Raw genomic sequence first — 57,671 nt, forward strand, 5'->3', positions numbered from 1 at the left:
GGCCAGTGTCTCTACTTCTTGTATTGGCTTCATGATTAGAGTTCTCCTTTCCATTCGTCGTTCATCGGCCGCTTCGATATGAATTGGCTATTTGAACTAAGTACCAGACACCCGCACCCACTAGGGCAGCCAACACCAGATTGATGCAACCGAACACAATGATTGACTTCGCTTGGCTTGGACCGATCCGGAAAGCGATTGCGAGCTGAAAGACAGCGGGTAGTAGAAACGCCAACCATGAGATCGTTATAAGCTTTTCTGTTCTGAAGCTCCACCATACTGCGGAACATGAGGCAGCCAGCAGTACCCAGGTACAGATAATCTTTAGGGCGAACATCGTTTCGGCCCCCTCCTATTTGCCATGAATCACAAGTCCATATTTACTGAATATCCACGATTCGCTCAAGTCGTGCATTGCATCATGGCTTATACGCACAGAGGGCTTCTGTTCCTTCATCGCATCAGCATCAAGGGCTGAGAAGCGGAGGGGTTTGGTCATTTTTTTGATAGAGTCTCTTATTTCATCGAAAAACGCATAGGTCAGCGGCTTATGGTCCCGGATATCCTCATACATATAGTACTTTCCTTTTTCGTCTTCCACATTAACTTGAAAACCTTTCGGAAATGAAAGTAGGATACACGGCAGTTCATCCTCTGCCCATTGTCCGTGATATGGAAAAGAAACACCTTCATTTCTCACAAAAAATCCTGAGGCTTCTTGATCTGACGAAATTGATATCGAGTAAACAAAGAGGGGTTTAACCTCATTTCTCTTTTCTTTTGCCACATAATACTGATAGAACATCTGATACGTCTCGTACACCTGATTATAATCATATTCTGTCCGGGCAGCATTCGTACGAAAGAATTGCACTTGCCTCTGCTCCAAAAGCTGTAGAAGGCTTTTAAACTCTTCAGGAGTTATGAAGAATTTCAGTTTATAGAATCCACTGTTCTTTAATTTGTCCATTTTTTTTCGCTCACCACACCTTATAGATAGATTTCCAAGACTCATCGTGATCTAAGAGTTTCTTTTGCAACAAAATCCGTTCTAAATGTATCTTATTTCCATTATAGTGTTTACTTTCGCTGAGTCTACCTACTTTACACCTGAATTTCTGAAATGAAAAAAACACATCCTAATTGGGATATGGCATTCTCCTAGTTTAAGAAGAACGCTCATTCACCCGATAGGATGTGTTTTCCTGTTTAATATAAGGTTTGAATAATTCCTATATTATGAAGCTTTTGCTGCAACAGCTTTCTCAATCAATGCTTTGGCATCGTTATTAGAAAGACCTTGTTTAGGTTGGAGCGATTTTTTATCTGTTCCACCAAGAATACCTTTATCAATCAGTTTTGCCATAGGCTTAATCGCGTACTTAGACACCGTTTTGCCATCTTCGAAACCAGCAATGATCGTAGCAGCTTCTTTATCAGAAGCTTGATCGTTTACCAATTTAGCAAGAATGGTAGCAGCCTCTTCAAGCGTAATATCCCGATCAGGATAGAAGTTTCCACCATAACCTTGAATGAATCTAGCATGCGTAGCTTCAGCGATCGCATCTGCATATGCAGCATTAGCAGCAACATCCTTGAATGCAGGTGCTGTAGCGACTTCGTTTAGTTTCAACATATCGACCAGAGCACTTACAAATTCAGCACGAGAAATGACCTCTGTCGTTACAGGTGTTTCTGTTTGCTCAGTAGATGCAGCCACATTTGTGATACGTCCTTCATTTTTAGCTTCAATGCTACCGCCTTTATACGTATCTACGATGTACTGGTAGAATACATCCAGATCGATAGGGCCTGCCAGGGATGATTTAGCATCCAGCAGCACTTTGTAGCTATCCCCACCTGCGGCCATGAAGTTGTTAACTACAGCCGTATATGTTTTTGCAGGATCAATCGTTGTTCCATCTTCCAGACTAAGACCAGTAATGCGTTCTGCGACTGGCTTGTTGAAATCCGCAGCATATTTCAAACCAGAAATTTGCAGAGTTTTGGTGTTGGGTGTACCGTCAGCATTGGTTCCCCATTGTTGTTGCAACAAGGTTTTAACCTGCTCACCGGTCAGCTCCAGTTTCACTAATGTATTGCCGAATGGTTGGATTTTAGCAAGATCAGCAAAGGTCACATCGCCTTGTGGCAGATCTGCACGAATACCACCTGGATTCATAAATGCAAAGTCAGCAACGCTTGCTTTATCACCAAAGTCTGCTTGACGCATGGCATCTGCAATCAGATTACCTAGAGGAGCTTCATTATTATAAGCATCTGTACGAGTAACAGAACCATCCGTTGTACCTACTGGCTTCGTCAGCTCAGGATGCTTGTCCAATGATTTTTTAATAATAGCCAACGTCTCAGGGTCTTCTTTTACACCTTCTTGGAAAGTCGTTGTAATCGTAGCTGATTTTTCAGTTACATCCCCGGTAGCAGGGTCAATCATCAGCTTGATATCTTCAAATGCCGTACCATATGAGTAAGCTTGAACGATCAACTTGCCATTCACTTCACCGTTAGCCAAAGCATGATTGTCACCTGCAACGATAACGTCAACAGGGGAATCTGCTGGTAGAGCTTTTGCCAAGTCAGCCGCTTCTCCAGTAGTTACACCTTCTTTGGTGGTTGCTGGATCATGCGCCAACACAATGATCGTTTCTACACCCTTATCTTGCAACTCTTTTGCATATTTATTAACAGCTTCAACTTCTTCTTCTACACTTAAGAAACGCACACCAGCGGTACCCGATGGCGATACTTTAGCAGGGGTAGACTTCGTCACTAGTCCGATGAATCCGATTTTGACTCCACCCACTTCTTTGATCACATAAGGCTGAATCAATGTTTTGCCAGTGGCAGTTTCAATGACGTTTGCATTGACGTAATCAAATTTTGCACCTGCATGTGTTACCTTACCTTCTTTTGGATCAAGGCCACCAAAGATCTGTGCCTTCAAAGCAGCGACACCTTGGTCGAATTCATGATTACCCAAGGAGCCTACATCAAATCCCATCATATTCATCCATTCCATGGTAGGCTCGTCACGATCAAGTGATGAGACTGGAGCAGATGCACCAACAGAGTCTCCATTATGGAAGAGTAGGGAGTGTTCATATTTGGCTTGAGCTTCTTTCAGATAGGTTGCTAGAATTGGAGCCGTTCCTGCCTTCTTATCACCCACGATTGATGTGGTATCTAACTGACCGTGAAAATCATTGATTCCAATCAAGTGTACTTCTACATCGTTACCTGCGGCAGAGACAGAACCTGCTGCGCCAAATAGTTGCGTGAGTAATAGTGCAGTAGTCGCGATACGAATGGTGCTTTTGCCCAGAACTTTTTTCCAAGACATGAATGAAAAAACCCCTCTCCAATTTTAGATCCTGAGATATTTTACCATAGTTCAATTCATAAAAATCATAAAATATATAAAATAGATGTAAAAAAGTTGGGAGATTGATAGAGAAGATGTAGACGAGAGGCTATGATGCATTAGACATAAGTGATAGATTCGGAATTTTATAGAAAAATATGGCTTTTATATTTTCTAGTTGATATAATGGAAAATAAAGTATGTTACTTCGCCTGAATATGCAAGTCCGCTACTAAAGAACAAGCATATACGTAGCTTCCCTCTCTCCTAAAAAGCACACATCCCATTACATAATAGGTATCAAAAATTTTCACACTTTCTATTAAAGGAGGTGACCGTTGGGAGCAATGTAGATCTTAGTTCCCGTCTTCCACCAATTGGGGCTAGCGTTAACCATTATAAAGAACATAGGAGCGTGTCCAATGATCAAACAACTTTTCCCTAGATCTTTTCGAATTCTTATGGCTTGCTTGTTGATTCTGGCATTTGCTGTACCAGCGACGGCTTCTGCCGGCTATATCGGAGATAAGCTCACAATCGGCCAAAACATGGCCAAAGGTGACTATCTCACCTCCCAAGATGGTAGATTTTCAGCCATTTGGCAGAATGACGGGAATTTTGTTATCTATCAAAATGGTTCTTCTCTTTGGAGTAGCGGTACCAGTAACAGTGGGGCTCTCACGTTCAAGTTTGAACCACAATATGGGAAACCTGTCATGTATAAATATGGCATGAAATATCAAGATGTTTATCAATATGGTTATCGTTTTGGTTTCAATCCGGCTACTGGTAAATTCGAATATTACACCGGTTGGGGTTGGGATAAAGTTTTGATGATTGATACTTCTGTACAGGTAGCTGCATGGTCTCCCAATACAACATCATGGATTCCAGGTCATCACGGAAATAGCTTACCGACTAACACAACGGGTGACACACTGGTCATGCAAAGTGATGGGAATTTAGTTCTCTATAACACAACCCTGACCAATGACTATTATCCTAACAGTTGGATTCCTGTCTGGGCTTCGAATACAGGCGGGCGCTAAAATCAGATGAAGAACCGCGTGATGCGCGGCTCTTTTTTTGTTTTCCAAGGAGGTTGATAGATTGCTGATGTGTAGCAATGGATATCTACATACAAGAAACTTTAACAAGTATTTATCGTAGTAAATAGAATAATTAACATATATAGGATGTGATTCTTTGACAGGAATTATAGGTGTTTTAGTCTTAATCATAGGATTAATTATGGCTATTTGGCCTTACTTTGCTTGGTATGTACGACTGGGATGGAAGTTTAAAGATGCGGAGCCAAGTGATTTAGCACTAAGTACCGGACGGATCTCAGGTATTGTGTTTGTGATTATCGGTTTTATACTGATTGTTTCAAGTTGCTCCACAGGAAGCGGAGCGGACAGCAAATGGGCAGAACAATTTAAAGAGAAACTTGATGCAGGACAAGTAAAAGAAATCAGTATCGGCATGAGTAATCCCTCCATATTAAGCGAGGAAGAAAAAAATACGGTTATCCAAATGATACAAGATGCAGAACTTAGACCTTTTGATGCAGGTAATGTGATTGGATCGAACAATGCTGGAAAAATTACATTTACAGACGAAACGAGCCTAGAAATCGTTATTTTCGGACCTTCTGGAGGAATCGAATTGCATCCGATGGCTACTGAAAAGGAATTTGAAATAATGAGTGAAGAGTTAAAAACTTGGATTCACACATATTATAGTGATTAGTAGTGTCAGTATTATTTTCAAGAATCTCACCCCAGTGCGGTTCTTTTTTGTTTGTCATATGCAGATAATTCGGAGCTAATAGGCGAGGAAACGTGAATCGCAATTTGATACTGTGAAATATGTAAGGCAGCAAGTAACTACAGAAAATTTCGTTAACGGTTCTCGTTCAGTCTATCGTGTCTAGCGGAGTTGTTTTATTTATAAATTATGCTTTTTAATCACAACGATCAAAATTTACATAATATTCCATGTTATGTTTAGACAATATTTCCTACACAAGATACTATAAATTTATTAATAAAACACTAGTTTTGGAGGTATATCAATGTTTAAAGAAATAAAAGTTACTTTAGGTTTTATAGCTTTACTTATTTTAGTTTCGTCATTTTTCGGTTCAAGTGTATCGGCTGCAACAGTTGGTCAGCAATTATCGGTTGCTGAACCGGGATGGCAAAGAATTGATGATACTGACAAAAAAATTTCGTATAATGGCGGTCAGTGGATAGAAGACACTGGTGCTAATTTTTTTGGTAATACGTTACATTTCATCCCAACTAACCCCACGAATTCTTCTCAAACTGTAACATTCGCATTTTATGGTACGCAATTAAGAATAATTGGTACAATGTATCAGGACTACACAACGAAATTGATTGTTACAATTGATGGAGTCGATTATTCTCCAGCTAATTCTTCTGGAACAGCTACACCAATTAATAAGGCTCTCGTGTTCGGTGTGGAAAATTTGAAATCCGGTAAACATACTGTTCAAATAAAATCTACTGATACAAAGCGTTGGGTTCTAGATGCTATTGATATTGATCAAACCGGTTATTTGATTAATCAAGGTATCGCTTCACCAACTCTAAATGTACAAGCTGAAGATGCTAAGGTTGATCTTAACTGGACTTCAGTAACTAATGCAGATACATATAACGTTAAACGTTCACTCACTTCTGGTGGCCCATTTGAAACGATTGCAACTGTAATTTCGACTACCTATACAGATGTCAATGTTACCAATGGAACCACGTATTATTACGAGATTACTGCCGTTAATGAAAATGGAGAAGGTGCACCTTCAAACCAAGCTTCTGCTACGCCACAAGCCCCAATAGCGATAGAAAGAGCGATCTTTAAAATCACCTTTAATACAGGTCTAGAAAAAGAGTATGATCTCTCTATGACGGATGTAAATGCCTTTATTAAATGGTATGAAGAAAAGGCAGCTGGTACCGGACCTATCATGTTTGCAATCAATAAACTCCAAAATAACATTGGACAATTCAATAGTAGAAAAGACTACATCATCTTTGATAAAATCATTACATTTGAAGTGAATGAATACACTCCAGTCACAAAATAAATAAATATTAAAAAAGCAGTGTGACTAATTATAGTCTCCTGCTTTTTTTCTTATGCGAGAGCATACTGGGCTACCGAAACCTACATAATAATTGCGACAGACGAAAACTTTGTTACGGATTGAACTTTTCAAGTTGAGGCTTTGAATTCTTATTTTCACATCAAACGCTAATGAATATATCAGGGGTAACTAATTCTTATTTCGTTTGTTAACTTCAATCGCAATGAACTCCGGCAAATAATTAGGAGTACAGCCCTTTGATACCATTTCATCTTTATAAAGACCTGTATTCTCACCAAGTCTAATACAACGAGCACGATACTTTTGATCATAAATGCCTACCCAGCCTGCAATGAAATTCATAGCCCACTGAACTTCCGGCTCTTCCTGCGTGATATTAGCTTCAATTGCAGATAGTAAGTTCTCGGTGTTATCAGGAGGCGTTTGTCCAGTCCATCTCAATCGTGCTTGATAATACCAGAAAGCTCGCCTTTGAAGAGCAGAAGGGCTATCTTCCCATGACTCCATCAATGCAATGGTCTTCTTGTCTTTGGTGAGCTGATTAGCCATTAACCAATCCATTAAATTATTTCGCTCATCAAAAGTGTGAGTCTGCATATCCTTATCAAGCTTATTAAGCACTTCTTGTGAGAGAAGTTTTTTATCCATAATTAAAATAGCTAATAGTCTGGGCAAAAACGCTTCTGTTGACCAAAGTTCCATAGCTAGTTCGTGATCTTTTTTTATGTCCTTCGCGATTTTTCGTAAGTCGCCTAGCTTAGTTTTACTATTGATCTGTTGTAGAATGTTCTCTGCTTTTGAAGAGCATTTCATTTCTGTACTTTTATTATTATTCATTTGATACAACTCCTTTATTAAAGCGCTACTTCATAATAATTCCAAATAAATGTGTTAGTCTACTAAAAGGAGAATTGCCTTGCTATACTAAGAATGCTACACAACTGGATGCAGGCAGCCATTACGATAAACATAGTTAGAAAGGAAACCCCATGAATAGTTCCTTGAAACAACTAAAGAAATCACCCACGTTTCCCGGTGGAATTATAACTATTCTTATATTTTATCTGGATTACTTTCAATTCGAACTTGTTGAGAAATTTCTACTGTTTGCGGCTTTCGTAAATGTACCTCTTGTGATTCTACTTTTGAACCATGACGCAAAGAATAAACATCAACGACTGATTTATGCCGCTATGAAATGGCTTCAATTTCCCGCTGCGCTTCTTACCCTGGCCTCGGTAATGAGTAGTAAGATGTGGGGGGTAGAAAGTACGGAAATTCCAGGGATTCTTTCTCTTGGATGGCTACTGTTCACACTGTTGCTCGGCATCTATGGCTTAACCACGATTGTGATTTCTAAAGGAAAAGCAGCGGAAATAGCGATTGGCGCTGGGCTCATTTACTTTTTTATCGGGGGCATTTGGTTTACCTTATATCAATATCAATTGAACCTTTTCCAAGCTAATCCTGCAACGCACGCATTAAGCTCGGTTCACTTTCATTTTTCATCTGCGATCGTGCCGATTTTTATTGGTGCACTGGGACGCATCATGACGAAGAAAAGCTGGTATCCCTGGGTTGTTGCCATTGATATCATCGGACCAATCTTGATTGCTATTGGTATGATTTTCTCCAAGCCAATTGAATACATTGGTGTCACTTTGTTCGCCTCTAATATTGTGGTTTACACCGCTTATCTCCTGGCTTACTTGAGGAAAAACGCTTTGGATATTAAGGCAGCCTTCTTCTTGGGCCTTTCTTGCCTAGCCTTTTACACGGTTGTTGCTATTTCCATCTTCTATCCGTTACTGAAAAATATGTACTCCTTAACCATACTCAATTTTATTCCCATATATGGATCTTTGCATGCATTTGGTTTTGTCTTATGTGGACTGATTGGTTGGGTGTTTATGATGGACTTCATTAAGGAAAAGGCTAGCCAATCGGCTTCATAGGAGTAGTTTAGTCAGGTTCGTGCTATAATAGTGATCACATAAATAACATTCATCATTCTGCCGAGATGGCGATGATTAAGGAGATTGAATTTTGACGAACAACCATGATACTGGAGCAGTGAACGAACTACCGGAAAACTTTGAAGAGCTCAAACGAGCGGCTAATCGGACGTCAAGCTGGAGAGACAGACTAAATGCGGTGAATGAATTGGGGAACTGGGATACAGCCCCTACCATTAAGTTGCTTCAGCACGTTTTGAAAAATGATCAAGTGTTCCAGGTGCGTGAAGCCGCATATCACAAGCTGAAGCAGTTGGATGAAGATGTACAAATGCCTGCCAAAAACAAAGGCGAGCTGTTTAAAGGTACTAACAAAATTTTGCTACGGATCAAAAAAAGCCTTCCTGAAGATCACACATTTGAGCAATTTAAGGAAAAACTGCAAAAGACACGTCTGGATCTCTATGATACTTACGAGGGCGACAAAGATGCTGATTTCGACTCCTGGCTCCATGGAATTTGGGAGACACTAGGTAGAAGATAACCGCCGTTCACCGTATAATAGTTGAATACAAAGCCACTCCAAAAAAAAGGAGTGGCTTCTTTATTTCTTCAGGGCCTACATTTAATTTCACATGCACATTTCCTGTACAATGCGAAGTTGTGTGCTATAGGATTTATTCTGGTATATAAGGAAGATCCAGTGTCTTCGGAACGTTGATGACATGTTTTTCTGTATAAGTGCGGATACCTTCCGCGCCGTATTCACGGCCAATACCAGATTGCTTGAAGCCACCGAAAGGGAACCGAACGTCGAGACCCTGCACAGCAGCGGTATTGATCATGGTCGTTCCAGCTTCGAGTTGACGTGCGACGGAGATGGCACCCTCTTCTTTGCCCCACACAGAACTCGTCAATCCATATATGCTTTCATTGTGTAGATGAATAAACTGCTCTTCATCATCAAATGGCAGAATCGGAACCGTAGGGCCAAACTGTTCCTCCACTACAATCGGATTATGAACGTCGCAACCCAAAACAAGCGTAGGTTGTAAGTAGTAACCCTGGTCAAACAGCTTCTGATCCAGAATTTGCCCAAGAGGGATGACCTTAGCCCCGCGCTTTTTCGCATCTTCCACCAAACCAAGCACAACATTTTTCTGCTTCAGGTTATTAACAGGACCTACCGTCGTATTTGAATCAAATGGGTCACCAATTCGAATCCAGCGATTTGCCGCCTCTATATATTTTTCCACAAACTCATCATAAATAGAACGGTGTACATACACACGTTTGGCGATCATACAGATCTGTCCTGCAGTCAAGAAATTAGAAATGACAATCCGGCGCATTGCTCGCTCATCATGAACATCAAAACTTTCCAAGAAGATCGCCGCATCATTACCACCAAGCTCAAGCGTCATATCCTTAATCGTTTGCGAAGCTGCTTTGATAATATGCTTAGCTGTTTCCGTTCCACCTGTAAAGGCGATTTTAGTAACATGAGGATTCGTAGTCAGTTCAACGCCCACATCCGCATCACCATGAACGACATTGATTACCCCAGCCGGGAACTCACTCGCAATAATCTCTGCCACCTTCGCTGCCGCCAGTGGCGCATATGGACTTGGTTTAAGCACAATCGTGTTGCCCGCAAGTAAGGCAGGAGCAATCTTAATCGTAGATAGAGCAATGGGATAGTTCCATGGACTAATCGCTGCCACCACACCAATTGGATCATAGGTAAGAATCGTTTTACCATTCTCATGCTCTTTGATCTCTTCCTGTAGAGCCGATTTGGCTTCATTACAAGCAAACTCCATCCACATTAACGAAACATAAATTTCACCGTGTGCATCATACAGGGGCTTGCCATGTTCTCTAGACAGCAAATGCACAATTTCATTCTCAGCAGCTCTAATCTTCTCGATCGCCTTACGCATCATTATAATGCGTTCATCAATGGAGGTCTGCTTCCATGTTTTAAAAGCTCCTGCCGCCGCTTCAATCGCTTCACCCGCTTGTTCTTTCGTAGTGACAGGGAAATAGCCTACGATCTCAGTTGGGTTTGTCGGATTCTCTTTTGCTAACTGCGTCTCTATAAAACAACTCAACAATAAAGAGAGAACTTTACTGATTACAACTTCCGCATCTGAAAAACGTTCATTTTTCAACAATGCACTGACTTCCGGAAGAATCTCCATAAGCAATTGGTGAAGTAAACCATATGCTCTCTGATAACGATCTCCAGGTGACTTTGCCAGGACTTAAGAATTACCGTTTCAAGCGGCCCTTCTAGCTCAGATCGAATTTCAACCAAGGGATGAGGAGACTCTGAAATATGTACAGAGCCCCAATCATTCCCGTCTTCTATGTGAAAACGGAGCTGACCCTTTCATAAAAAATAACGCCTAGTACTGAGATCACTGCGTTGATCTGGTGTGCGATTCATTCTCCCTGTTTGTTCAGGAGATTTATAAACAAAAGTTGACTCGACAATCCCACTTTACCAAACGAAGCAGTGTTTTCTATGTGGGCAAGACCCTTACTAAAACGGACACATCTTACCCCCCGCTTGGAGTCAACTCGATTTTGACTCTGCGAAAGTTGAGATAATAACATCAACACGAAAGGAGTACGAAATTTATGTATACATTTTTGCCTATTTCAATTAAGACTCATTATACTTCACTGTGTATATGCCGATATATATTCATATAATATTATGTGAAAAGGAGTTAATTATTTTGTACAACTCAGTAGTATCATTAGGATGGTTTTGTGCTACATCAGCATCTTTAGCCAAAAATGGATTTAGAAGTTTTTCTGGACCTTTTGATTGGTGTTTTTCTGAATACGAAAGCGTACTCCATTTTATTGAGAATGATTTTAAAGATTTTCTATCTATTGAAAATATTGAAACAATTGATGACAAACCAAAGGAGTTTAAGGATTTCAAATATAGCATGATTTTTAATCATGATATTCATAACTCATTTGCAGAAGACTTTCCGACCATAAAGGAAAAGTATATTCGAAGAATCCATCGATTCTTACAAGAAACTAAAAATGGAGTTTGTTTTATACGAGCTGTTAAACATCAACAAGAGCTAGATTACATTTCTTGTAACCATAGTAAAATACAAAAAATTATAACAAAAAATAACATTGATAATACTGTGATTTACCTTATTCCTAAATATCTATCTACACCAAAAAATTTCCATGAAAAAAACTATATATTAAACATCAACGTATATCAGGGAAATTTCCGCGAAGCGCTTAGAAGTCTTTTTGATACGATTCAAGATGATAGTTTTCTGTTACATTTGAAAAATAATTATCCAGAGACAATATATAAAGATAATCTCATCTTTGATTTACAATCCGAACTCAAGATAGCCCAAAGCGGAAATTCTTCTCATGTAATACAATTACAAGCTATTAGAGATGTGGATAATGCTTACCGTCAAATGAGTATAAATGAAACTAGATGGCAACGACTTATGAAATTACATCGCGCTAATTTCTGTCATCTAACACTACCTTCTTCCATTGCAATATATGGAGCTGGTGATATAGGAAAGGTCTTCTATGACAGAGCAAAAGATTTCGCGAACATACAATGTTTTATAGACAAGAATCCATGTGAAAAAGAATACATGGGCGTCCCTATTATTAAATTAACAAATTATAAGCCAGAACCTGACACAACTATAATTGTCATCCCTACATATGCATATACAGAAATACGTAATGACCTAACCTCAATATGTAATGTAAAAATATCTTCTATAGTTGCACTTGAAACAGTTTTAGATTAATAAAATCTTTTCTAACTTCTTTAGCAAACCCTTGATGTAACTAGGTAACATAGATATACATTACTGTAAAAAATACAGCAGTTTTATTCTTCTTCGTTTTCGCCTGAGACATTTTTGGGAATAAATTCATGTGTTGCTGAAGAGCAGTCTGAAAATCTAGATCGCGAACTTTGTCAGCAAAGAGATCAAATAGACCTCCGAGTGTCCGGTTATCACTTGATTGACGCCGTTCGTATTCCAACGCTAAATAACACTCCATACAGTTTTGTGGTGTGACTAATCAGTTGGTTAAAAGAGCGTTCTTGATATTTCGTCGCTAGATGCGGTTGCTGCCTTGCAGGCACGGGCCTTACGTGCAGGATCCAACACCGATTATTGCTTATGGAAGCGAGTAAGCTGTGTTGAGCTTGCATTTAACGAGGAAACCGAAAAGCATTTTTCAAGCGCAGCCCCTTCTGCTGAATTAATAGCAGAAGGGGCTTTTCCTTTGCCTGGAAAAGGAAAAGGACTAAAACTTACACAGAAACTGATTATTAACCTCTAAAAAAACAAGAAATATACTATTACACTAGCAAAATTCCAATCCTTGTATTTGACTCTAAGACTCAAAACTTGCGTTGCTTCGGTCAGAGAGTTTTATTATTATCTATAAGCGAGTTCTGCTAATAATGAAGAGGCCCGGAAGGCGCTGCGGAATGAGAAAAAATGCGAAAACGACTTGGCAGCCAATATATTCTAAGGAGCATATGTCCCATAAAACGGTTATTTACATTTCATGTTTTTGTTTTTATTTATTTGTCATATCTTTCATTCATTAAAAGTCTCTATAAAGGAGAATTGGCGATAAAAGTATCCAAATAAGCAGTATGCATCCCTTGGTTTCAATACTAACTTCAGAACCTTCATATTAAACTAGCAACATACATACTTTTTAACTAACCGAGCTGTAAAAAAAAGCATTATCCAGCACATGTCCCCTAAAGGTATGCCTGCTGATAATGCCTTCGATGAGTTTCTCATTCCGAACTAGAGTTTAAAACGTTGTATCCAAAAAATCTAACTATATTAGGTATTTAAATACTATTTAGGTAATGGAATAGTAACTGAGAAATTATAAATAGGGGGAATATTTTTAGAATACGAAAGCTTGTCTGTGTACACTTCTACTTTTAAGTTTTGTGTTCCTGTCGCTGAGAATGTAGTAACAGAACGAACATATTCTCCTGCCGTTGGTTTCCAAACAGTATTTACACGAAGAGCATCGGTAAAACCATCCAATTGCATTAACATAGTATAGGCAGCTGATGCAAAAAATTTAACAGTTTTATTTAATTTAGTAAATTGAATTACCAAACCTGGCATTATATTAATTGAAATCCACGCTGCTCCTGCCTCTGATGCAGTCACTGTATGAAATTGTTCTGATATTTCTGGAAAACCGTTCACATGTTCTGCTATTTTCTTACTCTCTGTATAGTTTAATAACGGCGCTTTGTATTGAGCCGTAAAATAAATTCTTGAAGGAAGAATTGATCTACTAATAGGAATAGTGTAATTTCCTATAGATTTAGTGCTATCAATAGTATAATTAAAAAAACCATTCTGTCTGTACTGTAAAGGATAATCACCGGAAATTAAAATTGATTCTCCAGAGGATAACTTCCTTTTCAGGTTAAAACTAAGTACGTAACTATTGTTAGACAACTTTTTCACTGTCATATTTGATACTGCACCATCAATATTGGTTGTTGCTGCACTCACAAAACTTTGTCCACCAAAAACAACTAAGAAACTTAGAACCAAAAGCATTGAGGTTATCTTTTTAAACATTACACACTCTCCTTCTGATATTTATCCCATGATGTAATATACTCATTATAGTAAGCATGAAAACATTGTTATTTTTTGTTTCACTGAAACTATTTATAATTATTAGTATACTCACGATGTATATTTATTATATTCCAGATAACTCCTTTTATGCAATACTTTATTTTATTTTATGTTGTTAATATATAATATATTAGTATTTCATCAAACATTATGGAGGTCGTTTTAGATGTCTAAGTATACTATTTTAAAAATATTAGCTTTTGTCATAATGTCCTTTGGAGCTTTGCACTCTATGGGCTATGCTTCATCTAATGTATATTATTTCACAGTCTGGCCAGGCCTCTTACTGTTACTGATAGTTTATGTTATTGAGATGAAAAAAGATAAGAAAAAGTAAGTTATTGGACGAGAGGAACGAGCCTATATCTGCTAAACCAAATTTTGTATCTCAGGCAATCCATGGGCTGGGCATGTTTAACGTATTTTTTAGCCTCCCCATTTTTCGTCCTACTTGTGGTATGGTTCACCCCGATTTATCTTCACTGCGCGATAAATCTGCTCCACCAGCACCAGCCGCATTAACTGATGCGGCAGGGTCATACGCCCGAAGCTCAAGCGCTGCTTCGCACGGCGCAATACCTCATCGGAGAGCCCATGGCTTCCTCCGATGACAAACACGACATGGCTCGTCCCATACGTGCCGAGCTTGTCGATCTCCAATGCCAGCTCCTCAGAACTCCAGAGCTGGCCATCCAATGCGAGCGCGACCACGTGCGCCTCGCTCTTCACATGCGCGAGGATGCGTTCGCCCTCGCGCTCTTTCACCGCCCGAACCTCAGCTTCGCTCAGGGTATCGGGCGCCTTTTCGTCTGCGACCTCGATCATCTGAAACTTGATGTACGGGGCGAGCCGCTTGGCATATTCCTGAATGCCCAGCGTGAGATATTTTTCCTTCAATTTGCCTACGCCAATAATCTGAATAAACATAACAATCCATTCCTCCTAAATTGTCTTGCGAGATATTCTATAGGTAAGATGCTTCAGCGCATCGTTCGTTCCAACCGTAGTACACCTACACTACACATTTCTCCAAATTCTAACGAACTCCACACACCTTATTCAGCCCCATTGCGGCTACTTTAAAATCTAACGAATCTGAAACACGCTATCCCAGTTAAAACAAGCGTTGCCCACCTCTTTCGAGGCCATTTCAGTAATATAGGGTGTCTACGATTCGTTAGATTTCAACCAGACGGTATTTGCCCCTAATAAGGTTCCTCAGGTTCGTTAGAGCTACTCGACCAAGCCACGCCTCCATCCCTACCCACATCGCTGTCACACAACTTCACTTTCCCCATGCCCGGGTGGCATCCACTTCTATTACCTACACCTTCCACCTTTGCTACAACCTAGCTCACTCCAATTCGGAACTCGGCACTTACCTACCTGAATCTGCTCCTCCTCTCCCCTACTCCATCGTCAGACCCTACAACCCTGGCCCAACTCCACGCTGCCTACCAATACCTCACCAATTCCCTGCACAAAGACAAAAAGAGCGCTCATCACGCTCTCCTTGGCTTCTTGCTGTGATGTTCATACCGGATGGAAAGTCAGCCAAAAGCGCCACTTATAGTCACGCCTCGGGCCATCTAAGTCCTACAGTACGCTAAACGACGAGGAATTCCGCGTGCTGTTCGCACTCGGCGCACTTCGCAGGCGGGTCCCAGTCGGCAAATTCCGTCTCCTTCAGATCAACGATATCTGGAGCGTCCTCATACTCATCGACAAACATGTCGATGGCAATGTCCACGTGTTCTTTGCATACAACGTACATCCGTTATGCATCCTTTCTGTAACCAGCTATGTTCCCGATTCACAACCGCTTATCCCATTACAGGATAGCCACTTCTCAGTTCTATCACACCTGCCATCGAAAAGAAACCCCTAGCCCTAATTTATTGTACCCAACATCTACCAAACCTCTCCATACGCCTTAAAAGAACACAAAAAGCATCCCTTCCAGATACCTCTACGGTACCTGAAAAGAATGCTCCTGTAAGAGTAACAATCCAATTCACATAGCGAATCAATCTTGCTCCAGCGCCTGAATTACGAATACAGAGTTACTTTTCCCCCTGTTCCATTCCATGAATTGTCTCTAGTCCACGCTCTTTAATTCAATCCCGACTGAGCCTTCGTCAACAGCTTGCCGCCTTGAAAAGCAATAACCGCATTGGCACCATTGCCGGCTGTACCTTTATAGTTGTACACCACCATATTCTCCGCTTCACTCAGCGCTTCACCTTCGCCGCCAAGAATCTCAATGACATCTTCTACCGACATGCCAACCTCAAGCTTCTCATACTGGGCAAATGTAATCAGCACCCCATCGCCTTTCCCGGCCGATCCGTTGTTTCCTGATGCTACAGGTGTTTGACCACCTGCCTGACCTACCGCAATCACATTTGTACTCAGCTCACTCAACTTAGCCTCAAGCTCTGCGATCTTTTGCTCCTGTTCACTGCTCTTGGCTCCCTGCTCCACCAGTTTCTTCTCAAGTCCTGCAATCTTCTCTTGCAGAGCACTTGTATCCACAGCAGCTCCTGTTGTAGCTACCTCAGATCCACAGGCAGACAGCATAAACAGGGACAGCGCCAAGCTCATTCCCCCAAGCATCTTTTTCCTTAATCGTTTCATTAAAATACCCCTTCCATTGTGAGATAAAAATTTGATCGACAAACAGATGTTATTTGCATCAGCAACCGTCTCCAACATATTGACAACAGTTTACCACAGCCCGAGTGTTATGTATCTGCTCCTTTGGCTCCGGGTCTAACTGATCATAGGAACATTAAAATGGTTAATCTACTCATTTACTGTCGAACGAGCACGTCCGCCCCTAGCATAATACTGAACCAACAACTAAAAAAGAGTGGTCAGTTGATCTGATCACTCTTCTAGCTTTCCCTATTTCAATCAACGCAACAGTATAGGTTTCATTGAATTCCCTTACTCCGGCTTATCCGTCAACTTCACTGATACTTTCTCAGCTTTGCCATCCCGGTAGAAAGTCACTTCAATTGTATCCCCAATCTTCTTCTGATCGTACAGATACTTCCGCAGATCCAGCGTGGAGGTAATTTTTTGCCCGTCAAACTCCGTAATAACATCATTCAGTTTCATGCCCGCTTCGGATGCCGGACCGGATGCTTCCAGCACAACCACACCGCTATCCACGTGAGATGGCAGCTTCAGATCCTTACGCTGCTCGTCATCCAGTGGTGCATAAGGGTTGCTTAGATCCACCGTGTACACGCCCAGATATGGACGAGATACTTTGCCGTTCAGTAGCAGGGAATCGACCGTTTTCATCACTTCGTTCATCGGAATGGCGAAGCCGAGACCTTCAACGCCCGTATCCGAGATTTTCATCGTGTTGATACCGACCACTTTGCCGTTCAGATCGACTAAAGCACCACCGCTATTACCTTCATTAATCGCCGCATCCGTCTGGATCACGTTTTGCTCCCAGTCGTACACCCCGTCCTGATTAATAGATACCGGTAGAATACGATCCGTGTAACTGACAATACCGGATGTCAGGGTACCGCCCAGACCGAGCGGGTTCCCGATCGCCAGCACCGTTTGACCGCGCTGAAGTTTGCTGGAATCACCGATCTCCGCGACCGCACCCAGCCCTTTATCTTCTGCGGATAATACAGCAATGTCACTTACACGGTCTTTACCAACCAGCTTTGCTTTATGTGTCTCCCCATCTACGGTCACAATCTCCAGATCACTCGCGCCCTCCACGACGTGGTGGTTGGTCATGATATAAGCCTTGCCATCTTCCTTCTTGAAAATGACCCCTGAGCCCAGCGCGGAATCTTCCATCGACAGACTGCTACCCGTTTTATGGTTCACAATGCTCACCACCGAAGGACGAACATGGGCCGCCGCCTGAATAATCCGGTCGTATGGATCAGCTGCCTGTGCTGTCGGTGCACCGCCTCCACCACCGTTGCCAGTAGCATTCGCTAGCGGTAACGATGCAGGCTGTGTAATGAAGCTAAACAGCGTGACGGTCACGATGGAGCTGATCACCGAGCTAATCACAGCTACCTTCACTGTGGAACTGATTCCCGTACGCGATCTGCGCGGATTGCTCCAGCGGTCACGTCCACGTGCTCTGCCTCCAGGGCGGATGATCTGAAGTTTGCCTTTCTGTTCAGGTTCGGCGCGTCTTGATACTTTGGTTGAATAAAAATCGTCTCCAAACAATCCCATCGTGATCCTCTCCCCTTCGTTGTCACGCATCAAGACCCTGACTGCCGCCTAAGTTGTCGCATGGATCAACGATGCTGTTCTTACGTTACCCCACTCCAGCCACAGCCGAGCTTACAATCGCTGTTACTCACAAATTTTCATCCCACTTTCAGGGTGAAGTTTGTTCATCGCGTATGCTCCCGAAGTAGCTTTCCTTCAGAAAGCTTTCCGGCGAACGCTACGCTTCTCCAGCCTCGTTCTGTGTCTTCCGTTACGTGCGTACCGTAAATAACCTCTCGCTTTCCCATGCTTTTTTGCATTTTTATAAAATGGTCTTGCATATCGCCGCATCCCGGCATCAAATCAAGATACAGCGTCTATGTACAACAGAACGGACACGCCATTCTGTCAGTGACTCTATCAATCATGCTCTCGCATTCTATGACATGCCATTTCACACGCAAAACAGCCAAAATCACAATGCTCCTCATATACTAAACACGCCAAATCACAAAAAGTTGCATAATTACGAAAATTAACGCAAATTTCCGCTATAACGCGTTTAACAATAAAGGTCCATACTATCTATCACCACAAAATCCGGTCCGCTAAGCGCCGTTTTGGCTATTTTGAAGAACTTTTTCACCCATGCATAGTCACAGGTTCAGCATACACGCCTCGTCTCACAAATTATAGCGGCAAAAAGAGGAATGTTTTCCACCCAGCCTGACTACAATAATAGTAAAAGACAATTCGAAGCTTCATAGAGGAGGATATAACATGGATCGCACGCGTACACTCACAGCTATGGATGAAGTTCATATGGCGGCCAAGCTGGCCGATCTTAAGGATGAACACTATCGAAATACCCTTGCACTTAGTACCATCATCGAACTGCTTATCGATAAAGGCATCCTAACCCGCGAGGAAGTGGAGCGCAAAGCCGCCGAACTGGACAGCTTTATGGCTCACCCACCCTATCCCATGGTGTAGGACGGTCGTAATACGTATCACAGAGCTTGAACTCATGATCCCGATAAAAACATCCACGGCTCTCCATCGCGTCGCGCACGGTCATTTTCGCCAAGTCCATCATATTATGATCCCGGCTAAGATGTGCCAGATACGTGCGCTTGATGCGTCCGTTCATCAGTTCACTAAGCGCTGCCCCTGCCGCTTCGTTCGACAAATGCCCAATGTCGCTCAAAATCCGGCGCTTGGTGTTCCACGGATAACGCCCCATACGCAGCAATTCGACATCATGATTCGCCTCCAGCACCAGCACGTCAGAATCGGATATCGCATCGCGAACCTTGTCGCTCATGTACCCGAGATCCGTTGCAACAGACAGCTTCTCACTGCCATCATCGAACGTATAACCTACCGGCTCAGCCGCATCATGCGAGATCCCGAAGGATTCCACGCGCAGTGACCCAAAATCATGCTTTTCACCTGTTTCAAATACCCTCCGGTTTTCCTCTGGAATCGCCCCAACTGACTTCTCCAGCGCCGCCCACGTATTCAGATTCGCATAGATTGGTAAATTATATTTCCGAGACATCGCGCCTAGTCCTTTAATGTGATCAGAATGTTCATGTGTAACCAGAATCCCGTCCAGTTCTGCCCCAGAAATCTCCCTTTCCTGAAACAGTGCATCCAATCGCTTCGCACTCAGACCCGCGTCAATCATGAGAGATGTGCCCCCATGCTGTATGACCGTGGCATTACCTGTCGAACCGCTGGATAACACGGTAAAATATATCCCCATAACGCATTACTCCCCTGGTTTGTCTGTCTTGGGACTGAATACATCCCCACTGATGCCCTGCACGTACAACACTTCGCCACTTTCCAGCACGAACCGCCATGCCGGCATCGCTACCTGTATATCTGAATTGAACAACTGGCCGTAATAGCCCAGCTGAATATCTTTGACAATTGCATCATTTGGCAAAAAGTTCTCGATCAGCGTTCCCAGCGCCTTCGACGCCGGAAGCACCTGCTGATCGCTCTCCTCTGCGGTTGTAATCCGCACCGGAGTCTGACGGTAACCCGTTATTTTCTGGTCGCTGTAGAATAGCTCCAGACTCACATTGAAGAGCGGCCATTTGCCATCCACCAGTGGGTGAAGCACAAAAGCCCCATCCTCGGCCATCAGCTGATCCAGCCGGTATGTCCCGATCTGTGGAATCTCACGCTGTAATGCATCCTCCAGCTCACTCTGCGAGAAGATCAACTTGCTATCTACAGGCTGTTCCAGTTCCATATCCACGCCAGCCTTGTCCTCTTCGATGAATTCATAGGACAACTTTGGTAGCTTTGGCGTTTCATTTGGAATCGGAGCCAGCACCTGAATGCCCTTCTCTTCCATCGCCTGCTGTGTATTATCTGCCAGTGAGGTGAAGTCCAGATTGGCTCCGGCCGTCTCCCGCGCATCCATCCAGATCTGGTATCCCAGCACCAGATTGAGCAGCAGAAAGGCATAGATCAACACATTTTTCGCCCGTCCCCAATCCAAAACTTTCACCTCCCTCAGTTAACTGGCTGAAATACTTTCAATAACTATTAGAAAATTGATCTCTATCCATGTTAGCCTGCTCGCTAACGAACTCCACAAGCCTTATTTGCTCCATTTTCCGCAAGTTTATAATCTAACGAATCTGAGAGAAGTTATTTCTAGCATTTGTAGGCATTCCATCGATTTTCACTCGTTTTCTGCAGGAATAACGTCGCTGAGGTTCGTTAGATTTTGCATTTAAGGCTAATTCGGCATTTAAGGCGTGTCAGATTCGTTAGCCCTCTGCCAAAGTTAAACTATCAACACTTTTTGGGCAGTTCACATCTATCAATTGAAAGGTTATTCTGCACTCGTAGTGATAAAGTACAGCTACTCTTCAGTTTAATGACTACAACCTATCAAGATACGGTGGTTTCCTCCCCGTTTCCAAAGCGGATCACCCAAACCGGGATCAGCTTCAGTCCGTCCTCAATCGAAGAAGGACGATAAGCCGGGTAGACGTCCACAACCTGGCGATTCTCACCTGCCACCTTTTTAATCAGAGCCTTCAGCTTGTCTCCGCCAGGTAGTTTGACCGATTTCTTCCCCTCTGCGCCTTCGTTCAGGTATTCCAGCGATCGTTCATAACTGGACACCGTCTCCTGCTGCATCTCCATACTGATCGTGCCGAAGCGGAATTGCATGGAATCCATAATCGGGTAGCTGCCGTAATACTGCTGGAATTCAAGCTGTGTCTTGCTGTCAGCGGTCTCCAGCATCATGCGCGACCTGCCTTTCCAGCCACCATGCTGATTCACAAAATCAACCGCAGATAGCGCATCCTTCGCGGGATCAATCTGTCCCGCAGGCGGTGCCGCCGGATCGGTATAACTGATCCAGCGTTGTTCCTGTTTAACTTGCAAGCTACGTTTACTATCCGTGTAGATCTCTGACCCGTCTTTTTCCCGAATATTCCGAGTCATGCTTGGATCGAAGAACAGACTGCGTTGCATCTGCTCAACCGTGAACTGCCCTGTCGGCACATCGGCTTCAATCGTCTCCAGAGCTTCCGCCGGGATATAATACCCGCCATCCATCAACGTATATGGCGTCCAGTTTGTACCGAAGTCGACATGCTGCTGTACGTCCTGCACCGTTAAGTCCGCCTGGGTTGCTTCGTATACCACGTCTCCCTTGGCGCTGAAGAACAGCGCATGGGCCTTCGTTTCATTTTTGGCTGTATAGATCGAGATTCGGTTAATCGTCTCCCCTTGGAATAAGGAATCCGTCCCGAGCCTCATCACCCGCTGTAATAAAGCTACGGGGATACCTTCCTTGAACGATAGCTCAAACCCAGGGTTTTCCTTGCGAATCTGATCCCAGTTCACCGATTGCACACTGCGGCGCTGAAAATCATCGAACGCTCGCCCCTGTAACCGTGAATAGATCAACTGATAGAACGTATTGCCAGGGTAAAACACCGTATGTTTATCCTCGCCCAGATGAATAATCATCTGATCGGGGAAGATTAATTCTTCAATATTACGTTCCTGACCCATATTCTCCGTCTTCACATAGTTCGTCTCTGACGTCACAATAGAATCCCCACCTCCGGGCAAACGGTAGATCAGGAAATAACTCTGTACCAGACTGGCTACAACAAGGGTAGCGAGCACCAGGGATTTAATCCGTTCCTTCACGGTGCTCACCCCCTTCCTCGCGCATCGGCAGTGTAAACGTTACTGTCGTGCCCACGTCCACCTCAGACTCCAGTGAGATGCTCCCATCATGCGCCTTCACAATTTCCCGGGCAATGGAGAGTCCCAGCCCTGTGCCTCCCATACTGCGGGAACGAGCCTTGTCCACCCGATAAAACCGCTCAAAAATACGATCCAGATCGCGCTGTGGAATACCCATTCCGGTATCCGATACCGAGATGGCAAGTGCATGCTCATCACTGCGTCTAGCCGCAATGGTAATGGTGCCGCCTTCAGAAGTATATTTCAACGCATTGGACACGACATTATCCAGCACCTGATCAATCTGGTCACGATCCAGTGGAACAGCCGGAATATCGTTCTCTACAGACAACACAGGTTGAATATCCTTCTGATGCATCTGGAACGAGAATCGATCCGTCACTTCCTCCAGCATTTCCAGAATGTCGGTTGGCTGCTTGCGCAGTAAAGCTTCCTTGGAATCCAGCCGAGATAGATGCAGCAGATCCGTAACCAGCCTAATCATTCGCTCCGTCTCGTTCTGAATAACACCAACGAAACGACCAGCAAGCTGTGGATCTTCCAATGCACCATCATCCAGAGCTTCTGCATAACTTTTGATCGTCGTTAGAGGTGTCCGCAACTCATGGGATACATTGGCCACGAATTCACGCCGGGATGCTTCAAGCTCTTCCTGCTCGGTGACATCCTGAAGTACGGCAATGGTTCCTGTGATACCCAACTCACGCCGATGAACCGGTGTGAACGTCATCCGAATGACCACAGGCTCTTCTTGTCCCGCGGGTGCAATCTGCAGCAACGTTGAACCTGTAAAACCACTGGCGAGAGCTTCCGCATCCTCCGGATCAATACCGAGCAATATGGCAAAATGTCTTCCTTCAATATCTGCAGGACGCATACCCAGAATGCTACTGGCACGGCGGTTCACCAGAATGACTTTACCGTACTCATCCGTGGCTACCACACCATCACTCATATTGGTTAGAATGGAGGTCAACTTCTCCTTCTCCTCTTCATTCTGCGAGAGTGCATCTCGAAGCCTGCTGGTCATATAGTTAAAAGCCCGACTGAGCTGACCGATCTCATCCGTGCCGAATACAGGTGTCTGCTGATCAAAGTTACCTTCTGCTACAGCTGTCGCTCTCCGGGTCACTTCCTTAATCGGCTGCGTAATCGTATGGGACAGGATCACGCCAAGCACCGCTGTTAACACCAAGGCAATCAGAATGCCGGAGATAAAGATTTTGTTGATTCCCTCCATCGTGGAATACAACTCGTTCATGGATGCCGCGATGTAGACCGCGCCAATGATTTTACCGCCGGAGAGCACCGGCTTGGCGACGACCTTTTTGCGAACATTATCCTCGTCCACGATATATTCCTCATTGTCCCGAATGCCTTGCAGCGCACGGCTGACGACAGTCTGGGTATTTTTGCGCCCGACATAGTCCGAATGTGAACTTAGCGAGGTCGTGAGTACCTTGCCGCTAGCATCCAACACCTGAATCTCGGCACCATTAATGTTGAACAGATTGTTCACCAGCACACGCAGATTTTCCGTTTTGTCCTCGCCAGCTTCTGCTTCTCCACCTGCCATCGTCTCCCCCACGAGAACCGATAGCATCTCCGCACGTGCCTGCAGGTCTTCCGTAAAGTTGCTCGTCAGCGAGTTCTTCATCGCGCTCACAAAATAAACGCCGATTAATTGCATCGCAATCAGAATCAGCAGTACATAGATAATTATCAATTTCGCCTGAATCGTTCGGAAGAACGAGAATCGCGCGAATCGGCCCATTATATCCCCACGCTTTTGGCACTGCGCACGAGATAACCGAGCCCGCGGCGTGTCAGAATCGTTTCCGGTTTGCTTGGATTCTCCTCAATCTTCTCACGCAGACGACGAATCGTAACATCCACGGTGCGAACATCGCCGAAATATTCATATCCCCACACCGCTTGCAGCAGATGTTCCCGTGTCATAACCTTGCCGGAATGCTTCGCCATATAATAGAGAAGTTCATATTCACGGTGGGTCAGATCGAGTGGTTCTCCGCCTTTGTAAGCCGTATACATATCCATATCAAAAGCCAGATCAAACAGCCGCATGACCTGCTTCTCTTCGTCTTCGTGCGCTTCTGCCGTAATCGCAAGCTTTTGCCGTCTGCGCATCTGTGCCTTCACCCGTGCAAGCAGCTCACGCGTACTGAATGGCTTCGTCACGTAATCATCCGCACCCAATTCCAGTCCAAGCACCTTGTCGATCTCGCCATCCTTGGCGGTAAGCATGATGATCGGCATCTCCAGATGAGCGCGCACCTCACGACATACATCCATACCGTCCTTGCCCGGGAGCATCAGATCCAGCAGCATCAGATCCGGTTTCTCGGATAGTGCCAGTTCAACCGCACGAATGCCATCGAATGCACAGATGACCTCGTACCCCTCTTTTTCCAAATTAAACTTCAGAATGTCCGCGATGGGCTGTTCATCGTCCACCACCAAAATCTTCCCCTGCATCGGCTAAGTTCACCCCTATATCCTGCTTAATCCGCGTTAGCGTCTATATCTCTCTTCTATGTTTAGCTTGTACCAAGCCTGCTTGAGTTGTTTCTCTAATATAAGTTGAACTAAAGAATATTTACACTCACACTACGATGACAGAACAACCTTCCAATCGCTGTTACCCCCAGATTTTTTCGATTCCCTTTTCTCAAGGGAAAATCCGGGGATAAAGGCGAACGCTTCGCTTTTTCAGGTTTTTTCTGTCCTCTCCGTTATCGTGAAAATAATTAGTTCAACTTATATAGCTCGTTGTTTATACTCTCTAGTTTAACATACCTGAAGCACCGTCACATCCCGATCCGAGGGTTGGAAGGTCTTTCATCTGAAAATATTTTACAGCAGCAAAAAACAAGGCCAGCATTATAGCCAACCTTGCTCTCAATTTAGCTTATATTAGTTCAAATACGTCATCGGATTCTCCGCTGTGCCGTTCTTCAGGATCTCGAAGTGTAGATGGGTTCCAGTCGAGCGTCCGGTGTTACCCATAACGCCGATGCTCTCCCCTTTTTCTACCACTTGTCCAACCTTCACACCGATGCTATTCAGATGACCATACAATGTTTCATATCCATTGCGATGGTTAATAATGATGACATTACCATAGCCACTCTTCTGTCCTGCAAAAGTAACCACGCCTTCGTCGGATGATTTCACATCCCGGTTACCTACCAGATCGACCCCTTTATGTTGACGACCCCAACGCTGTCCAAAGCTACTGCTCATCGATGCATTCGATACCGGCCAAGCAAATTCACCTGAGCCCTCACCAACGACTTTCGTTCCGCTAAGAACCACTTCGGTTACGGCGACTTTAATCACTTCCTGGCCAAGCCACTCTTCCTGTACGACTTCACCATTTTCTTTCGTTATACGATACTGCATATTTTTCAGACCGCTTTGACCTGGACGTACGACTTTGGTTGTGCCTGCTTTCAGTTCAGCACTTTTGCGTACTTCCACTTGCGGTTTAATCTCAATCTGCTCAACCACCTGCTCAACCGATTTAACGGTTACTGCTGGTTTAGGCACGGTCAGGGTCAGTTCATCTCCAATTTGAAGCGATGTTTCCTTGATGCCAGGATTATGCTGGCGAATCTCAGTTTGTGTAATTTCATACTTGGAAGCGATCGAAGAGATCGTATCTCCTTCACGAACCACATATGTTACAGGCGCGTCTTTACCAACGGTTAATGCTTTAACCGCCTCGGATACATCCCATATTTTGTTTGGATCAGCCTTCACCACATCCGTCGCTACTTCTTCCTTGATACCTACCGACTTCAGGGTTGTACTCGGTCCCTCATCTTTCTTCGAGGAGTTAGCCGATACCGACTTCGTCTTCAGCGAACTTCGCACTGCCGATGCCGATATGTACTTGTTCTGCACTTGTTCCAGGATTGCATCAGCTGTTGCCTGATCCTTCACAATGCCAATGACTTCACCGTCTACCTTAAGCTCCACACCTTTGGCATAGGCTGTCAGCATTTCGCTCAGTTTATCCAGCGTTTCGTCACTGTTCACTTCAGGTTTGTACGCTTTTACCGTTTCGGTTGTGATGCCATCCGTGTTCAGCACCATCTCTGCGTCCGGATATTTATTTTGATATTCCTCAGTTTTGTCTGTAAACAGTTGTTGTAGTTGTGCTTCATCTGCAATGGTACCAATCTCGCTACCTTTAACCATTACTTTATAGTACGGGACGGTATTTACAGTAACATATTGTTTGCCTGCGAATCCGATCGATGCCGCGATGAATACACCGCATGCTGCTGTAATGATCCATTTGCGCGAGGCCAGAACGCGCTTCTTATTCACACTGAAGGTGGACATGCTCATGTTGTTTTTGTCTTCGGCCGTCCGGTGTTCCCCGGATTGTTCGTGTACCCGGTCTTTGCCCGGTTGGCGTATGCCTCTGAAACCTTTCATGATTCTCTCCTTTTCAGCACTTCTCAGTTCGCATTTCTGTCAAGACATCACCCATCGTGTCTGTCCCATGCTAGTTGAATAATATATTTGGGTGTCCGCAAAATCAGGACTTTAGCTGCGCTCGTAAAAGTGTCAAAATTTTAACCTTTTATCACACCCGTATACTTTAACACAGGTTTTACACTCATTTCAACTCTACACATCACACCACAAAGCCGCGCCCCGCTTGGTTTTCCTGAATTATCCATAAGATAGCAAGGCTGGTCCATCCCCCATTATGCCTCAACATCCGCTATACTATGTACTTTTATTCGCAATTTAAGACTAGGTTCTAAGACCCAGTGAAATATGCTTTCTTTTTCATAAAAATACAAATAAAATCCCCCATCAGATCAGATCTGATAAGGGATTACGTAAATAACCTGTTTGTGGATTATCTTAAACTCGATTTCATCTCATGACTCAATAGAAATGAACTTTCAGATTTCTATTCTTTAACTGCAAGAATGACAAAGCGCTTCTGCTGTACTTCCCAGAATCCATTTTGCTCCATCTCGATATGAATATCCATCAATGGTTCTCGGAACTGTTCTACCTTGAAATCAGGTACTTGCCACGGGATGGTCTTCAGATAATAGACAAGTGCTCCTATATCATAGAAACGTTGTGCAGGGGTTGCTTCACATTGCTCCAGAATGCGGAATCCACTCTGCTCCAGCTGAAGAACAGCACGATCCAGCTCCCAATCAGCATAATCCGTTGGCATAGGAATCCCGAGCCGGTCGTTGATCTCTCGGCAATCTGACCAACCAACCTGTTGGGTTAGAAACAGTCCTCCTGCGGATAGAATCCGTTTAACTTCCTTTTCATCATACGACTCATGCCGATTCAGAATCAGATCGAATTCCGCATCTGCGAAAGGAAGTTGCGAATCATCAGTCACCGGAAACACCTTCACACCGAGCGGCTGTAAACGTTCCTCTGCAATAGGTATATTCGGGAGATAACCTTCGGTCGCACATGTGTATAGAGGAAGCGGAATTAGTCTGGACAGCATTTCTCCTCCACCAGTGCCCATGTCCAGCATTCGTTCCGTCTGATTCAACAATCGGCGCGCCATCGTTCCATAGGACCACGGTCACTCCCTGTTACATAGCTAAAATCCCAACCACTAAACGGCTGATCCGCTTCTCGCAGCCCTTGCTCATATCGCTCTTTAGCCGCCTTAGTAAGCTGTTCTACTGACTGTTCTGAATTAGAATGATATAAGTTCATGTTCGATAAACCTCCAATTGGTGTATTCATAAACACAGGTACATCGTATCTCTTGAATGCATCCTATGAACGGAGGTCCACGAATTGGACTGAAGGTTTCTGCAATGTTGCAAAACTGTTTTTATATGTCGTGTTCTTTACCTTTATACTTCATACGATAATCCCTCCTGAATAGACAAATTCATAAAAGTAAGCATTCCTCGCTCCAAAAACTCCAATGCTTCAACGTCTAATACTTTGTTTGTATAATTTCCAGTATTTATATAAATAAATTATATTCAATCATCATCGACAAGTCCATTACAATATAAATCAGGCGATACTCGTCTTGAGCACGCCTGCTTTCCCTGCCTATCTTATTCTGTCTGCAAAACTTCCATCAGGTTGTCGTACTCTTCACTGGTCAGGTACTTTGAGATCACTTGTTCAATCTCGCGCAGTTCCTGTTCTGTTAGGCCACCTTCCATGGCGCCTGAGATCTGTTGCATTTCTTTCTGTGGTAGCTTGTTCATGAGCAGGCTGAAGATCCGTTCCTTCTCCTCCACCGGCAGCTTATCCTTCGCTCCTGTGATGTCATCCGGCGATACGACAATGGCATTATTGTCTGAAGGAGCACTACCGCTGTTCGCTCCGGTTCCGTTCCCCGAAGCTGAGCCACTCCCCTGTGCTGTTCCAGATTCATTACCCGTGCCGCTATCCGTCCCATTGCCTGCATTCACGCCTGAGTTCGAACCTGCGGTCGAATCTGTACCTGAGTCTTCTCCTGCTCCCTCGCCTGAGCTGGCCCCCTGGGACCCACTGTTGCCTTTATCTACGCCAGATTCACCGCCTTCCGACCCGTTTCCCATAACTGAAACAGCATCTTCCGGAACCTGCTCTTCGTCCGCTCCTGTCGGCTGATCTGTTGTGCCATTCCCTGATTTGTTCCCCTCACTGGTTTTACTACCCAATGCACCCTTGAACATGGCGGTTAACCCCATGGGCTGACCTTCCCACTGAATATTGAAACTCGCAAGTAGCGATTTCGCATAGGACTGTACAATTAATCCGGTCGTGAGCAGTGTCAGTGAGCTGACCAGCAACACCGTTAGCACGATTTTGACAAACCACACAAGCAACTTCATTCCGTTCTCTCCCTCCGATTATCCCACCCGTCTAGCATGCGCATGCTGGGGTCTGTGACTCTACTGTTAACCAGTATTGACGGAAATCTCGGGATTATATCCAAAAAACATACAAAAAAACCTCCAGTCATCGCTATAAAAGCAACAACTGGAGGCTTTACTGCCTGAGTCGGCAGAGTATCCTATTTTATAATTCAAGAAACAATCTATCTATTTCTTTGATTACTCGTAGATTGGAAGAACTTGATTCGTTTGCTCACGGTTACGTCCAACGGAGAAGATGGCAATTGGAATGCCTGTCAGTTCGGAAACGCGTTTTACATAATTCTGTGTGTTCACTGGCAGGTCTTCAAGTTTCTTCGCTCCAGTGATATCTTCGCTCCAGCCTGGCATCTCTTCGTATACCGCTTCACATTCTGCCAGCATTTTGAGGCTTGCCGGATAGTGTGTGATGATCTCGCCGCGGAATTTGTATCCCGTACAGATTTTCACCGTTTCCAGACCTGTCATTACATCCAGAGAGTTGAGGGACAGACCTGTAATTCCGCTGACACGACGTGCATGACGAACAACAACACTGTCGAACCAACCCACACGACGTGGACGTCCTGTTACAGTACCGTACTCATGTCCAGTCTCACGGATTTGGTCGCCGATTGCATCATGCAATTCCGTAGGGAATGGGCCATCTCCTACACGGGTTGTGTAAGCTTTCGCTACCCCAATGACTTGCTGAATACGAGCCGGGCCTACGCCAGAACCGATACATACGCCACCTGCAGACGGATTGGATGATGTAACAAATGGATAAGTTCCTTGATCAAGGTCCAACATAACGCCTTGTGCGCCTTCAAACAATACTTTTTTGTCCTCATCAATATATTCGTTCAGAACAACCGATGTATCACGTACGTAAGGACGCAGAATTTCAGCATATCCGAGGTAATCTTGCAGAATCTCTTCCACATCAACAGGCTGGCCGCCGTAGACTTGCTCGATGACACGGTTCTTTTCTTTGACCAGATGACGCAGTTTCAGTTCGAAATCTTCAGCATCCAGCAGGTCAACCATCCGAATACCAATGCGAGCTGATTTGTCCATGTAACATGGGCCAATTCCTTTGCCAGTCGTACCGATTTTGTTCGGACCTTTGCTCTCTTCTTCGAGTGCATCCAATACCATGTGATATGGCAGGATGATATGTGCGCGCTCACTGATGGACAGGTTCTTCGTTGTGAAATCATTGTCATGAATATAGTTAATTTCTTCGATGAGTGCCTTCGGGTTGATAACCATTCCGTTACCAATAACACACGCTTTATCCGTGTAGAAAATCCCTGATGGAATCATCGTCAGTTTATATTTTTTGTTATCAATTAGAATTGTATGACCCGCATTGTTACCACCTTGATAACGAGCCACCACATCAGCGCTCTCCGCCAAATAATCCGTGATCTTACCTTTACCTTCGTCTCCCCATTGCGTTCCCACTACAACTACCGTTGACATAGTTAACATTCCTCCGTGGGTGCCTTGCGCACCTTTGTATTGGTCTGTCCGTCCTCTATCCCGGCAGGCATGTTACGCAATAAACCGACTGAGAAGCGTGCTAACGGACAGTAAAAATCTCCTTCCGTTACATTCAAGGGAAGGTTTGCGCTGCTTTAACGCAGCAGTATTAGTGTACCAGTACCCTTTTTCAAAGTCAAATCAAATGGCGAACAATTAGATATAGTACAACTGTAATGTTCGGGATTTACCCACTATTTCGACACAAAAAACCGGAGACTACAGTCCAAGCTTGCTTGACTGCTATCACCGGTTCAAGGATTCCCATTTCCATGCGAATCTATATCTGGTATTTATATCACATGTTTAAATCCAGTTACGCTAATGGTTGATCTTCGGGACAGATGATTTTGCTTCCTGATCGAAGCTGTCAGCACCTGCCCGTTACATCGCGAAGGCGTCATTGTGCGCCCTCTCGTAATTGACGAATTTATTAAAGTTTTTCAGGAAGACCAGTTCTACCGTACCTACCGGACCGTTACGCTGTTTAGCGATAATGATCTCAATAATATTTTTCTTCTCGGTCTCCTGGTTGTAGTAGTCATCCCGGTACAGGAACGCTACGATGTCGGCATCTTGCTCGATCGAACCCGATTCCCGCAAGTCACTCATCATCGGACGTTTATCCTGACGTTGCTCTACACCCCGGCTCAGCTGGGACAAGGCAATAACCGGAACTTCCAGTTCCCGGCCAATCTGTTTCAGTGTACGTGAAATCTCGGATACCTCTTGTTGACGGTTCTCCCCTGCTTTACCACGTCCGCTAATCAGTTGAAGATAGTCGATCAGGATCATGCCAAGGCCTTTCTCTTTCTTCAGACGACGGCATTTGGCACGAATATCGGCTACGGTAATCCCTGGCGTATCATCTATAAAGATGTTGGCTTCTGACAATGCTGCAATGCCCATCGTCAGCTTCTGCCAGTCTTCATCACCCTTAAAGTCACCCATACGCATAACGCTGGCATCCAGGTTGGCTTCCGCACAGATCATACGTTGCACCAGCTGGGCGGCTGACATCTCCAGACTGAAGATGGCTACCGTCTCCTGAGCCCGAATGGCTACGTTCTGAGCGATATTCAGGGCAAACGCCGTCTTACCTACAGAAGGACGGGCCGCTACAATAATCAAGTCACTGCGCTGGAATCCGGCAGTCATTTTGTCCAGATCGATAAATCCAGACGGAATGCCCGTCGTTGTTCCCTTGTTCTGATGTAGGGTTTCCACACGATCGAATACTTCCATCAGTACGTCTTGAATGGCTATAAAACCACTACTGGAGCGACGGTTGGAAATCTCCAGAATGCGACGCTCAGCTTCTCCGAGCATAGCTGCAACATCTTCGCCGCCTGTATATCCTTCGCTCACGATCTGTGTTGCCGTACGAATCAGGCGACGCAGCATCGATTTCTCTTCGATAATCTGAGCGTAATAGTCTACGTTCGCGGCTGTAGGTACACCATGAGCCAGCTTCGCCAGATAACTAACGCCGCCAATGTCCTCCAGCTCACCTTTATCCTTCAGAAGCGAAGTCAGTGTCACGAGGTCAATCGGTTGATTTCCCTCACCAAGCTGGATCATCGCTTCAAAGATTAATTGATGGGGCTTATCATAGAAATCCTCGGTTTGCACCCGTTCCATCGCTGTAATCAGGGCTTCGCCCTGCAACAGGATTGCACCCAGCACGGCCTGTTCGGCTTCCAGGTTCTGCGGGGGAATCCGGTCGAATAACATTTCGCCGCCCATCTTACTCTTCCGTTACCTGTACCTTCAAGGTTGCCTTCACTTCAGGGTGAACCTTGACAGTTACTTGTGTTACGCCGAGTGTACGAATAGGCTCGTCCAGCTCAATTTTGCGTTTGTCTACTTTCAGACCTTTTTTAGACAAAGCTTCTGCAATCTGTTTGCTGGTAATGGCACCAAACAGACGACCACCTTCGCCGGACTTGGCTTTCAGTTCAGTCACTTCTGCTTCCAGCTTCTTCGCGAGTGCTTCCGCTTCTGCTTTCTCTTCTTGTTTGATTCTTTCTTCAGCAGCCTTCTGGTTATCCAAAGTCTTCATGTTGCCATCTGTTGCTGGACGTGCGATTCCCCGTGGCAGTAGGAAGTTCTGTGCGTAGCCCTCAGATACTTCTTTCACTTGCCCTTTCTTGCCTTGACCCTTCATATCTTTTATAAAAATGACTTTCATTCGAACAGCCCCTCTTCCTTTTCGATTTCAGCCAGTACGTTCGTCAGCCGTTTTTCTGCCTCTCCAAGCGTTCCTTCAAGCTGTACGGCAGCATTGGTTAAATGTCCGCCACCGCCCAGTCGTTCCATGACAACTTGAACATTCATGCGCCCCAGCGATCTCGCGCTGATGCCAATCAGTCCATCCGGACGCTCACTAATCACAAATGAAGCGACCACGTCAGTCATATTCAGCAATGTGTCCGCCACCTGGGCGATCATCATCTGTGGAATCTTGCTGCCAGGGTCCGTGACCGCCAGCGCAATGTTCCCGTATACCATTTTAGCATGCTTTATGATTTCTGCCTTAGCAATATATTCTGACAGATCCTCTTTCATCAACCGTTGGATCATAATGGTGTCTGCACCACTGCGACGCAGGAAGCCTGCCGCCTCGAACGTTCTGGACCCGGTGTGCAGTGCAAAATGCTTCGTATCCACCGTAATCCCGGCAAGTAGAGCCGTAGCTTCCAGCGGAGTGAATTGTACCTTGTCATGAATGTATTGCAAAAGTTCAGTTACCAGTTCCGCAGCAGAGGACGCATAAGGCTCCAGATAGATCAACACCGCGTCATTGATGAACTCTTCACCTCGGCGATGATGGTCCACAACCACGACACGGGTTGCAGACTGTACCAATTTCGGCTCCATGGTCATGGAGGCCTTATGCGTATCCACCACCACCAACAGCGTGTGCTCGGTCATCATCTGGGTTGCCTGTTCTGGTGATACGAATGCTTTGGACAACTTCTCGTCCTTGTTCACCTGCTCCATCATGCGTTCAATCGATGGATTAATTCCATCCAGAACAATCCGCGCTTCCACGTTGTACAGACTGGCCGCTTTCCACACCCCGATGGACGCGCCGATCGCGTCCATATCCGGAATTTTGTGGCCCATGATAAGTACCCGATCACTCTCCTGCATCAAATCACGCAGCGCATGAGCAATAACGCGGGCTCTGACCCGTGTCCGTTTCTCCACTGCATTGGACTTGCCCCCATAGAAAGACAGGCGTTGCCCGGACTTCACAGCAGCCTGATCGCCACCACGTCCGAGTGCCATGTCCAGACTGGACTGTGCCAGTTCTCCCATCTCACTGATGCTATCCGATCCAAATGCCAGTCCTACACTGAGTGTCATTGGCACTTTGAGGTCAGCAGTCATCTCCCGAACTTCATCCAAAATGACAAATCGGCTCTGCTCCAGTTCCTGCAAAGACTTATGGTTCAGCATCAACAGATACCGATCAGAAGATAGACGACGCAGGTACACTTCGTACCGCTTGGCCCATGACGTAATCTCACTGGTCACACGGGCAATTAGCGCTGTACGCTGCTGGTCGTCCATGCCCTGGGCAGCCTCGTCCAGATTATCCAGAACAAGAATACCCAATGCAAGGCGCTCATTTTCATATTTATCACGAAGAATGGCTAGCTCCGTAATCTCGTATACATATACATACCGCTCCTGCGGGTTATGAATAACTCCATAATGCCGATCATCCAACTGGAATTCGTCATGAAACTCCTTGGATGAATGTTCCTTGGTCCCATCCTTCTTCTCTTTAGGCTGAGGAAGTTTGGGAAACAAATTAAGTAGCGGATTACCCACCATTGTCTTCTCCTGGAACATCTCCGCGACAAAGCGGTTATGCCACTCTACCGTACGATCTTCGCTGTACAGCACAATTCCGAATGGAAGCATGCTGACCGCTTCCCCTTCCATCCGTTTGATCCGAATAGATAGGCCATTAATGTAGTCGTTAAGCTCACGGCGGAACGCGAGCTCCGCCTTAATCATGACGATTCCCAGCGCCGAAGCCAGTATCAGACTAATCAAACCAAGCGTCCAGTTATAGATGGTAACGAACATCACGAGCAACAGCAGCAGTATGAACGCCCATACGGTATAGTAGCCGTGCCAGCGTTTCTTCAGAAATTTAGGCATGACTCATCACCCTATCGTTTTGATTTCGATATTGCCTCACGAAGCGGGAACGCCAGATCGATAATTCCGATAATCCGAAGCGGACCAATGAAGAAGACCGCAACTGCAAGAAAATACGGTATAACCGGATTCCATTTCTTTGTATGTGAGAGAAAGAAGAAGAAGCCGATCGCTTGAATCATGAAGCCCAGATTGATCAATGGCGACAGATTCATGGCAATCATGGTCCAGTACGTTCCATCACTTTGTCTAGAGATGACTTCGATCAACAAGGCGAGGAAATAATACCAGATCAGCGCACGCGGCATACGCCACTCTCTCGCTGGTGGAAGCTTCGATACCGTCACACCCATCACGTTCAGAATCGGACGAGCAATAACGTGTGTGATGAAGGCCATTACCATCGATGTAACAACGAGGGCAAAAGGAATCATAAGCTGCGTTTGTTTGGCAACATCCTCGGTCATCTCAGGGGTCCATGCAAACCCGTTAATCATCTGATTGGATGTATTCGTTAACGGTTCAATGGTCAGTCTGACCACATCTTCAATGTAGCTAGACAGGTCGAATTGGAAAATGACACTTCCGACCAAGAGCAACAATAAGTATTCTGCCAGCATCGTGCCACTTCCCGCCATAAGCGTGAACAGGGCCGATTTACGTGTTTTATACGCGTGACCCATAACGAGCGCAGGCAAGGTAAAGATAAGCAATAGCAGCAGATAGATCGGATGGAATATCACCAAAATAACGGCTAAGGGCACGAGATGCCATATAAATGATTTTAAAGATAATGAAGCATACAAAATAACTCCCGGAATCATCATAAAAAATATGGCAAGTACCGATAAAGGAGTTAACAGCGAAAGTAACAGGAGCAGATAGACTGCACTCCAAACAGCTGATTTAAAGCTAAATTTCAACAAATTCACCTCTTACGCATATGATCTTCTAGCGCGGAAATATCCTGGTACCAGTCTTCAAGCTGGTGACCTTCCTGTTTATGCTTTTTCAACTTCTCAACAAGCAGTGCATCCAGATCCTTGAAAGGAATACCGAGCCTGCGGCCCAATATGTAACTACTCATAATCAAACTGGCAAGACTGTCTCCGATTCGAGTTGTACTGCCTTCCCATAACGCCTTGAATAATCGGGATACTTGATCAAGTACTTCGGTTTTAAGCCATTCAATCACTTTAGCGCGTTTGGCTACATCCAGTTCTTTAGGCATTTGGCGAAAGTCACTCTCCCCCGAAAAAGCTTTATTCTCGATTATAGCATAAAAAGAGGGCCCGCAAAATTACCCCAAAAAGCGGAGAAGTTCTCCGAAACTGATGTCAGGTACTTATGCGGAGTCCTCCGTACATCCAATCGACATATATACTTGTAAAAAAACTTCGAATGCGCCCTTGGTTCAGGACTTCTTAAGTTTAACATGATACCGGACGGCTGTGATTATCCCTGCTGTCACAATAATGTTTATATTCGTTACGGCTTACTTGGCCTTAATCGATTCTTTGGCTACAATGCCTTCGCAGTACTCAATAATCTGACTCCGTCTGACAATACCAATGAACCGCTCCATATCATCCACCACAGGAACAAAGTTCTGAACTTTTGCCAGATTAATCAGGTCTTCCATATTGGCATCAATAGAAACGGGCTTAATATCCAGGCGAAGCGGAACGTCTTTGAGCAAGAACTTTGAAGCGTTTTCAAATGAAATCTTTCCCTCGGCATTCTTCATATACCACAATAAGTCGCCTTCGGTAACCGTACCAATATATTTGCCTTCCTTATTCAAAATGGGCACCGCCGTAAACCGATGATACTCCATCCGTTCCAACGTTTGCCGCAGCGTAGAATCCGACGTCACGCATGTAACCTCTTGTTTGGGCAGCAAAAAAAATGCGATGTTCATACCCTTACGTATCCTCCTTGTGAATTTCTTCGTTCAACTTATCTCGCTCAACTTATATTATACGGATCAGGACGCAGGATGTTCCAAAAGGATCATGGATCTCACTACAAAGAAAAAAACAGCAGCCCGCGAATAAACGTACTGCTGATTGTGGTCTACAACAAACCATCGGTATGGAATTGATTATTCAATCATTTGCCGATCAGGGATCATTACTTCACCGGCTGGGGTTGATTGATCCATCCAGTTGTTAATCAGCTCTTTGGCATATTGGACATCTTTCTCGTCAGCACGGCCATAATAGATACCATCTTTGCGCATTCCCTCACCCAGAATGGTGAAGCTTGAGATCTGTGGTTTCTCCTGAGTAAGTACCTGTTTAGCCAGATCAATAATGAAAGAAGCTCGCATATCCGTCTGGAAGCTGTCTCCCATGATCTGAATCAATTCCGGAATTTTGGCGATTTGATTCAAATTCAGCATCTCATTCGCCATCGCGTTCAGGAAAATCTGCTGCCGCTTCGTACGATTAAAATCGCTATCCTCACGGTATCTTACATAATACAGTGCTTCCTGCCCGTCATAGATCGGCTTGCCGCCTTCAATCGTGAATTGCACATGATTCGGGTCCTTGTTCACAATGTCCTCATCAATCGGCAGTTTTACACCACCCAGCGCATCAACGACTTTTTTGATGCCGTCGAAGTTGATCGTTGCATAGTAACCTACATCGGCATTAAGGAATTTCTCCACGGTATTGATGGACATATTCTCCCCACCAAAAGCATAGGCATGCGCCAGCTTATCATAATCATCTTCGCCGTCCTTGTTCGCATCCCGTCCCACAATCTGCACATACGTGTCACGTGGAATGGACACCAATAGTACACGGGACTCTTTTGGACGAACTACAGCGTAGATCACTGTATCTGAACGTCCACGCGTCTTCTCATAGGCGCGTTTGTCCGAACCCAGCAGTAACACCGAGAAAGGTTCCTTGCGATATACCGTTGGATCAGGCGTATTGTTGCCTTCCTGCGGTACATAAGAGCGGGATAGCTGATCTTCTACCGAACCGGCGAGAAACAGATCAAATGCCGCTACAGCCAGCTGTTGACGGAACAAATAGCCCCCGATTAACAAAACAACAAGCGAAACGAGCGTTATATATAGGCCTTTTCTTCTTTTCTTCTTCTTATCTTTAGTTCTGCTTTTCATCCATTGATTCCTTCTTCACTATCAAAATGATAATCCATAATACCAATTAAACGTCTGGGATGCCTTGTGACTCGGTGTTCTCTGAAGTTTTCTCTATCTGGAATCAAGACACCGCTTACGCTCGTTCTATTGTAATCATTGCGGGGAGATGAAAAGTTACAATCCGGTTAAATTGAAAAGAACAGCGACTCCTTTTTTAGTTACAAAAGGTGCACTGTTCTCTTCATTTCCACACGCTCTCGAATCAGTTCGTGGATATACTTTCCACATGATGGCTTTTCTCTTTTTGACGGAGACGTCCCGTTATCAGCGCAGCTACCAGCGTAAGCACACTGAATACGACCGCAGACCAGAAGAGACCATTGTAACCCTGACCTGTCGTTTGATGCACTGCCTGAAGCAAGACATCTCGGATACCTTCATCAGGAATTTGGGACAGGCCCTCTGTCAGACTGGACACATCACTCCCGGATGATCCACCCGAGGCATATTGCTCCAGCATCTCAGGCGGCACCTGAATTCCTTTATTAGCAAACCCTGCCTGAATGTTGGACCCCAAATTAATGAAAGAACGTGCCAGGAATCCGGCAAAAATCGTAGGTGCAATAGCCATAGCCATCTGGCGGAATAACGAACTGGTCGCTACCGCGATGCCTTTGTTGTTCTCTCCCGCCTGTTCCGTGACAAGTACGTTAACTGGCGCACCAAGCATCATGCCGAAGCCGATACCTACGAGCGTACTCGCGATGACAAATTGCCAGATATGCTCAACCCATAGCGGGAACAGCAAGAATCCAATGGCGGATAGCAGCCCCGCAACCGATAACGTCCAGATTGGCCCTTTGCGGTCAACGAGGTATCCCCCTCCGCCTGCCCCAATGCCGGATGCCAGCGCGAGCGGAGTAAACCAGTACCCGGAGGCCGTATTGGATACGCCAAGATATTGCTCAACAAATCCGGGAATAAAGATCACTGAGGCCAAAATAGCTCCAGAGAAAAAGGCAATCAGCAGCGTCCATCTAAAGGACGCGATACCCAGAAGCTGTGTCGATACAACAGGTTCACGTTCAGATCCTTCCAGTCTTTTTTCCATGAAGTAAAAGAGCACCAGAATGATCACACCTGCCAAGAAGAAACCGTAGAACATCGGTGACCCCAGGCTTTGAAGCATGTTCACACCATCCAGATTGCTGAAGCTATACATTAAACTGAGTACACCTAGTGTCAGGACAGCGATACCGCTCCAGTCCACTGCTGCACGGTTCAGTTCCTGCTCTTCATGAATAAATCGAATACCTGCAATGAATAGCAAAATGGCAATGGGTACGTTGATCAGGAATAACCAATGCCAGTTGCCCGTAACGTCCAGTATAAAAGCACCAACATTGGGCCCCAAAATAGCGGCAACACCATTCATACCTCCAAGCAGACCCAAAGCTGTACCTTGACGCTCCACTGGGAACTTGCTTAATACGTATGAGCTGGCAATGATAAAGATCCCCCCACCGCCCAAAGCTTGAATGACACGAGCGATCAGGAAGAAGGTAAACGATGTGCTTAGCGCGACCAGCAGCGAACCAATTCCGAACAACGCCACTTCAATCAAAAATAGTTTCTTGCGACCATAACGGTCCGACAGCTTGCCCGCAATAGGAACACTCACCGCAAGTCCAAGCGTGTAGAGCGTAATCGTCCACGCTCCCCACGTTGGTGACACACCAAACGATGCATTTAAGGTGGTCAGTGACGAGGTGATGATCCCATTATCCAGTGCGGCCATAAATACCCCTATGGCAAACAGGATCAGCGGCCATTTCATTTGTTTTTGCATCACATGTTACCTCCCGATCAGATCTTAAATTCAGTATCGTACAGTTGGTTTGGTACATATATATTAAACCGAATTGAATAATAATGACTCACTGGTCATTTTAAAACAAAAGAAATCCATATGTCAATTTAATAATATGGTTATCTAACTCATTTTACCTCTGATCCAATAAAATAAAGCTGCCCACAGATTCGGTTGAACCTGCGGGACAGCCCTCATATCTAAACGTACTATGGCTGCATCAGATGACGATTCAGGAATTTCTCAATCGCGCGGTACAGATCAAGCTGATTCTCCACGTTTGCGAAGCCATGACCTTCATTGGTCTTTAACATATATGGCACATCGACTCCACGCTTGCGTAATGCTTCAACGATCTGGTCTGACTCGGCTTGTTTGACACGTGGATCATTAGCGCCCTGAACCACAAATAATGGAGCCTTCATCTGATCGATGTGGAAGAGTGGTGAAATGGCTGTTAACAGTTCCTTGTCCTTCTCAGGATCTCCTACACGTTCATAGAACATGCTGCGCTCCGATTCCCAGTAAGGTGGCAGTGAATCCAGAAGCGTGAAAATGTTGGAAGGTCCGACATAGCTAATACCAGCAGCATAGACGTCCGGTGTGAATGCCAGTCCTGCCAGAGCGGCGTATCCGCCGTAAGATCCACCATAGATCGCTACGCGCTTCGGATCAACCGTTCCCTCTGCAACCAGCCAGTTCACGCCGTCTGTGAGGTCATTCTGCATGGCTTTACCCCACTCTTTATTACCTGCATCCAAGAATTCCTTACCGTACCCCGTAGAGCCACGGAAGTTCACCTGTAGAACGGCATAGCCGCGACTTGCCAGGAATTGAATCTCAGGATTGAAGCCCCATGAATCACGAGCCCAAGGGCCACCATGTGGAACAACAACCAGTGGCAAGTCGGAAGCCTCCGCTCCTTGAGGCAGTGTCAGATAACCATGAAGGGTTAGACCGTCACGTGACTTATACGTAATGGGCTTCATGTCCGACATTTGGCTCTCATCAATCCAAGGTGCAGCGTCAGCCAGTTTATCGAGTTTGCCTGTTTTGGAATCGTAGAAATAATACGTACCCATCGTTTTGTCGTTATAGGCTACAAACAGTACCTGGCCTTCCTCGCTTGCATTGCTAATGCTAACTTCCTTGCCTGGGACTTTCGCTTTGATATCCTGCATTAACGTTTTGAACTCTTGATCAAAGAATTCATAGTTCACTTTGTCTGTCTCATACACAGCAGCAAGAATGGTTCCCTTTTCTTTGGAAGGGATGAAACTGCTTACATCCACATCTTTATTTTCATAAACGGTTTTGGTTACCTTCTTGCTGCTTGGACTGTACTCTACAATTGCCGTTTTGTCTCGCTCCAAGTTGGACACAGCATAAATGTTTTTATTATCGTACGTGAACATGACTGGAGCAAAAGTCTCTCCCAGCTTCGTAGTCAGTAGCGGCTCAAACGGCTGATTCTCTGATTCACGATACAGCAACGAAGACACATTTCCATCGCTGGATACGGCAACACGAATGTTGCCTTCGTGATCCGTCAGCCAGCCCGTAATATTGCCTGGATTCTCTGCGGCAAGTACAGCCTCCCCAGTCTTGATGTTAACACGATACACATCGAAAATGCGTGGATCACGCTTGTTCATGCCTACCAGAATCTCATCTGGAATATTCTCAAGCGGATCTACCAGGATGGCTCTTGTGTTAGGATACGGCGTCAGATCCTTGCTGTTTTTACCATCGATATCCGTGACATATATATGGTAATTCTCATCGCCTGCCTTATCTTGTACGTAGAGCAGCTTGTCATTGGTTGCCCAGGCAAATCCTGCAATATTACGTTCTGTTTCGCTTGTAATGCGCACAGGCTTATCCTGACCGTTTGCAGTAACTACGATATTCATACGGTTGTTCCACGGCTCCAGGTAGGCGAGATGCTTACCGTCCGGTGACATCTGGAACCCTGCCTGAGCAGGCTGTTTGAAGAAGTCCTCCAGAGGTGTAAGACCATCCGATTTCACATCGAGCCCTAGCGCGAGATACAGTGCATCTGCGAATTCGCCATGAGTCACCGATTGTTTGGCATTAAATGCACTACCTTCGATAATAAAATGCTGCTTAACCCGTGCAGCATCATTCGCATGTACAGCTGGAATCTGATCAGAATCACTGTATACGACCTGGATTCCATTATCCTTCAATTCGAATGCACGCGTAAACAACGATGCCATTTGTGCACGTGTAAGTGGCGCATCCGGGGCATAGCCTTTAGCCTTCCCTTGAATTAATCCGCCTTGCTTCAGAGCGTAGATGGCAGACGCAGCTTCATTCTCCGGCGTAACATCTGCAAAACCTGTAAGTGCTGCAGGCGCATCCAGTTTAAGTACACGTTGCAGAATGATTGCTGCCTCCGCGCGAGTGATTGGAGTCGTTAACTCTGTGATTTCATCTATGTATCCCAGTTGCTGTAGTGTTCGTGTCGCCTTGGAAGCAATGGCCTCCGAGACTGCCGCTGTGGGTTTTACGGCTTCTGCCGCTTGTACAGCTGGTTGAATCAGTGCAATGGACATGGCTATGGTAAGCGTGAGAGCGTATACCTTTTTACCAATCGCGTTCAAACGATTTCCCCCTTTAAAGTGAATTACAGAATAATATGGAATTATACGTAAGTCATTTTACCATGATTAACCACGAGTTAATAGCGAGAAGAGTCGCCTTGATGATGTCCATGTTCATACGTTATTTCGAACCGGAGAATCCATAGTTGAACAACTTCCGCGTCTCCACAAAACGCCCTTCACGAGTATCTGTTCCAAATACAACGGAAATCAGTCTTTTGCCATCACGTTCAGCTGTCCCAACAAAATGATACCCGGAATCTTCATCATACCCGGTCTTCAATCCGTCATTCCCATCGTAAGCATACGGCCCACCAATGGAGGACAACATCCAGTTCGTGTTACTCATGTACATTCCTTTTTGATGCATCGATACTTGCATTTGACTGGAGACTCTTAAGATATCGGGATGGTTATTCAGCAGATATCGCGCAAGCTTGCATGCATCTATAGCCGTCATTATGGTCTGCCCTTGTATTTCCGTCGGACGATTAGGACCAAGCAGCTTTTCACTCAGGCCAGTTGAATTCGTGAATTGTGTATCCTCAGAAAGCCCAATCTGAGTTGCTTTTTGGTTCATCTGTTGCACAAACTTATGCTCTGTACCACTGATGTGTTCAGCCAGAGCAACCGCTGCATCATTCGCTGAATAGACAGCTACAATCTGGAATAAATCCTTTACTGTTAATTGCTCACCCTGTTTCAGAGTCAGCTGACTCCCCCCCACCGAACTGGCGTACAGACTCACATTAACAAGATCATCCCAGCTTATATCTCCATTAATCACAGCTTCCATCACAAGCAGTTCTGTCATCAACTTACTGACGCCCGCCGGTGCAATCTCTTCTGATCCGTTAAAATCCATTAAGATCTGTTCGGAGTTCATATCCATCAATACAGCAGATTCAGCTTTAATTCCCGGTTTGCCTACCAGCATGTCCGGTTTCACACCTAAATATATAATGAGCAGTAGAGCCAGCAGCATACCTGCCCGTTTCCACCATTTTTTCATAAGATGATCACCTCTTACCTATATAGACGAAGTGAAGAGGCATTTTGTCTGCACTTTTTTGAAAAAAAGTTAAATTTTTTTTATTTATTGGTTACAAAAAAAACATGAACCCCATACACCCATGCCAGAGTGTACAGAATTCATATTTTTAAAGACACTTTTGATCATTCTCCCAAGAGAATTCTTTACTTTAATCTAGCAACCGACATCTTAAAGGACCCCAATCCTTACTGTCGCTAAATTAAGATTGAATTACTCAGCTACAACTGCTTTGTCTGCATTAACTTGCAGGTCACTCAGGTAAATGCCTGTTCCATCACCGATTGCATAGTTCAATACACGTTTGTTAACCGGTGCTACAACTGCACGATACAGTGTAGGGAATACAGGAACTTCATCTACCATGTATTGTTGCCATTGATTGTAGATCTCTTTACGCTTGTCTACATCAAATGCTTCAGCAGAGATACCTTGTGCCAATAACTTGTCATTCTCTTCGCTAGAGAATCTGGAGAAGTTATACAATGCATCACGGCCATACAAGCCAGATGGATCTACGTCAATACCAACGCCCCATGCTGCTTGATACACATCAATGTTCGGATCATCTTTACCTGAGTTACCTACACGATCATAGAAGCTGTTGAACTCAACCATTTCCAGATTTACTTTCAGACCAATAGCTGCCCATGATTGAACGTAGTAACGTGCCAATGGTTCAGCAGTGTCGCCACCAGTCATAGATACAAAGTTGATTTCGAGTGGTGTTCCATCCGGATTGGTACGGAATTCACCATCCAGTTTGTAACCAGCTTCTTCAAGCAATGCTTTTGCTGCTTCTGGATCATACGTTACACCCGGATTGCTGGAATCATGGAACTCTGGGTGAGACGGCGGAATCAGAGTTGTTGCATTCCAACGCAAACCGTTGTAGAAACGTTTGCCTACTTGGTCATTATCTACAGCCATCCACATTGCTTTACGAAGGTTTTTGTCACCCATTTTTGCTTCAGCATTGCTTTCAACTTTTCCGTTCTCTTCATCCCACGTACCCAGTTTGAAACCGATGTACGTATAAGCACGATCGATTGCGCCCAGGAATTCTACGTTGGACAAGTTAGCATTGTCTTTGTATTGATCTGTCGGGAATGCATCTACAAGGTCTACCCCGCCAGATTTCAGTTCTTGAACAACCGTTGTCGGGTTGATAACTTTCAGAGTCACTTTGTCCAGTTTTGGAGCCCCACGCCAGTAGTCTTCGTTCTTAACATAAGTTACAGACTCACCCGGAGTGATGACATCCACTTTAAATGGACCAAAACCAATTGGTTTTTCACGTACTTCTTTGGAAGAAGACATTTTCGCTACATCCATATCTCCGAAGATATGTTTAGCCAATGGATACGTCCATACGCCACCTGTCAGCAGAGACGGAGTGGATTCTTTATACGTAATGCTGATTTGTTTGTCGCTCAGCACTTTAATACCAGAGATTGTTTTTGCTGTTCCAGCATGGAATTCTTCCATACCTACTATGCTAGTAAAGTTGGAGTCATAACGTGGACCATCATACGCTTTGTTACCAATAACTTCATAAGCAAATTGCAGATCTTCAGCCGTTACCGGGTTGCCATCATGCCAGTTTACGTTGTCACGAATGGTCAGTGTGAACGTTTTGCCATCTTCAGATGTCTCATATGTTGCTGCACCATCATTGGTGTACACATAGTCTTTGTCCCATGTAAGTAATGGCTCATCGAACCATTGTAATACCTGAACATCCGGGTTACCGGAATAGAAGTTGTAGTTCAGTGTACCTTCAAAAGCAGTATCCGATACAAGTCCGAATGTAATCGATCCACCTTCGATCGCAGTACCTTCATTCGTTTTAACATTGTTGAAGTCTTCAATGGAGTAAACGCCCTCTTCATTAGCAGGTTTTTCCTCTGTTTTTCCCTCTTCTGTGTTGGTAGCTGGAGCTGGAGTAGCTGCTTCTTTCTCAGAGCAAGCTGCGAGCACCAATACAAAGACCAGCATCATCGTGAAAAATAGTCCCCGTGAAAATAATCCCTTTTTCATGAACCTTTCCTCCCTTTTTTTAACCTCTTCTTTGTCTTGCATCAGTCGCACGCTTTAGGGCTTGACCGACATTATTTATACTCAACATCAATACCAGGATCAGCACCGATGCGGGTAGCCATATCCACCATCTGGATTCCAGGGTTTGCGGATTACGTGCATAACTTACGAGTGTTCCAAGACTAGGTGTGCTTTCGGGAAAACCAAATCCCAGGAAAGATAACCCTGATTCGAGGCCAATGTTGGCGGCGAGATTCAATGTCATCGTTACGATGATAATGGAGCTCAGATTCGGAAGAACCTGTGAGAGCATAATCTTCAGATGAGAAGAGCCCAATGTTTTTGAAGCTTTTACATAATCCAGTTCCCTTTCCTGCAATGCTTTGGAGCGAATCAGTCTGGCAATACCCATCCAGAGAAACGCCGTCATGATTAGAGAAAACGAGATGATATTGTATTTCGGTACTGCTGTAACAAACGCGATAACAATCATCAACATCGGAAGGATCATGAAGAAATCAACAACACGCATAAACAGGTTGTCTATCATTCCACCGAAATAACCGGATAAAAGGCCAATTAAGATACCTATGAAGCCAGTCATTAACGTTACGATAATTCCAATGCTCAGCGAGTTACGTGTACCGATGACCAGTTGGCCGAATACATCGCGACCTCCATAGTCCGTTCCTAGCCAATATTGTGCGGATGGTGGTTCATATAAGGCAAACAGATCCACTCGTACGATATCATCCTGATTCAGAATGAGAGACGTGCCATATACCAGCAACATGACCAAGCCCAAGAAAATGAGCGAGATTAGTGCCACCTTATCTCTGACAAGCTCCCTCCATAAAATACTTAAGCTGGAGGGGCTTTTATCAACCTTTTGTGAAGTTACAACTACCTCGTTGGCCTTGCTCATCTTGTTTTCACCCCGAAATCTTCAAGTTCTTACTTGATCCGTATACGTGGATCTACAATTCCTAGAATTATGTCAGATAGCAATGCCCCGAGAATCGAAGCTACGCCATATAACAATACGAGTGCAGTCACAACGCTGAAGTCACGCAATGAGATGGAACTCAGGAACAACTGACCCATACCTGGATAACTGAATATGCTTTCGATAAATACCGTACCTCCGATAAGTCCTGTGATCTCATATCCGAAGAATGCAGCGATAGGTAATAGCGAGTTCCTCAAGATATGTCTATTGTAGATCCGGGATTCCGAGGCGCCTTTGGCTCTCGCAGTAATAACGAATTCCTTATGCTTGATATCAATGATTTCACTACGCAGATATTGAACGGTAGATACCGTTGTAATCAGTGCCATGGATAATGCCGGTAATAACAGATGGTAGAACTTACTCATTACGTAGCTAAATGTACCTGGTGTAAGTCCAGGCGCAACACTTCCTCCTGTCGGGAACCAGCCGAAGTGGAATCCGAATATCCATACCATCACCAGTGCGAAGATAAACAATGGCGCAGCAAAGCCCAAATAGGTGTAACCCGTAATCAACCGGTCAGACCAGGTATCGTTGTAACGACCACTGATGATACCCAGTGGGATGGCGATCAGGTAAGTCAGCACAAGTGTCGCCAATGCGAGCCAAAATGTGTTTGCTACACGCTGACCAATCAGGTCAGTAACCGGCATTTTGAAACGGAAGGATTGTCCAAAGTCACCTTGTATGGCGTTTTTAATCCAGTCCCAATATTGCACGTACCAGGGATTATTCAATCCCAGTCTCTCACGCTGGGCTTCCAGTGCTTTGGGATCAACGCTTGGATCAAGCAATCCGGTTAGCGCGTCGCCCGGCATGGCCTTGGCCATCAGAAAGACCAAAAGACTTAGTAAAAAGATCTGAGGGATCATTATGATAATTCTACGTACTATCGTTTTCCACATATGGCCTTCAACCTTTCTGAGGTAGAGCTACTCGGTGAGTATCGGAAATGGATTGGAGCGAGTATGCAAGCCCTTCCTCATCAAAGAAATTTCGGTATGAATGTTCATACTCGGATTTGACCTGCTGACGGAAGGCTACCATTTCCTCTCGTTTGGTTGGGTCCATATCCGGAATGGCTGCAATAAGACGTTTGGTATAGATGTGCTGCGGATTCTCGAAAATATCATCCGTTGTGCCCTGTTCTACATATCGACCTTTATACATAATTCCAATTTCATCACACATATGACGGATGATACCCAGATCGTGACTGATGAACAGGTAAGTCAGATTCAACTCTTTTTGAATTTCCTGCATGAAGTTGAGTACCTGGGCCTGTACCGATACATCCAGTGCAGATACAGGTTCATCAGCGATGATCAGCTTAGGCTTCAATGCAATAGCCCGTGCAATGCCGATCCGCTGACGTTGTCCCCCTGAGAATTCATGCGGATATTTGTAGATTGATTCAGGACTCAGACCAACCTTTTCAAGTAATTCTCTTACTTGTCTTTTCTCCTCAGTAGCTGTCAGACGCTCATAGTTACGAAACGGCTCAGCGATAATATCGATAACCCGCTTCTTGGGATTCAATGATGAATATGGATCTTGAAAGATCATTTGTACATCACGCTGAAGCTGCCTGTCTTTACGCCGCTCCGTAGCCAAGTTTTTCCCGTTAAATAGAATCTTTCCGTCAGTAACATGATTTAGCCCAATAATGGCTCTGCCTGTTGTTGTCTTGCCTGAACCGGACTCGCCAACCAAACCGTAGGTCTGTCCTTGTTCAATGGAGAAGCTAACATCATCAACAGCCTTTACACTGCCAATTTCCCGTTTGAGCAATCCACCGCGAATCGGAAAGTGTATCTTGAGTCCTTCTACTTCGAGTAATGCCATTATGTTATTCCTCCTCAGCTTGATCAGGGAAATGAAAGTGCTGGTAACAGGTACACCGTACATAGTGACCTGGTGCAATTTCATGCATCTGTGGGTTCTCTTCATGAGCCGAATCACTAATCCATGGAATTCGGGCTTTGAATCGGCACCCTTTGCGAGGAAGATTTTTGAGTGAAGGCACGATGCCTTGGATGACATGCAATTTCGATCCTTCTTCAGACAGAGTGGGAATCGAGTTCAACAGTGAACGTGTATACGGATGCTTCGCATCATTCATCAGTGTGAAGATATCTGCGATTTCAACAATTTCTCCTGCATACATAACTGCAACACGATCAGCCATCTCGGCTACGACACCCAGATCATGTGTAATCAGAATAATGCCTGCGTTAATTTCATTCTTCAGATCACGGATCAGCTCCAGAATCTGTAGTTGAATTGTAACGTCAAGCGCCGTCGTCGGTTCATCGGCTATGAGTAGTTCTGGTTTGTTGGCAATCGCGATGGCGATGACAATTCTCTGTCTCATACCACCAGATAGTTCGTGGGGATACTGCTTATATATTTGTTCGGGACGTGGAATCCCTACCTGATTCAATAAGTGAATGACCTTTTCTCTCTTCTCTCTGGAAGATAGCTTGGACTGATGAAGTGTGAGAATCTCTTCAATCTGTTCACCAATAATCATTAGAGGATTTAGTGCGGACAATGGGTCCTGAAAAATCATGCCCATTTCTTTGCCGCGTAGCTTGTTTAACTTGCTCGGGGAGATGTTGGCAATATCTTGTCCTTTATAGAGAATCTGGCCTTCGATTTTTGCTTTGTTATGCAGACCCATAAGAGAGAATGCAAAAGCACTTTTACCCGACCCGGATTCACCTACAATCGCCAACACTTCATTTTTCTTCACCGTAAGGTTAACGTGATCCACTGCTGCGTAATAGTCATCTTCAATTCTGAATGATGTTGTTAGATTTCTGACTTCCAATAGCTCTGTATTCAAATCAATCACCCTAACCCCATAATTTCCGTAGATTGTATTCGTGTGTAGAGGAATGCATCCACTGTATATTTCCAAGTTCTTGAAGATAACGAACAATAGCTTATACAAAATACCAAATCTTTAGGAGAAACAAGTTTAAGAGACTTTTATTTAGACCATTGGTCAATTAATGTTGATAAATCCTAGCGGAATTATATTACAAAATAATTAATGTAATCATACGTGTAATTTTAGCTAACGTCAATGCTTATTTTGAGATTTTTGGTATAAATGTTTTTTATACCACAGATTTGGATATTAGTAATACTATAAAGGTATATAGCAAGGGATTTGAGAGGCCGTAACATGCTTTTAACTATGAGGTGGGAATAATAAAATGATCATCTCATTATATATATTACATAATAATTACATGAGATGTATATGTGTATGTTGAGATAAGTAGATATTCTTAATTTTGTGTGAGGTAAATGTTATATGTGTGAGTATTAACTATTTTTGAACGATAGCTGAAATCTATTTAATCGGAGCCGTTAACCTTGCATTTGAAATAATGTAAACTCGCGAAGTAAAAAATCTAGTTATTATAGTATAGTTTTATTTATTTGCTGATGTAAAGACCAAATTGTCATCTTTTATCATTTATTTTACAAAAGAAAGAAAAAAGCCCTGCAAAATGCAGAGCTTTTTTAATATTTATTCATATAAGTGTATATTAAATACCTTTTTTATTGAGAATCTGGAGGTCTTTTACCTCGTTTTAACTCATTAATACTCAAACCAAAATCCATCTGCAAGTGAGGATAGTCCGGAAAGTTAGCCCAATCACCACCCCAAGTGAAACCCAGCTCTTTTGCAAGGTCCACGACTTCCATCCAGTCTGCCTTGCCATTACCGTTATCATCCCGTTCCATATCCCACACCACATCACCCTCAGGCGTCCTTAGTGCAAAATCAATAGCTAATCCATAGTTGTGATATGACTCACCGCCACGCGCATTAGTAACGATATTGCCCGAACTTGATCGTCCTTGGTTAAATAGTGCATCTTGCTCTTCGGAACTTCGATAGCCGTGGGTTATAACAATCACTATTCCGCGTCTGGCTGCCTTTCGCACCAATAACTCTTCGTTCTCTGCTACTACAGGATGAAGACCGGTGATCGGTATAGCTTCTTGAATTGTTGTTCCTGGCCACATGTTATCTATATCACCTTTTTGCTGTAACCAAACATATATAATGGAAAGTAAAAGAGTAGCTACAATCCAGGTTCTCAGACTTTTCCTTTTTCTCTGTTTGCCTTTACGCTTTGATGTATTCATATCCACTCCTGGTGTTTATTCTGAAATAAACAGCTCTTCCTGCTGCTTGAACCCTTTTCAGTAGATAGACTAGACTCTATTATAATTCATTTGAGCCATGAATGCTTCTATCACCACAGTATTGGATTCTTCCATTTGTTAGAGTGGATCTGTTATTTCAATTTATACATACAAAAAAGCAGCCGGCTATAAGCCGACTGCTTCGTATGCAAGCTGAGTAAAAACTACTCAGTTGTGTATGGCAATAATGCGATTTGACGGGAGCGTTTGATTGCAATCGTCAGCATGCGTTGATATTTAGCGCTAGTACCTGTTACACGGCGTGGCAAAATTTTTCCACGTTCGCTGATAAATTTACGAAGCAAGTCCGTATCTTTATAATCGATGTGAGTAATTTTGTTAGCTGTGAAGAAGCACACTTTACGACGTTTATTACGGCCGCCACGACGTGCCGGTCTTTTATCGTTGTCTCCGCCTTCTCTTTGCTTGAAGCCCATGCTTTTCAGTCCTTTCCTATCATGTAACCCATATCTCCTAAGAGAGTATCAGCTCATGTTAAAATGGCAAATCATCATCCGATATATCAATCGGTTTTCCGTCATCGGAAAAAGGATCCTGATTGTTGCTACGCGAATTATTGTTATTGTTCGCGCGTCCGCCGCCTCCATAAGAAGGCTCTTCACGCATTGGTTGCCCACCGCCACCACCGCTATTATCACGGTTAGCTGACTCCAAGAAACGGACATTATCGGCAATGACTTCGGTCACGTATACACGTTTTCCTTCGTTATTCTCGTAGTTCCGTACTTGAATGCGTCCTTCGACTGCAGCCAGGCGTCCTTTGCGCAAGTAGTTCGCACAGGTCTCGGCAAGCTGTCTCCAGGTTACGACCGGAATGAAATCGGCTTCCTTTTCTCCCCCTTGGCTTGTAAACGGTCTGTCCACTGCCAAAGTAAATTGCGTAACTGCTACTCCTGCTGGAGTGTAACGCAACTCAGGATCCCGGGTTAACCGGCCGATCAGAATGACACGGTTCAACAATGTAATCCCCTCCTTCAGAGCGTATTGGTGCGTTAATCACGAGTAGTCTTAAGCAGACTTAACGTCGTTGGTAATGAGATAACGAATTACTTCGTCAGAAATCTTCATGAGACGCTCAAGTTCAGTTACAACTGCTGGTTCAGCAGTGAAATGTACCAGAACATAAAAACCATCACGGAATTTCTTGATCTCATACGCAAGACGGCGTTTACCCATAACGTCGTGAGCTGTAACTTCACCACCGCCGTTGGAGATGATGCCTTGGAATTTATCGACTGTAGCTTGAACAACTTCTTGCTCAATGTCAGGACGAATAATGTACATCACTTCATATTTGCGCATAATTTTCACCTCCTTATGGACTCTGGCCCTCAATCTAGGTTGAGAGCAAGGAACGAGCACAAACTCGAACTATATTAATATAACAAATACCGAGTCAAAGTGCAAGCAAACGTTCCCTGTACATATTGGCACATGATCAACCGGGCTATGGAGCACACTACAGATGCAACAATGTAACATATTCTGCAAAGGAGGTTTTATCATGGGTGAAAAAACTGAGTTTGAACCAGGAGACAAAGCACCAAACGATGGAGAGTACACGGAAGTCGGGGAAAAAAGCTTTGTCTCGGAAATTCAGAACCCGAAGCGGGTAACGCTGCAAAAAGGTGAAGCTTTTCCCGAAACAAGCAATCATAATCGCAAGTGGAAGAAGCTGACCAAAGCCCGCGTCCACTAGTCGCAATACCTTTTTTTATGATCCATGTATATAAAACGGAATAAAGCACATAATACAATCAGGCGGTGCACGAGAGAGGTGTGGTTCCGTTGGACAACGAAGCCGATCATTCGCTGTTGGAGATTTATCACGTAATTTAAGAAGCAAGTGGTTATGTGTTGTAAGGCCCTTCGTCTGAAGCACGCATATTGCTACGTGCAGTATACCAAGTTTCTGATTTTTACGACCGATTGTTTCCTAACAAACAAATGCACCGCCGGATAAAGAGCCCTTCGGGGCTCTTTGTTTTTCGTTTAAGTATTAATGATCCAGCTAATAAGTATCAAATACATGTTCATTTCGTATTCAATATAAGGTTAAACAAAAGAAGACTTCCCTAATGGGAAGCCTTCTTCATCGATCTTTTTATTAAACTCAATGTGTATTGAGTAAATTGTAAATGAAGTGGCGGAAAGGGTGGGATTCGAACCCACGCACGCTGTGACACGCCTAACTGATTTCGAGTCAGCCCCCTTGGGCCTCTTGGGTACCTTTCCGCAGCAATATTGATTATAGCATGATCATTTACAGAACGCAACACCCATACGGAGCCTGCATGTAAACGTTATTTTGAGTACCGCATTCCGAATCATTCCAAGGTCAGGTTTCAGTGGAATCTTCCGCTGAGCGCAATACCTTCTTCATGTTTTTCTCAAATTTTGCTCTTGGAATCAACACGCTGTGTTTGCATCCGACACACTTGATCCGAATATCCATACCCATTCGAATGATCTCCATCTCATTACTGCCACAGGGATGCTGCTTCTTCATCTGCACGATATCCCCAAGCTGAAAACTTTTACGCTCCACCTGTGCCATCCCCCTCATCTTTCTCCAGAGCTACTGCCTGTTCCAGTGCTGCTTGATTACTCATCTCATGATACTCCAGCGTTTTTTTCACATCGCCCTGAATCTGACGTTCCACAGAAGCACGAGAGTTAGGCATACATTCAGCTACAATTCGCACCACATACTCTGACGTAGACATTGACTGTATACCAAGCACATCTGGCACCTTCACAATATTCAGATCACGCTCTTCAATCCCAACCAAAGACTTCTTCACCAGGTGAACAGACTCATCAAGACTCAAATCCGCCTTCATCGGAATATCCACTACAGCTAGCGAATTCGACATGGAGTAGTTCGTTACACTTGCAATCGCCCCGTTCGGAATAATGTGCACCTCACCTTGCCAGCTAACCAGTTTGGTTGTTCTAAGTCCGATCACCTCAACGGTTCCCTTGTAGGTTCCCGTCTGAATAACATCCCCCACAGCGAATTGATCCTCCAATATAATGAAGAAACCCGTAATAACATCCTTGACCAAACCCTGTGCACCGAAACCAATGGCAAGCCCGAGCACACCGGCACTCGCCAGTAGCGGCCCAACTTGGATATTGATCTCAGATAACAGTAGCAGAATCATAATAAAATTACATGTTATGGAGGTCGCATTTTTCAACAGTTCCCCTACGGTTACGAATCTGCGCGGATTCACGCGAATCTTGCCTTCCTGCTTGCGTTCCATGGAACGATCTATAATTCGATAGACCACCTTAATGACAATACGGGTGATGATAAATATAATGATGATCCGGATTGAGCTGAACATGATGTTAAGCCACATATCAGGATCTGCAATTTTGTTCCAGACTTTATCCGTCCAAAGAAGGGCTTCATTCACAGCACCAGCAGCGCCATCTTCCCCTTGAACAAACTGAAATGGCAACATCCTTCATCCCTCCTCTACAACGGTATGTTATCATAGCTATCTTCTGTTTTGAAATAGAGGCCTCGGATCTCTACAAACTCGTTACGAATGATCTTTTGCACTCGCTCCAGATCCTCTTTTGGAAACTGGATACAAAGCGCACAGCCTGCTGTAATTTCTTTTGGCGTAGGGAATAAATCAATCTCTATCTCGGCAAACTCCAGCAGCATTTCAGCACGCAGTGCCTGCTGGGTTGAATCAAATGCAATCAGCATCCAATCGTTAATCCATTCGTCCATGTTCGGCTCCTTTCGCCATACGTCCAACCCCAGAGAAAAAGCTTGTCCTCTTGAAGTATAAAACGCTCTACCTTTCCATATACTGTTACTACTATTCCAAGGGAAAGGATAGATCCTATGAATCCTACTTCGCGTTCCTTTTCATCACAAGATATGACCAGTTTGAAAATCCCCCATACCGATCCAGGCATTCACTCAGCCATTACCCATCGTTTAATGTTCCATCTCTATAAGGCCCATTCTCTGCAAAATGTAGTAATCGTCTGCATCGGCACAGATCGCTCAACAGGCGACTGTCTTGGTCCTCTGGTCGGATCATCCCTTTCCAAGTGGGACAGCCCTTTGTTTCATCTGTATGGTACCTTGGATGAACCAGTCCATGCGATGAACCTTCAGGATACGCTCCACAACATACAGAAAACACACCACAACCCTTATGTGATTGGCATTGACGCCTGTCTTGGGCAGTCATCCAGTGTAGGTTGCATTCAAGTCGTGAATGGTCCACTCAAACCAGGTGCGGGGGTAAATAAAGAATTACCGCCGGTCGGCGATATCCATCTGACAGGTATCGTTAACGTCGGCGGCTTTATGGAATACTTTGTTCTACAGAACACGCGGCTCAGTCTCGTTATGCGCATGTCCGAGATTATATCCAGCAGTCTATACTCGGCCATCCGGGAATGGCATACACGTTCTACTCTGCTTGCTGTGCCAGAGTAATAGCTTCCTTTTCCTCTGGGGACAGAGTGTACGCGGACTCTCCCCCTTTAAGAGGTTTTGCATATACATAAGAACCGTCGCGGTTATATATCCCCGTAAGAATCATGCCATCCTGGCTATCATTAATCATGGCCATCGAGAAGCTTAGATCACTGCCATTCTCCCCATAAGCATTGTATCTTTTTACGCCAACTTTACCTTGAATACGGGTCAGCTTTTGCATGACAACTTTTAGCTGATTCGTTTGCAGTTTGTGTTCATCCTCAATGCTGTCCATCTGAATTTTCAGATTAATCAGCAAAGATTCCAGGTCCTCTACTCCACTGCCAGCCATCATGGCTTCATATTTACGTTTAAACTTTCGTAACTTTGCCCCTTGAGCAATACTCACAATCAGCAAGATCACCGTAAGTAATGCCATTCCGCCAATAATCCATAACAGCTGTTCCAGAATCAGCTCGTTTAATTCAGCCATGTAAGTGCAACTACCCCTCTATATTTTTGATCAGATTAACGTCTGTCTGTAATATTATCATTCATTATAAATCAACCCGATATGCATAAGATTAATCATGCGCTCTATGCCAAAAGAGTTCACCAATTCAATTCTAGTCTAGTCTTAGTCTGCCCCTGTCAACTCCAACACTGCCTTAACGAGTGCATCCACATCATCTCTAACTGAATTGTATCCCACACTGGCCCTTACCGCTCCAGTAGCGGTTGTACCCGCAGATTCATGTGCAAGCGGTGTGCAATGAAAACCGGAGCGAACCGCGATTCCATAATTCCGATCTAATCGGAATGCGAGTTGTGCCGAATCATACCCTTCCACAGTAAAGGATACTAATCCGGTACGTGGCTGTCCAATCTCTGGACCAAGCATTCGAATGCCTTTAACGGATGACAACCCATCCATTATATGTTGAGTCAGTTCCCACTCATGTTGGTAGATGAACGCTGGTGTCATCTCAAGTACATGCTTCACACCCGCATTCAACCCTGCGATCCCGACTGTATTCGGCGTCCCCGCTTCATATCGATCAGGACGTACTTTCGGCTGCTCGAGAGCTTCTGACTGACTTCCTGTTCCTCCATGAAGTAAAGGCTCTATATCGAGCTCAGGAGCAATGTACAAGCCCCCTGTACCCTGAGGACCAAGCAGTCCCTTATGCCCTGGAAAAGCCAACATATCAATGCCCAATTGTTGTACATTCACAGGCATAACCCCAGCACTCTGAGCTGCATCTACCAATAAGATCGCCCGATGTTTACGACACAGAAGCGAAATTTCTCCAATAGGAAGAATACTGCCAAGCAGATTCGAACTATGTGTACATACCACCAATCTGGTATTGGAACGAAACATACGTTCCATTTGCATCAGATCAATGGCTCCCGCAGCATTAACAGGTACATAATCAATCTCAACATTTCGGAGTCTGCGCATATACTCTAGTGGTCGTCTGACTGAATTATGTTCCGCCATGGTGGCAATCACATGGTCGCCCTCTCTGAGCGAGCCTTGAATAGCCAGATTCAGCGCTTCTGTCGTATTCGATCCGAAAGCAATATCATTGGCATTCTTGATACCAAAAATATCGGATATAGATCTTCTGGCCTCGAACAGTACACGACTTGCCTGAACAGCCATCCGGTGACTGCCTCTGCCAGGATTGGCTCCTGCAATCTCCAGTGCACTCAGCATCGCATCACCGACAGCAGGTGGTTTGGGCCAAGATGTTGCTGCATGATCCAGATAGATAACTCCCTCCACCTCACAACCACCTCTGTCCCATTAATTAATTATTCGCCTGCACATATTGCACATATAACCCTACAAACAAAGAATGACATATCGTATCTCCATGGTACAGAGGCGATATGTCATGACATGAGTAAGCCCCGCATGTTGTTAATGAATCATGAATCCGACTATTATTGCAACAATTCCAATA

General features: G+C 44.5%; 54 protein-coding genes, 1 tRNA gene and 1 pseudogene (2 of these 56 cut by a window edge). 10 read left to right on the forward strand and 46 right to left on the reverse strand.

Features of this window, described 5'->3' with window-relative positions; all coding sequences use genetic code 11:
• From OM416_RS16840 to OM416_RS16855, 4 genes are all read right to left on the reverse strand, one after another.
• On the reverse strand, window positions 1–33 hold the beginning of the coding sequence (locus OM416_RS16840; RefSeq protein WP_264931327.1) for a DUF4303 domain-containing protein. 528 nt of this gene lie to the left of the window's left edge; 33 of the gene's 561 nt are visible here — the first part of the coding sequence; its start codon is at window positions 31–33; the stop codon falls past the left edge of the window.
• Between the two features lie 28 nt (window positions 34–61).
• Window positions 62–337, reverse strand: coding sequence for a hypothetical protein (locus tag OM416_RS16845; RefSeq protein ID WP_264931329.1), 276 nt, complete (start codon window positions 335–337; stop codon window positions 62–64).
• Window positions 338–352: 15 nt separating this feature from the next.
• Window positions 353–1,015, reverse strand: coding sequence for a hypothetical protein (locus OM416_RS16850; RefSeq protein ID WP_264931331.1), 663 nt, complete (start codon window positions 1,013–1,015; stop codon window positions 353–355).
• A gap of 222 nt (window positions 1,016–1,237) precedes the next feature.
• Window positions 1,238–3,361 (reverse strand): bifunctional metallophosphatase/5'-nucleotidase, encoded by a 2,124-nt coding sequence (locus OM416_RS16855; RefSeq protein WP_264931333.1) that lies wholly within the window; start codon window positions 3,359–3,361, stop codon window positions 1,238–1,240.
• Between the two features lie 443 nt (window positions 3,362–3,804).
• On the opposite strand from OM416_RS16855, the gene OM416_RS16860 reads away from it, so the two are divergent.
• The 3 genes from OM416_RS16860 (at window position 3,805) to OM416_RS16870 (ending at window position 6,500) form a co-directional block, all read left to right on the forward strand.
• A complete protein-coding gene (locus OM416_RS16860) occupies window positions 3,805–4,431 on the forward strand; it encodes a hypothetical protein (protein ID WP_264931335.1) in 627 nt (208 codons plus the stop codon).
• A 157-nt stretch (window positions 4,432–4,588) separates the two neighbouring features.
• A complete protein-coding gene (locus OM416_RS16865) occupies window positions 4,589–5,134 on the forward strand; it encodes a DUF6199 family natural product biosynthesis protein (RefSeq protein ID WP_264931336.1) in 546 nt (181 codons plus the stop codon).
• Window positions 5,135–5,459: 325 nt separating this feature from the next.
• Entirely contained in the window at window positions 5,460–6,500 is a 1,041-nt protein-coding gene (locus OM416_RS16870; protein ID WP_264931340.1) for a fibronectin type III domain-containing protein, read from the forward strand.
• A 189-nt stretch (window positions 6,501–6,689) separates the two neighbouring features.
• Here OM416_RS16870 and OM416_RS16875 read toward each other — a convergent pair whose 3' ends face one another.
• A complete protein-coding gene (locus OM416_RS16875; protein ID WP_264931342.1) occupies window positions 6,690–7,358 on the reverse strand; it encodes a DNA alkylation repair protein in 669 nt (222 codons plus the stop codon).
• 152 nt (window positions 7,359–7,510) lie between these two features.
• On the opposite strand from OM416_RS16875, the gene OM416_RS16880 reads away from it, so the two are divergent.
• Together OM416_RS16880 and OM416_RS16885 are read left to right on the forward strand one after the other, a co-directional pair.
• Window positions 7,511–8,476, forward strand: a complete 966-nt coding sequence (locus tag OM416_RS16880) for a YndJ family protein (RefSeq protein WP_264931344.1) — start codon at window positions 7,511–7,513, stop codon at window positions 8,474–8,476.
• A 91-nt stretch (window positions 8,477–8,567) separates the two neighbouring features.
• Window positions 8,568–9,020, forward strand: coding sequence for a HEAT repeat domain-containing protein (locus tag OM416_RS16885; protein WP_264931346.1), 453 nt, complete (start codon window positions 8,568–8,570; stop codon window positions 9,018–9,020).
• Between the two features lie 133 nt (window positions 9,021–9,153).
• Here OM416_RS16885 and OM416_RS16890 read toward each other — a convergent pair whose 3' ends face one another.
• Window positions 9,154–10,614, reverse strand: coding sequence for an aldehyde dehydrogenase family protein (locus OM416_RS16890; protein ID WP_264931518.1), 1,461 nt, complete (start codon window positions 10,612–10,614; stop codon window positions 9,154–9,156).
• Between the two features lie 609 nt (window positions 10,615–11,223).
• Between OM416_RS16890 and OM416_RS16895 the strand changes: the two genes are divergently transcribed.
• Window positions 11,224–12,300 (forward strand): papain-like cysteine peptidase, encoded by a 1,077-nt coding sequence (locus OM416_RS16895; protein WP_264931348.1) that lies wholly within the window; start codon window positions 11,224–11,226, stop codon window positions 12,298–12,300.
• A 1,080-nt stretch (window positions 12,301–13,380) separates the two neighbouring features.
• Here the strand turns inward: OM416_RS16895 and OM416_RS16900 are convergent.
• Window positions 13,381–14,130 carry a hypothetical protein gene (locus tag OM416_RS16900; protein ID WP_264931350.1) on the reverse strand — a complete coding sequence of 250 codons (750 nt, stop codon included), beginning with the start codon at window positions 14,128–14,130 and terminating at the stop codon, window positions 13,381–13,383.
• Window positions 14,131–14,359: 229 nt separating this feature from the next.
• Between OM416_RS16900 and OM416_RS16905 the strand changes: the two genes are divergently transcribed.
• Window positions 14,360–14,530, forward strand: coding sequence for a hypothetical protein (locus tag OM416_RS16905; RefSeq protein WP_264931352.1), 171 nt, complete (start codon window positions 14,360–14,362; stop codon window positions 14,528–14,530).
• Window positions 14,531–14,640: 110 nt separating this feature from the next.
• Here the strand turns inward: OM416_RS16905 and rlmH are convergent, their stop codons facing one another.
• The 4 genes from rlmH to OM416_RS16925 all read right to left on the reverse strand — a co-directional run bounded on the left by rlmH (window position 14,641) and on the right by OM416_RS16925 (window position 18,420).
• Window positions 14,641–15,120: a 23S rRNA (pseudouridine(1915)-N(3))-methyltransferase RlmH gene (rlmH, locus tag OM416_RS16910; protein ID WP_017691463.1), complete on the reverse strand. Its 480-nt coding sequence runs from the start codon at window positions 15,118–15,120 to the stop codon at window positions 14,641–14,643.
• Window positions 15,121–15,799: 679 nt separating this feature from the next.
• Window positions 15,800–15,967 (reverse strand): CxxH/CxxC protein, encoded by a 168-nt coding sequence (locus OM416_RS16915; protein WP_017691462.1) that lies wholly within the window; start codon window positions 15,965–15,967, stop codon window positions 15,800–15,802.
• 338 nt (window positions 15,968–16,305) lie between these two features.
• Window positions 16,306–16,830: a hypothetical protein gene (locus tag OM416_RS16920; RefSeq protein WP_264931358.1), complete on the reverse strand. Its 525-nt coding sequence runs from the start codon at window positions 16,828–16,830 to the stop codon at window positions 16,306–16,308.
• Window positions 16,831–17,142: 312 nt separating this feature from the next.
• The gene (locus OM416_RS16925) at window positions 17,143–18,420 is read right to left on the reverse strand and encodes a S1C family serine protease (RefSeq protein ID WP_264931360.1); all 1,278 of its coding nucleotides are present in this window, start codon (window positions 18,418–18,420) and stop codon (window positions 17,143–17,145) included.
• A 759-nt stretch (window positions 18,421–19,179) separates the two neighbouring features.
• Between OM416_RS16925 and OM416_RS16930 the strand changes: the two genes are divergently transcribed.
• Window positions 19,180–19,392, forward strand: coding sequence for a hypothetical protein (locus tag OM416_RS16930; protein WP_062836546.1), 213 nt, complete (start codon window positions 19,180–19,182; stop codon window positions 19,390–19,392).
• On the opposite strand, the gene OM416_RS16935 is transcribed toward OM416_RS16930, so the two are convergent.
• The 28 genes and pseudogenes from OM416_RS16935 to rpsF form a co-directional block, all read right to left on the reverse strand.
• Window positions 19,361–20,167, reverse strand: coding sequence for an MBL fold metallo-hydrolase (locus OM416_RS16935; protein WP_264931364.1), 807 nt, complete (start codon window positions 20,165–20,167; stop codon window positions 19,361–19,363). The two genes, OM416_RS16930 and OM416_RS16935, sit on opposite strands and share 32 nt — an antisense overlap.
• 6 nt (window positions 20,168–20,173) lie before the next feature.
• Entirely contained in the window at window positions 20,174–20,917 is a 744-nt protein-coding gene (gene yycI / locus OM416_RS16940) for a two-component system regulatory protein YycI (RefSeq protein WP_017691456.1), read from the reverse strand.
• A 398-nt stretch (window positions 20,918–21,315) separates the two neighbouring features.
• Entirely contained in the window at window positions 21,316–22,596 is a 1,281-nt protein-coding gene (locus OM416_RS16945; protein ID WP_264931367.1) for a YycH family regulatory protein, read from the reverse strand.
• Window positions 22,580–24,430: a cell wall metabolism sensor histidine kinase WalK gene (walK, locus tag OM416_RS16950; RefSeq protein ID WP_264931369.1), complete on the reverse strand. Its 1,851-nt coding sequence runs from the start codon at window positions 24,428–24,430 to the stop codon at window positions 22,580–22,582. Before walK ends, OM416_RS16945 begins: the two co-directional genes overlap by 17 nt.
• Window positions 24,430–25,152 (reverse strand): response regulator YycF, encoded by a 723-nt coding sequence (gene yycF, locus OM416_RS16955; protein ID WP_017691453.1) that lies wholly within the window; start codon window positions 25,150–25,152, stop codon window positions 24,430–24,432. Before yycF ends, walK begins: the two co-directional genes overlap by 1 nt.
• A 438-nt stretch (window positions 25,153–25,590) precedes the next feature.
• Window positions 25,591–27,123 (reverse strand): peptidoglycan DD-metalloendopeptidase family protein, encoded by a 1,533-nt coding sequence (locus tag OM416_RS16960; RefSeq protein ID WP_264931373.1) that lies wholly within the window; start codon window positions 27,121–27,123, stop codon window positions 25,591–25,593.
• 487 nt (window positions 27,124–27,610) lie between these two features.
• Window positions 27,611–28,398: pseudogene (locus tag OM416_RS16965) on the reverse strand (class I SAM-dependent methyltransferase).
• 356 nt (window positions 28,399–28,754) lie between these two features.
• Entirely contained in the window at window positions 28,755–29,522 is a 768-nt protein-coding gene (locus OM416_RS16970; protein ID WP_264931375.1) for a hypothetical protein, read from the reverse strand.
• A gap of 222 nt (window positions 29,523–29,744) precedes the next feature.
• Window positions 29,745–31,031: an adenylosuccinate synthase gene (locus OM416_RS16975; RefSeq protein WP_264931377.1), complete on the reverse strand. Its 1,287-nt coding sequence runs from the start codon at window positions 31,029–31,031 to the stop codon at window positions 29,745–29,747.
• A 444-nt stretch (window positions 31,032–31,475) separates the two neighbouring features.
• Entirely contained in the window at window positions 31,476–32,837 is a 1,362-nt protein-coding gene (dnaB, locus tag OM416_RS16980) for a replicative DNA helicase (RefSeq protein ID WP_036611922.1), read from the reverse strand.
• Between the two features lies 1 nt (window position 32,838).
• Window positions 32,839–33,282 carry a 50S ribosomal protein L9 gene (rplI, locus tag OM416_RS16985; protein WP_062836541.1) on the reverse strand — a complete coding sequence of 148 codons (444 nt, stop codon included), beginning with the start codon at window positions 33,280–33,282 and terminating at the stop codon, window positions 32,839–32,841.
• On the reverse strand, window positions 33,279–35,270 hold the full coding sequence (locus OM416_RS16990) for a DHH family phosphoesterase (RefSeq protein WP_074092888.1): 1,992 nt from the start codon (window positions 35,268–35,270) through the stop codon (window positions 33,279–33,281). The genes rplI and OM416_RS16990 overlap by 4 nt, the downstream gene beginning before the upstream one ends.
• An 11-nt stretch (window positions 35,271–35,281) precedes the next feature.
• On the reverse strand, window positions 35,282–36,193 hold the full coding sequence (locus OM416_RS16995; protein ID WP_264931382.1) for a YybS family protein: 912 nt from the start codon (window positions 36,191–36,193) through the stop codon (window positions 35,282–35,284).
• Between the two features lie 5 nt (window positions 36,194–36,198).
• Window positions 36,199–36,501, reverse strand: a complete 303-nt coding sequence (locus OM416_RS17000) for a MazG-like family protein (protein WP_017691445.1) — start codon at window positions 36,499–36,501, stop codon at window positions 36,199–36,201.
• 264 nt (window positions 36,502–36,765) lie between these two features.
• Entirely contained in the window at window positions 36,766–37,191 is a 426-nt protein-coding gene (locus tag OM416_RS17005) for a CBS domain-containing protein (protein WP_062836539.1), read from the reverse strand.
• A gap of 183 nt (window positions 37,192–37,374) precedes the next feature.
• A complete protein-coding gene (locus OM416_RS17010; protein ID WP_076332209.1) occupies window positions 37,375–38,409 on the reverse strand; it encodes an LCP family protein in 1,035 nt (344 codons plus the stop codon).
• A 244-nt stretch (window positions 38,410–38,653) separates the two neighbouring features.
• Complete coding sequence (locus tag OM416_RS17015) at window positions 38,654–40,240, reverse strand: MFS transporter (RefSeq protein WP_264931388.1); 1,587 nt, start codon at window positions 40,238–40,240, stop codon at window positions 38,654–38,656.
• 230 nt (window positions 40,241–40,470) lie between these two features.
• A complete protein-coding gene (locus tag OM416_RS17020; RefSeq protein WP_264931390.1) occupies window positions 40,471–42,888 on the reverse strand; it encodes an alpha/beta fold hydrolase in 2,418 nt (805 codons plus the stop codon).
• Between the two features lie 121 nt (window positions 42,889–43,009).
• Window positions 43,010–43,900, reverse strand: a complete 891-nt coding sequence (locus OM416_RS17025) for a D-alanyl-D-alanine carboxypeptidase family protein (protein ID WP_264931393.1) — start codon at window positions 43,898–43,900, stop codon at window positions 43,010–43,012.
• Window positions 43,901–44,152: 252 nt separating this feature from the next.
• The gene (locus OM416_RS17030; RefSeq protein WP_264931395.1) at window positions 44,153–45,979 is read right to left on the reverse strand and encodes an oligopeptide ABC transporter substrate-binding protein; all 1,827 of its coding nucleotides are present in this window, start codon (window positions 45,977–45,979) and stop codon (window positions 44,153–44,155) included.
• Between the two features lie 19 nt (window positions 45,980–45,998).
• Window positions 45,999–46,904: an ABC transporter permease gene (locus OM416_RS17035; RefSeq protein ID WP_264931397.1), complete on the reverse strand. Its 906-nt coding sequence runs from the start codon at window positions 46,902–46,904 to the stop codon at window positions 45,999–46,001.
• 29 nt (window positions 46,905–46,933) lie between these two features.
• Window positions 46,934–47,896 carry an oligopeptide ABC transporter permease gene (opp4B, locus tag OM416_RS17040; RefSeq protein WP_036611942.1) on the reverse strand — a complete coding sequence of 321 codons (963 nt, stop codon included), beginning with the start codon at window positions 47,894–47,896 and terminating at the stop codon, window positions 46,934–46,936.
• Between the two features lie 7 nt (window positions 47,897–47,903).
• The gene (locus OM416_RS17045) at window positions 47,904–48,836 is read right to left on the reverse strand and encodes an ABC transporter ATP-binding protein (RefSeq protein ID WP_062836531.1); all 933 of its coding nucleotides are present in this window, start codon (window positions 48,834–48,836) and stop codon (window positions 47,904–47,906) included.
• Between the two features lie 4 nt (window positions 48,837–48,840).
• Window positions 48,841–49,839 (reverse strand): ABC transporter ATP-binding protein, encoded by a 999-nt coding sequence (locus tag OM416_RS17050; protein WP_264931399.1) that lies wholly within the window; start codon window positions 49,837–49,839, stop codon window positions 48,841–48,843.
• 728 nt (window positions 49,840–50,567) lie between these two features.
• Window positions 50,568–51,161 (reverse strand): M15 family metallopeptidase, encoded by a 594-nt coding sequence (locus tag OM416_RS17055; protein ID WP_264931400.1) that lies wholly within the window; start codon window positions 51,159–51,161, stop codon window positions 50,568–50,570.
• Between the two features lie 224 nt (window positions 51,162–51,385).
• Window positions 51,386–51,658: a 30S ribosomal protein S18 gene (gene rpsR, locus OM416_RS17060; RefSeq protein ID WP_017691433.1), complete on the reverse strand. Its 273-nt coding sequence runs from the start codon at window positions 51,656–51,658 to the stop codon at window positions 51,386–51,388.
• A gap of 58 nt (window positions 51,659–51,716) precedes the next feature.
• Window positions 51,717–52,202: a single-stranded DNA-binding protein gene (ssb, locus tag OM416_RS17065; protein WP_017691432.1), complete on the reverse strand. Its 486-nt coding sequence runs from the start codon at window positions 52,200–52,202 to the stop codon at window positions 51,717–51,719.
• A 48-nt stretch (window positions 52,203–52,250) separates the two neighbouring features.
• Window positions 52,251–52,544, reverse strand: a complete 294-nt coding sequence (gene rpsF, locus OM416_RS17070) for a 30S ribosomal protein S6 (RefSeq protein ID WP_036611944.1) — start codon at window positions 52,542–52,544, stop codon at window positions 52,251–52,253.
• Between the two features lie 202 nt (window positions 52,545–52,746).
• On the opposite strand from rpsF, the gene OM416_RS17075 reads away from it, so the two are divergent.
• Window positions 52,747–52,941 (forward strand): YjzC family protein, encoded by a 195-nt coding sequence (locus OM416_RS17075; protein WP_105406420.1) that lies wholly within the window; start codon window positions 52,747–52,749, stop codon window positions 52,939–52,941.
• 445 nt (window positions 52,942–53,386) lie between these two features.
• Here the strand turns inward: OM416_RS17075 and OM416_RS17080 are convergent.
• The 4 genes from OM416_RS17080 to OM416_RS17095 form a co-directional block, all read right to left on the reverse strand.
• Window positions 53,387–53,477: transfer RNA gene (locus OM416_RS17080), tRNA-Ser, on the reverse strand.
• Window positions 53,478–53,580: 103 nt separating this feature from the next.
• Window positions 53,581–53,790: a DUF951 domain-containing protein gene (locus tag OM416_RS17085; RefSeq protein ID WP_264931406.1), complete on the reverse strand. Its 210-nt coding sequence runs from the start codon at window positions 53,788–53,790 to the stop codon at window positions 53,581–53,583.
• Window positions 53,780–54,715 carry a mechanosensitive ion channel family protein gene (locus OM416_RS17090; RefSeq protein ID WP_264931408.1) on the reverse strand — a complete coding sequence of 312 codons (936 nt, stop codon included), beginning with the start codon at window positions 54,713–54,715 and terminating at the stop codon, window positions 53,780–53,782. The genes OM416_RS17085 and OM416_RS17090 overlap by 11 nt, the downstream gene beginning before the upstream one ends.
• Before the next feature lie 14 nt (window positions 54,716–54,729).
• The gene (locus tag OM416_RS17095; RefSeq protein WP_264931410.1) at window positions 54,730–54,993 is read right to left on the reverse strand and encodes a DUF3343 domain-containing protein; all 264 of its coding nucleotides are present in this window, start codon (window positions 54,991–54,993) and stop codon (window positions 54,730–54,732) included.
• Window positions 54,994–55,110: 117 nt separating this feature from the next.
• Here OM416_RS17095 and yyaC point away from each other — a divergent pair, with 117 nt between their 5' ends.
• Window positions 55,111–55,716, forward strand: a complete 606-nt coding sequence (gene yyaC / locus OM416_RS17100; protein WP_264931412.1) for a spore protease YyaC — start codon at window positions 55,111–55,113, stop codon at window positions 55,714–55,716.
• Here yyaC and OM416_RS17105 read toward each other — a convergent pair.
• The 3 genes from OM416_RS17105 to OM416_RS17115 all read right to left on the reverse strand — a co-directional run.
• Window positions 55,691–56,191, reverse strand: coding sequence for a DUF4446 family protein (locus OM416_RS17105; protein ID WP_264931414.1), 501 nt, complete (start codon window positions 56,189–56,191; stop codon window positions 55,691–55,693). The genes yyaC and OM416_RS17105 overlap by 26 nt on opposite strands.
• A gap of 144 nt (window positions 56,192–56,335) precedes the next feature.
• Entirely contained in the window at window positions 56,336–57,490 is a 1,155-nt protein-coding gene (locus tag OM416_RS17110; RefSeq protein ID WP_264931416.1) for an aminotransferase class V-fold PLP-dependent enzyme, read from the reverse strand.
• Window positions 57,491–57,651: 161 nt separating this feature from the next.
• A protein-coding gene (locus tag OM416_RS17115; RefSeq protein WP_264931419.1) for a ParB/RepB/Spo0J family partition protein crosses the window boundary here: on the reverse strand, window positions 57,652–57,671 show its final stretch. The gene runs 826 nt beyond the window's last position; 20 of the gene's 846 nt are visible here — the last part of the coding sequence; its start codon lies off the right edge, out of view; its stop codon occupies window positions 57,652–57,654.

Origin of the sequence: Paenibacillus sp. LS1 (genome assembly GCF_026013365.1) — a bacterium.
Lineage (GTDB): Bacteria > Bacillota > Bacilli > Paenibacillales > Paenibacillaceae > Paenibacillus.

Excerpts from the sequence above, each read along its gene's own strand:
- OM416_RS16845 (WP_264931329.1), bottom strand. The coding sequence starts at position 337 with ATGTTCGCCCTAAAGATTATCTGTACCTGGGTACTGCTGGCTGCCTCA.
- OM416_RS16850 (WP_264931331.1), bottom strand. The coding sequence starts at position 1,015 with ATGAGTCTTGGAAATCTATCTATAAGGTGTGGTGAGCGAAAAAAAATG.
- OM416_RS16855 (WP_264931333.1), bottom strand. The coding sequence starts at position 3,361 with ATGTCTTGGAAAAAAGTTCTGGGCAAAAGCACCATTCGTATCGCGACT.
- OM416_RS16860 (WP_264931335.1), top strand. The coding sequence starts at position 3,805 with ATGATCAAACAACTTTTCCCTAGATCTTTTCGAATTCTTATGGCTTGC.
- OM416_RS16870 (WP_264931340.1), top strand. The coding sequence starts at position 5,460 with ATGTTTAAAGAAATAAAAGTTACTTTAGGTTTTATAGCTTTACTTATT.
- OM416_RS16875 (WP_264931342.1), bottom strand. The coding sequence starts at position 7,358 with ATGAATAATAATAAAAGTACAGAAATGAAATGCTCTTCAAAAGCAGAG.
- OM416_RS16880 (WP_264931344.1), top strand. The coding sequence starts at position 7,511 with ATGAATAGTTCCTTGAAACAACTAAAGAAATCACCCACGTTTCCCGGT.
- OM416_RS16900 (WP_264931350.1), bottom strand. The coding sequence starts at position 14,130 with ATGTTTAAAAAGATAACCTCAATGCTTTTGGTTCTAAGTTTCTTAGTT.
- OM416_RS16905 (WP_264931352.1), top strand. The coding sequence starts at position 14,360 with ATGTCTAAGTATACTATTTTAAAAATATTAGCTTTTGTCATAATGTCC.
- rlmH (WP_017691463.1), bottom strand. The coding sequence starts at position 15,120 with ATGTTTATTCAGATTATTGGCGTAGGCAAATTGAAGGAAAAATATCTC.
- OM416_RS16915 (WP_017691462.1), bottom strand. The coding sequence starts at position 15,967 with ATGTACGTTGTATGCAAAGAACACGTGGACATTGCCATCGACATGTTT.
- OM416_RS16920 (WP_264931358.1), bottom strand. The coding sequence starts at position 16,830 with ATGAAACGATTAAGGAAAAAGATGCTTGGGGGAATGAGCTTGGCGCTG.
- OM416_RS16925 (WP_264931360.1), bottom strand. The coding sequence starts at position 18,420 with ATGGGATTGTTTGGAGACGATTTTTATTCAACCAAAGTATCAAGACGC.
- OM416_RS16930 (WP_062836546.1), top strand. The coding sequence starts at position 19,180 with ATGGATCGCACGCGTACACTCACAGCTATGGATGAAGTTCATATGGCG.
- OM416_RS16935 (WP_264931364.1), bottom strand. The coding sequence starts at position 20,167 with ATGGGGATATATTTTACCGTGTTATCCAGCGGTTCGACAGGTAATGCC.
- walK (WP_264931369.1), bottom strand. The coding sequence starts at position 24,430 with ATGGGCCGATTCGCGCGATTCTCGTTCTTCCGAACGATTCAGGCGAAA.
- yycF (WP_017691453.1), bottom strand. The coding sequence starts at position 25,152 with ATGCAGGGGAAGATTTTGGTGGTGGACGATGAACAGCCCATCGCGGAC.
- OM416_RS16960 (WP_264931373.1), bottom strand. The coding sequence starts at position 27,123 with ATGAAAGGTTTCAGAGGCATACGCCAACCGGGCAAAGACCGGGTACAC.
- OM416_RS16970 (WP_264931375.1), bottom strand. The coding sequence starts at position 29,522 with ATGAAGTTGCTTGTGTGGTTTGTCAAAATCGTGCTAACGGTGTTGCTG.
- OM416_RS16975 (WP_264931377.1), bottom strand. The coding sequence starts at position 31,031 with ATGTCAACGGTAGTTGTAGTGGGAACGCAATGGGGAGACGAAGGTAAA.
- dnaB (WP_036611922.1), bottom strand. The coding sequence starts at position 32,837 with ATGGGCGGCGAAATGTTATTCGACCGGATTCCCCCGCAGAACCTGGAA.
- rplI (WP_062836541.1), bottom strand. The coding sequence starts at position 33,282 with ATGAAAGTCATTTTTATAAAAGATATGAAGGGTCAAGGCAAGAAAGGG.
- OM416_RS16990 (WP_074092888.1), bottom strand. The coding sequence starts at position 35,270 with ATGCCTAAATTTCTGAAGAAACGCTGGCACGGCTACTATACCGTATGG.
- OM416_RS17000 (WP_017691445.1), bottom strand. The coding sequence starts at position 36,501 with ATGCCTAAAGAACTGGATGTAGCCAAACGCGCTAAAGTGATTGAATGG.
- OM416_RS17005 (WP_062836539.1), bottom strand. The coding sequence starts at position 37,191 with ATGAACATCGCATTTTTTTTGCTGCCCAAACAAGAGGTTACATGCGTG.
- OM416_RS17010 (WP_076332209.1), bottom strand. The coding sequence starts at position 38,409 with ATGAAAAGCAGAACTAAAGATAAGAAGAAGAAAAGAAGAAAAGGCCTA.
- OM416_RS17015 (WP_264931388.1), bottom strand. The coding sequence starts at position 40,240 with ATGCAAAAACAAATGAAATGGCCGCTGATCCTGTTTGCCATAGGGGTA.
- OM416_RS17025 (WP_264931393.1), bottom strand. The coding sequence starts at position 43,900 with ATGAAAAAATGGTGGAAACGGGCAGGTATGCTGCTGGCTCTACTGCTC.
- OM416_RS17030 (WP_264931395.1), bottom strand. The coding sequence starts at position 45,979 with ATGAAAAAGGGATTATTTTCACGGGGACTATTTTTCACGATGATGCTG.
- OM416_RS17035 (WP_264931397.1), bottom strand. The coding sequence starts at position 46,904 with ATGAGCAAGGCCAACGAGGTAGTTGTAACTTCACAAAAGGTTGATAAA.
- opp4B (WP_036611942.1), bottom strand. The coding sequence starts at position 47,896 with ATGTGGAAAACGATAGTACGTAGAATTATCATAATGATCCCTCAGATC.
- OM416_RS17045 (WP_062836531.1), bottom strand. The coding sequence starts at position 48,836 with ATGGCATTACTCGAAGTAGAAGGACTCAAGATACACTTTCCGATTCGC.
- OM416_RS17055 (WP_264931400.1), bottom strand. The coding sequence starts at position 51,161 with ATGAATACATCAAAGCGTAAAGGCAAACAGAGAAAAAGGAAAAGTCTG.
- rpsR (WP_017691433.1), bottom strand. The coding sequence starts at position 51,658 with ATGGGCTTCAAGCAAAGAGAAGGCGGAGACAACGATAAAAGACCGGCA.
- rpsF (WP_036611944.1), bottom strand. The coding sequence starts at position 52,544 with ATGCGCAAATATGAAGTGATGTACATTATTCGTCCTGACATTGAGCAA.
- OM416_RS17075 (WP_105406420.1), top strand. The coding sequence starts at position 52,747 with ATGGGTGAAAAAACTGAGTTTGAACCAGGAGACAAAGCACCAAACGAT.
- OM416_RS17090 (WP_264931408.1), bottom strand. The coding sequence starts at position 54,715 with ATGTTGCCATTTCAGTTTGTTCAAGGGGAAGATGGCGCTGCTGGTGCT.
- OM416_RS17095 (WP_264931410.1), bottom strand. The coding sequence starts at position 54,993 with ATGGACGAATGGATTAACGATTGGATGCTGATTGCATTTGATTCAACC.
- yyaC (WP_264931412.1), top strand. The coding sequence starts at position 55,111 with ATGAATCCTACTTCGCGTTCCTTTTCATCACAAGATATGACCAGTTTG.
- OM416_RS17105 (WP_264931414.1), bottom strand. The coding sequence starts at position 56,191 with ATGGCTGAATTAAACGAGCTGATTCTGGAACAGCTGTTATGGATTATT.